Origin of the sequence: Bacillus sp. FSL K6-2865 (assembly GCF_040311405.1) — a bacterium.
Taxonomy (GTDB): Bacteria; Bacillota; Bacilli; order Bacillales; family Bacillaceae; genus Bacillus; species Bacillus velezensis.
On sequence record NZ_CP152036.1, the window covers coordinates 574,156 to 617,500 of the forward strand.

Sequence of the window (43,345 nt, forward strand, 5' to 3'; positions counted from 1 at the left end):
GAAATGGGCGGAGGAACATCAATCGTTCATTATAGAAGATGATTATGACGGAGAATTCAGATACAACGGCCAGCCGATCCCATCATTGCAGGGGCTTGATCAGCATCACCGTGTCATTTATATGGGAACGTTTTCCCAATCTCTGCTTCCTTCGCTGCGCATCAGCTATATGATTCTTCCTTTGCCGCTTATCGAAAAAGGCAGGGAAATCGCTTCTTTATATAAACAGACCGTCTCCTGCCACAGTCAGCTGACGCTGGCTCAATTTATCAAAAGCGGAGAGTGGCAGAAACATATTAACAGAATGAGAAAGCTGTACCGGAAAAAAAGAGCGGTATTATTAGAGGCCGTGCGGCGCGAGCTGGGACAATACGTCAGGATTCGCGGAGAAAATTCCGGGCTGCGGATTTTACTTGACGTTCATCTGCCTTTCAGCGAAAAAGAGCTGATTGAAAAGGCGGAGGAACAAGGCGTCAAAATCTATCCCGTGTCTCTTACCTATCAAAAACAGGTCCCTGAAAAAACAGTTTCTCTCGGTTTCGCGGGGGTTTCTGAAACCGATATACAAGAAGGCATAAAAAAACTGAGAGCCGCCTGGGCGCTGTAAAAGGCAGCTCACAGTTTGAAATACTGAAGCTTGAGTCAGGGGTGCAGTCTCAGCAGCAAAACGATTTATAGGACGGGCAGGCGGAGCGCAGTATCAATATTTTGCAAATTGAGTCGGACTTGTTCATTTGTGTTCCACGGGTGATACCAGCCTTTTTCCATCATATAGCGTGAGATTTGCTCGTGCATGTCAAGGGCTTCTTCTAAGTGCCGGGTGAGGATCGCTTTCACTTCAGGCGTTCCGGCTTCCGTCGCCGCCATCGCATAGTTTCTGACACCGCTTTTTGCCGAATTCAATAAATCCATTGCGACAATTTGGTCTGTCAGTGCATTCATTCCCGTCAAGTATTCAATAATCGGATTCATTCGTCATTCATCTCCTCATTCATGCTGTGCATCAGATAAAATTGAGGCAAATTCCTGCAATTGCCTTGTTGATGTATCCGCATCCTGCTGCATGATTTCTTTCAGCTGCGGATCGGATACGAGCGCTTTCATGGTTTTAGATTTCGTCAGACAAAGTGACTTAAAAGAAGCCATCTCCTGAATTTCAAGTAATTCATGTAAGGCGCTGGTCATTTCTGTAGCCTCCGTTCTCTAAGGTTTGAGTACAACTTTTATGCAATCATCTGTTTTCGTGTCAAACATCTCATAGCCGTGCTTCGCTTCGCTGAGCGGAATGACATGGCTTACAACATCGCCCGGATCAATTTTGCCGGTTGACACCAGTTCAAACATATACGGCATATAGTGGATGACGGGAGCTTGTCCTGATCGGATATTGACGTTTCGCTGCATGATATCGCCAAGGGGAAACCCGTTGTATCTGCCGCCGTACACGCCCGTAATCTGGATCGTTCCGCCTTTTCGCACCGCTTGGGACGCGATGACCAATGCACTCATCGCCCCGCCCTGAAGTTTTAATCCGCTGGCGAGGAACTCAAGGTCTGTCATTTTCCCGTCCATGCCGACGGCGTCAATGACAACGTCGGCGCCGCCTTTGGTGATTTCCTTCAGGTAGCTGCCCGTATTTTCGTGGTCTTCGAAGTTCACGATTTCCACTTTATTCGTCCGTTTCGCATGCTGGAGACGGTAGTTGACATAGTCTACGGCTATTACGCGTTTTGCTCCCTTTAACCAGCAGAATTTTTGAGCGAAAAGGCCCACGGGCCCGCAGCCGAGAACGATAACTGTATCGCCTTCTTTTACGCCGGCATTGTCAACGCTCCAAAAGCCGGTTGTCATCGCATCGGAAATAACACTCAGTTTCTCATCCGGTTCTTCGCATGTTTCGGGAACTTTAAAATGGGTAAAGTTCGCAAATGGAACGCGCAAATACTCCGCCTGTCCTCCCGGATAGCCGCCGGCATTTCCTGAATAGCCGAAATAAGCGCCTATATCGCCGTTCTCATTTGATTGATCACATTGGCTTTCCAGGTGATTTTTACAATAAACGCATTCTCCGCAGGCGATATTAAAAGGAATAATGACGCGGTCGCCTTTTTTGACTTTCGTCACGCCGGGACCGGTTTCTTCCACGATGCCCATCGGTTCATGGCCGATGATGTAGTCTTCCTGCAAGTTCGGGATGAGTCCGTGGATTAAATGTAAATCTGATCCGCAAATTGCCGTACTTGTGACTTTTATAATCATGTCATCGTGTTTTTCAATCTTCGGATCAGGCACGTCTTTGACAACGACGTTTTTCACTCCTTGATACGTTACGGCCTTCATGCTGTAATACCTCCAGTGTTAGTGTTCATCAGGTGTGCGGTCAAACATCCCTTTTCTGTTTGTTTCAACGGGAAACAGGTTCATATTTCCGACCATGAGGGTATTTTTCGCAGAGAGCTGATCCAATTTATACTGTTCGCTCAGATCATGCGGGTGAAACCACTTTTTGCTGACCATCAAGTCTGTTATCTCCTGATGCATCGCGATTCCCTGCATGAGCTGTTTGCGCAGCAAAGCTCTTACATCAGGTGAAGCGGTTTCTGTTAAAGCGACGGCGGTATTTCTGACGCCTTCTTTGGCGCGTATGAGAAAATCCATTGCGAATGTCATATCCGCAAGTTCAGGGACATGTAATGAATTGATCGGATCTAAATGGTCATGATTCAATGATGCTTACCTTCCTTTCAATTGATGATCGAAGTCGGCCGGTTTTGAGGAACGGGGGCCTGAAACGTTGCCCGTTCATAAACCGCCTGCAGATCAGCAAGGTCTTGAGAGGCTTGCTGAACGTCTTTTTCCATTAACGTTTTCAGATCCTGATCAAACACAAGCCCTTGCATGAGCTTGGATTTCGCGACACAAAGCGTCTTGAAGTTAATGATTTCATGTAAGTCCAGCGACTCGTGAGCCGCTAATTCACGCTTATCCATAATCGTCTGAAACCTCCCTTGTAGAAATACGTAGTTAATTTCCCCTGAGAAAAGAGGTCTAGTCTTACAAATTTTGTTTATCAGAAAAAGCGGAGAGTCAAAAAAAGAGGAGGCACAATCGCTTCCTCTTGTTCACATGGAACGGCTGTTGGTGTCATGAACATTTTTCTGATGCGCGGGCGGTTTTGCCGCGCGGGAGACGAGACCGCTGAAACCCGGGAAAGGTCATAAAAAAGATATGAACAAAAAAGCAGCTTGCGAACAATCCCGCAGGCTGTTTTTTCTTTCACCCGTCATGCAGGAAAGAAGGGGAAGGTGAGAAGCAGGCACTTATGGTATGATGACAAATAGAATAAAACCTCGTGAGGCCGGTCGGCTAAAAGGAAGTGGACAGAGATTGTTTCGTACAAAACATCAAGAAGACTACGTCTCCCGTGACAGACGTTCATTGCATATGCTTGCGCTTCGGGTGCCCGGTCTGGCGTTTATTTTAATGGTATATGCCGCATCAGTCTCTTTGCAGTACATTTATGAAAGCTGGACGGTTTTTTTGCTGCTGTTATTCACGATATTGATCGTCATTTTTACCGTGCTGCACTGGCATTCCCATCGCTGGGTGAAGAAAAAAACGTTTCTTTATTTCATCATACAGGGATTTATCATATATACATCGGCTAACTTGATGACCGGGGGCTATATCGCGGTTGTCGTCGGTCTCTATGCCTTTTTAATCGGGCAGATTATCGGAATGGCGGATAAGGGAAAAACGCTGCTCATACTCTATCTTTTCATTTTAATGTCCATAACAGCCCTGCACCAGGAGCATCCGCATCATCTGCTGCGTTTCATCGTTATCGCCGCTCCCATCATGATCGTGATTATCACGTATGCGGCCACATTTTTCGCGCAAGTTGATGAAAAAATAAAAACACAGATGACGCTTGAAAAATTAGAGCTCGCTCACCGGCAAGTGAAACAGCTGACGCTTCAGAATGAAAGACAGCGGATGGCGAGAGACTTGCACGATACGCTTGCGCAGGGATTGGTCAGCTTGCATATGCAGCTTGAAGCGGTGCATGTTCATCTTTCAAAAGACAACACTGACAGAGCGAAAGACATCATCCGCCAGTCAATGGACAGAGTGAAAGGCACATTGGCTGATGCGCGCTCGGCCATTGACAACCTTCGCAGCACATCAGAAAAGATCGGGTTCTTAAAAGAAAGCATCACTGAACAAATCAACCATTTTACAGAAGCCTCCGGGCTGTCTTGTTTTTTAGATTACAGCGTGCATCATGTGCTTGACGTTCATACGGCGGAGAATTGCCATTACATGATCGGAGAAGGCCTGACAAACGCCGCCAAGCATGCAGAAGCAAAGAATGTCTGGGTATCCGTTCAAGAAGAAAAGGGACAGATCCGCATAACCGTCAAAGATGACGGGAAAGGTTTTGATGCCGGGACAAAAATGAGAAAAAGCGGACATTACGGGCTGCTTGGGATACAAGAACGCGTCAATATGATGAACGGCACTTTCCGTATAACAAGCGCCAGATCAGCGGGAACTCAAATTGAGATCATCATACCAATTCAAGGAGAGGCGGAACATGTATAAAGTGTTAATAGCAGATGACCATCTTGTCGTCAGAGAAGGTCTGAAGCTTTTGATAGAAACAAATGACCATTACACCATAACGGGAGAAGCGGAAAACGGGAAAACCGCCGTCCGCCTCGCAAAGGAATTAAAGCCAGATGTCATTCTCATGGATCTGTACATGCCGGAAATGAGCGGGCTGGAAGCCATTAAACAGATAAAAGAGCATTCTGATGTGCCGATCATTATTTTGACGACCTATAATGAAGATCATCTGATGATAGAAGGCATTGAATCAGGCGCGAACGGTTATCTGCTGAAAGATACAAGCTCAGAAACCTTATTTCATACGATGGATGCGGCGGTCAGGGGAGAAGTGCTTCTGCAGCCGGATATCTTGCGGCGTTTCCGGGAAATGAAAATGGAACGGGCAAATGCCAATGAAACACAGCTGACGGACAAGGAAATCATAGTTCTAGAAGCCGTTGCGCAAGGACATAAAAGCAAAGCGATCGCCTTCGATTTAGGAATCTCAGAGCGGACGGTAAAAGCGAGATTAACATCGATTTATAACAAATTAGGCGCTGATTCGCGGACGGAAGCCGTCACTATTGCCATGCAAAAAGGCATTCTGAAACTGAATATATAATGAAAAACTGCCCAAACGTACATGCCCCTATGTACGTTTTTTTTATGTGAATGTGAACTACAATTAGGCAGAAAGTAATGATTGGAGAGGAGTATTCGATGTCTGGTTTTTTATATAAATTAGGGGGATGGTCTGCCCGCAACCGATTAAAAATGATCAGTGCGTGGCTCGTGATACTGATCGCTTCGATTGTGATCGCCATCTCGTTAAAACCTGCTTTTTCTGAGGATATGTCAATTCCCGACACACCTTCTGAAAAGGCGATGGATATCATTCAAAAAGAATTTTCAAAGGGTCCCGATAAAGGAAGTATACGGGTTATTTTCGGAGCTGAAGACGGGAAGAAATTGACGTCAAAACCGGAAAAACAAGCGATTGAAGAGACATTAAAGAAGATCAAAACAGATCATTCAGTCGCTTCGATTGCAAGTCCTTTTGAGACAGGAACCATTTCTAAAGACGGATCAGTGGCATATGCCGATATTACGTACAAAAAAGCGGCGGATGACATTACGGATGCGTCTGTTTCACATATTAAACACAGTCTGTCCGCCGCAGGAGACAAGGGTCTGCAGACGGAGCTCAGCGGCGATGTGCCGGGGGCCGGTGTTGAAATCGGCGGTGTATCTGAAATTGTCGGCGTTGTGCTGGCATTCGTTGTTCTGGCCATTACGTTTGGTTCATTAGTCATCGCGGGGCTTCCGATTGTCACCGCCCTGATTGGGTTAGGTGTAAGCGTCGCGCTGACGTTAATTGGGACACAGTTCTTTACGATAGCCTCGGTCAGTCTCTCATTATCCGGAATGATCGGACTGGCCGTCGGAATTGATTATGCGCTGTTCATCTTTACAAAGCATCGTCAGTTTTTGGGCGAAGGTGTACAAAAAAATGAATCGATCGCGAAAGCCGCGGGAACGGCAGGCAGCGCCGTCGTTTTTGCGGGACTGACCGTGATCGTCGCGCTTTGCGGATTGACTGTTGTCGGCATTCCGTTCATGTCTGCCATGGGATTGACTGCGGCACTCAGTGTGCTGATGGCTGTATTGGCATCAGTAACGCTGGTGCCTGCGGTGTTGTCAATCGCAGGAAAACGAATGATTCCGAAATCATACAAGAAGAAAGAAAAGAAAAGCGCCGACACGAATGCCTGGGGGCGCTTCGTTACAAAGAAGCCTATTCTGTTAAGCATTTTCAGCATCATTCTTTTAGCCGTCATCAGTCTGCCGGCCATGCATTTAGAGCTGGGGCTGCCTGATGCGGGAATGAAAGCGAAAGACAGCCCGGATCGCCGCGCCTATGATCTGTTGTCTAAAGGATTCGGAGAAGGCTTTAACGGCAAGCTGACAATTGTTGCCGATGCAAAAGGGGTCAAGGGGAACAAAAGTGAAGCATTTCAAGACGCCGTGAAAGAAATGAAGGACTTGCACAATGTGGCGAGCGTCACACCGGCCATGCCGAACGAAAAAGGGGACTATGCCATTATTACGGCAGTGCCTGAAACCGGACCGAATGATAAGGCAACGAAAGAGTTAGTGCAGGATATACGGAAACTGTCAGACAAAAACGGCATCCGCCTGCTCGTCACCGGGTCAACCGCGGTGAACATTGATATTTCAGACCGGTTAAACGATGCGATTCCGGAATTCGCCATTCTCATTGTCGGGTTTGCGTTTGTATTGCTGACCGTTGTTTTCCGCTCGCTTCTCGTGCCGCTTGCCGCCGTCGTCGGCTTTTTGCTGACGATGACCGCTACACTCGGCTTATCGGTATTCGTCCTGCAGGATGGGAATTTCACCGGCTTGCTCAGCATTCCGGAAAAAGGCCCGATTCTCGCCTTCCTGCCTATTTTAGCAATCGGTATTCTTTTCGGGCTGGCGATGGACTATCAAGTATTCCTAGTCAGCAGAATGAGAGAAGAATATGTCAAAACAAAAAATCCGGTACAAGCCATTCATGCCGGATTGAAACATAGCGGACCTGTCGTAACAGCGGCGGGACTGATCATGATTTTTGTCTTTGCGGGATTCATCTTTGCGGGAGAAGCTACGATCAAATCCATGGGCTTGGCAATGACCTTCGGTGTTCTTTTTGATGCGTTCATTGTAAGAATGACCATTATTCCGAGTGCCATGAAGCTGATGGGACATGCGGCCTGGTACTTGCCGAAGTGGCTGGATAAAATCATTCCGAACGTGGATATCGAAGGCCATAAGCTGACACAAGGCAAAACACCGGAGAAACCGGAAGAATAAAATGAAAAAGCAGATCGTTATGATCTGCTTTTTTTATGTGCTGACCGCATCCATGAAAAGAGAAAAAAGCTTTTTCATGTCTTCATGTTTTTTTGTCAGCATTTCAGGATGCCATTGCACGCCGACGACAAATAATTCACCCGTCCGTTCAATCGCTTCAATGGCCCCGTCTTTCGCATAAGCCGCCACTTTAAACAAAGGCGCCGTCTCTTTTATGATCTGGTGATGGAATGAATTCACCCGCGCTGAATCGCCAAACAAGGAATGAAGACGTGTCCCTTTTTCAAAAGAAACATGATGGGTTTTTAACGGCGGATCTTTTTCTTGATCATGCTTAATGTCAGCAAACGAAGCGTGTGTCAGGTCTTGATATAAAGTTCCCCCGTAAGTGACGTTTAACATATGCATCCCCCGGCAGATGGCCAGAATCGGCTTTTCTAAAGCAACCGCCGTGAGAATCAGCTCCTTCTCGTAGGCGTCTCGATCAGGAAAGGTCTTTCTTAAAGCCTGTAAAGGTTCTTCGCCGTAAAACAGCGGGTCTATATCCTGGCCGCCGGACAGAATGATCCCGTCAACATGAGAGACCTGTTCCTTTAAAAGCGCCGTCTCTTGAATCACCGGCAATATAAACGGCACACCGCCGGCCTCAGAAACAGACTGAATATAATCATTATTGACATATGCCCTATTATAACCCGGGAAAGGGCCGGATTGATCAGCCATAATGTTTCCCGTAATTCCGATGCGTTTGGCCATTCTTCGCCCCCCTGAACCATGCTCATAATTAATCTGAACGTAGGTTGTACAAATCAGTTTGAAATTATTCTTCATGATACGTGAGCTTTCCAAAACAAAACCCGTGACAATCACGGGTTTTTACATTCATTTCAATTTCTTGATTTCTTCCGTCAGCTCTTTGAATTTTTGATCAAGCTCACGATATTGTTTATCAGCCGGAGTCATGAAGCTGAGTTTTCCGAGGACTTCCTGCCGTTCGGTCTCAAGCTTTAATCGCAGTTCTTCAGCATCGTCTCTGACGGAGGGAGATTCTTTCCATTGTTTTCGGACGCTGCCGTTTGAGATATCAAGCCGGATGTCCGTCGTCTTTTCGACAAAGTAACGATCATGAGATACGATGATGAGCGTTCCGTCGTATCGGGCCAAAGTGTCTTCAAGCTGCTCGCGTGACGGCAGATCAAGGTGGTTTGTCGGCTCATCCAGAATCAGCACATCTTTCTCCTCTAAAATAAACGCCATCAGTTTGCATTTGACCCGCTCTCCCATGCTCATCTTGCCGATGGGTTCCGTCCATTGCGCTGCGGTAAATCCTAAATGCTTCATGAGGGATTGGACATTTCCCCTAGCTTCGAACGTTTCTTTGTAAAAAAGCTGTTCGGGGGTTTTATCAAGCGGAAGGTCGAATACTTCCTGCGTTAAATATCCGACGTTTGCAGAGGGAGAAATCCATATGCCGCCCTGCGCTTTTTCCTGACCGAGGATGACCTTCAATAATGTTGTTTTCCCGCTGCCGTTCGGGCCTGTAATCGCGATCTTTTCACCGTGCATCACAGTGAAATTCACGTTTTTGAAAAGCGTTCGTCCGTCATATGACTTTGTGACATCCCTTACTTCTAAAAAACGCTTTCCCGCTTTTTTGCGGTGCTCAATGGAAAAACGGACTTCATACTCCGCTTCAACCGGTTCTGCTTTCGCTTTTTCAAGCTCTTTTTCAAGACGCTTCTGCTTTGATTTAATCTGGGCGTCCGTGCGTTTTGCTTTTACGCGATGGTATTCTTTAAAGCCTTCTATTTTCGTTGATTGGGCGTGGGCTTTTTTTGACCAGGCGCTCAGCTCGTTCATTTGAGCTTCAATCCTTTTGACCATATTCTGCTGATTCTCATATTCGCGCTGCTGTGTCAGCCTTCTCTGTTTGCGGACCTCCATATAGCTTGAATAATTCCCTTTATGTTCAATGAGTTTCTTTCCTTCGATGGCCCAGATTTTTGTCGCCGCTGCATCTATAAAAGCACGATCATGCGAAACAAAAATAATGGTGCCTTTGTAATTCTTGATCTGATTTAGCAGTATTTCCAAACTGTGCTGATCGAGGTGGTTCGTCGGCTCATCTAATAACAAAAGGCTGCTTGAGGAGGAGAAACCTTTGGCAAGACGGGCTTTCAATTTTTCTCCGCCGCTTAATTGCGAAAAGGCGCGTGCGGGTACGTTCCACTTTTCTAACAAGGCTGCCTCCGCAGGCTCCGGATGGCCGGAATCATAAGCTTCTGTTTCTTGTTCCACCATATATATGTTCACATCTTGCATCATCTGGATCTGTCCTTGTGACGGCGCTTTTTGATTGCAGATCAATTGCAGCAATAACGATTTGCCGGCGCCGTTTTTACCGATAACGCCGATGATGTCACCTTGCTGAACGCTCGCGCTGATTTGTTCAAAAAGGGGAACGCTGTTGATTTCATAACTGATGCCGCTTATTTTTAACATTTCTTTCATATGTCAATCCCTCGCTTTAAAGGGAGGACCAAAAAAATCCTCCCAATTGATTTGGAAGGATTAGCCGTACCTGTGCATGATCAAATAAGCTATTTTTACATAGCTTTCGTATCGTATAGAAAATGGGCAGACTAATCCTATTTTTTCTGATTTGAAATATTTGATTTCAAACGGTCAAAATAAGATTAGTTAATCATTGTCCACCCATCATCCCTTCGTATTTGTTACAAACAGTGTAGCACACACTTATCTGTAAAAGCAAAGGGTATAAGCCTTTTTATTCCAGATTGGAGACTTCCCATTCTTCTTCTAAAACGGCATAATAATATTCGTCCCACCATTCATTATCATGGGGGATGCATTTTTTAAAAAAGCCTTCCCGTCTCATCCCGATCTTTTCCATCACCCGGTGCGAAGCCATGTTTTCCGGCTGACATGTCGCAATGATCCGGTGTAATTTCATCTTGTTAAACCCGAATGCCAGCACGGCGCGCGCCGCCTCTGAAGCATATCCTTTGCCCTGGTATTCCGGGTGAAACACCCAGCCGATTTCATACGTATGATCGCCAAAATACTGAAAAAAAGCAATGTGGCCAATGACCGTTTTCTCATCCTTCAATAAAACGGGAAACTTCCCGGCATGTTCACCGCTGTTTTCAGTAACGAATTTCCTGGCATCTTCTTCGGTAAAGACACCCTCTGGTATATATTTCATGACATTCGGATTTGAGGTGTACGCATAGACATCCTGCCAATCTTCCGGTTCAAATGTCCGGATTACGAGCCTGTCAGTTTTGATATTCATTTTTTATGTTCCTCCATCAAAAAAGGTTTCATTTACTACTTCGATTGAAAGATGTAAAAACCTTTAAGCGGGGAAGAGCCGAATAAAAAAAGCCTGCAGCTATACACTGCAGGCGGTTATTTTTCATTTCCGGCGGCGGGCAGGTTTGTAAACCCGAATTGCCCTCCGACAGCTTCTTTTACTTCATGAATAACGATAAATGATTTCGGATCAATTTTTTGAACATGTTTTTTGATTTTCAGCAATTCGTTCTTTTTAATGACAACATAGATAATGCGCTTGTCTTTGCTGCCGTAATACCCGTATCCGTAAAAAATCGTCGCCGCGTTGCCGTACTCGGAGGTGATGGCTTTGGCGATTTCTTCGTATTGGTCAGACATAATGGTGAGAGCTTTTTTATTATGGAAACCCTCAATGACAATATCGACGATTTTGGCGCACAGATATACGAATATAAACGTATACAGCATATGATTGATACCGATCGCTAAAACGGATGCGAAAATGATGACACAATCCATATAAAACATGCTTTTGGAGATGTTAAAGCCCTTTGTGTAATTTAATAAATACGCCAACAGCGTGGTCCCGCCGGTAGATCCGTCAGCGATAAAGATCAATGCCAGCCCCGCTCCCATCAGCAGAGCGCCGAATACAATCCCGAGCACCATATCGTGCACGCCGAACGGAATAAAGCTGACGATGCTGAGAAAAACAGAAGTCATTCCCGTACCGAGTATCGTGTATAAAATCGTTTTTTTCGTTAAAAATTTATAAGCCAGCCCGATAAAAATCAAATTTACAACCAGAGTCGTAATACTTGCAGGTATATGGAAAAGATAATATAACACGAGAGCGATTCCCACGGTGCTGCCGTCCCCTAAATGATTCGGGATGACGAAAAATTCCACGGACGCCGCAATAAGAAAGGCTCCGGCCATAATCATCAGTATATCCTTGCAAATGTTCTTCATGTGCAAACCTCCTCCGCAGTCAAAAATATATAAAAAACAAAAACGCCTCAAAAATTATCCAGCAGAACTAAATAATTTTTAAGACGAATCATTCACAATCTCGTTTGTTCATTCAGTAAAGAATGATCAGCTTCAATATCGAAGATTATATAGACACCTTCACATCTTGTCAATGTCGTGAAAATTGATTTTTCTGCAGTGTATATGAGGTTTAAATCAAGTTAAAACGAGGAATGATATCAGAAGAGTTTTCATTTCTGCTCTATCAATAAGAGAAATGTAATGAGAGACAACGAAGAAGGGATGATGACATTGGAACGAATTTTTATCAGTCCGGCCAAATACGTGCAGGGAAAAAACGCCATTAAAACGATCGGCGGACATCTGGAGGGCGTTGGTGAAAAAGCCGTCGTCATCGCGGACAAAACCGTATGGGATATCGCGGGCCACAAGGTGACGGCTGAATTAAAGAAAAGCAATATCTCTTCTGAAGAGGCGGTTTTCAACGGCGAAGCCTCCCAGGAAGAAATGAAAAGAATTGCCGGCATCGCAGAAAAAGCAGGCGCGACTATTGTCATCGGAGTCGGCGGCGGTAAAACGCTTGATACGGCCAAAGCCGTATCAGATGAAATAAACGGCTATACCGTTATCGTGCCGACGGCCGCTTCAACGGATGCTCCGACAAGCGGGCTGTCTGTCGTGTATTCTGAACAAGGCGCGTTCGAAAACTATCGTTTCTATCATAAGAATCCTGACCTGGTTCTGGTCGATACGAAAATCGTCGCGGAAGCTCCGCCGCGCTTTTTAGCATCAGGGATTGCCGATGCAATGGCGACGTGGATAGAGGCGCGCAGTGTCATCGCCAATGGCGGTAAAACGATGGCAGGCGGAATTCCGACAATCGCCGGAGAGGCTATCGCGGAAAAATGTGAAGCGGTATTATTCAAATACGGCCATCTCGCTTATGAGTCTGTGAAAGCGAAAGCCGTTACGCCCGCATTGGAAGCGGTGGTTGAAGCCAATACACTTCTGAGCGGACTGGGATTTGAAAGTGGCGGCTTAGCTGCGGCACATGCCATTCATAACGGATTTACCGCGCTTGAAGGTGAAATCCATCACTTGACCCACGGTGAAAAAGTGGCATTCGGCACGCTCGTTCAATTGGCGCTGGAAAAACGTTCGCTTGAGGAAATTGAGCGGTATATCGCGTTTTATATCAGCTTGGGGCTGCCTGTCACACTTGAAGACATCAAATTGAAAGACGCATCTAAAGAGGACATTATGAAAGTGGCAGAAGCCGCGACGATTGAAGAAGAAACAATTCATGCCGCTTTTGACGTGACGGCTGACGACGTGGCGGATGCCATTATAGCGGCTGATCAATACGCAAAAGCATTTAAAGAAAAACACGCGTAAAACCTTTTACCGCGTGACCCGGACCCAAGGGCTGTTACAGCCCTTGGTTTTTTTGCGCCCTTTGAAAACTTTTAAAAATAAAGAAAAAATTATGATACAATATACAAATGTTTTGAGAGATTGACAAAGGAAAGGTGGGAACGATATGCTGCATAATCCGACCGGTAAGGAGCGGCTTGCGCTGGCTTTTCTTCTCGGAATGCTTGCGATACTGGGGCCGCTCAATATAGATATGTATCTGCCGAGTTTCCCTGAAATCGCTGAAGATTTAAGCGCCCGAGCATCGCTTGTCCAGCTCAGTTTAACCGCATGTCTGATCGGACTGACAATCGGACAGGTTGTTGTCGGCCCGTTAAGTGACGCGAAGGGAAGAAGAAAACCGTTATTACTATGTATTTTTTTATTTGCGTTGTTTTCTCTGTTTTGCGCACTTGCACCGAACATTACTACATTAGTGATTGCCCGTTTTCTTCAAGGATTCACCGCTTCGGCAGGACTCGTTTTATCCCGTGCAATCGTCAGAGATGTGTTTTCGGGAAGAGAGCTTTCTAAATTTTTCTCGCTGCTGATGGTCATTACCGCCGTCGCGCCGATGGTGGCGCCGATGACGGGAGGCGCGATTTTACTGCTTCCGTTTGCATCATGGCATACGATTTTTCTCTTTTTAACCTTTATCGGGTTTTTGCTTGTTCTTATCATTGCGCTCAAGCTGACAGAAACCCTGCCGCCGGAAAAGCGGATTCCGAGCTCCATCGGAAATTCCGTGCGGACAATGGGAAGCCTGCTGAAGGATCGGTCATTTATCGGCTATGCGCTGACGGTCGGTTTTATTCACGGCGGGAGCTTTGCGTATGTCTCCGGAACGCCTTTCGTGTATCAGGATATTTACGGAGTCTCGCCTCAGGTATTCAGTGTTTTATTCGGCATAAACGGTCTGGCGATCATTACCGGAAGCTTTATCATCGGGCGTTTCGGCGGAATCATTCACGAAAAAAGCCTGTTGAGAATCGGCGTGATTACAGCGATGACGGCGACTGCCGTTCTGCTCGTCATGACGATCATTCACGGACCGCTGGCGGCACTGGTGATTTCAATTTTTATTTATATGATTACGATCGGCATGACGCTGACAAGCACCTTTACATTGGCGATGGAAAAGCAGGGACACCGCGCGGGAAGCGCAAGCGCACTGCTTGGCATGCTTCCGCTTCTTCTCGGTTCCATCGTGTCGCCGCTTGTGGGGATGAATGAAGCGACGGCCGTCCCGATGGGGGCAATTATGTTCACGACATCCGTTATCGGTTCCATCGCTTTTTTCGCCTTAACAACAAAACCGGAGAAAGCAAAAAAGGAGTGAAATGATTCACTCCTTTTTTTGATGCCCGTTATTCATATTTCTTCAGCACGATCGCCGAATTATGCCCGCCAAAGCCGAATGAGTTGGAAAGGCCGATCGTTAACGATTGATGGCGGGGCCCGTCTGCTACATAGTCCAAATCACATGCCGAATCAGGGTGCTGCAGATTGATCGTCGGCGGGATGATGCCGTGTCTCAGGCTTTCTGTCAGAGCGATGGCTTCAACGCCGCCTGCCGCGCCAAGCATGTGGCCGAGCATTGATTTGTTGGCCGTAACCGGAATATCATACGCAAGCTCCCCGAATAATGTCTTGATGGCCAATGTTTCAGAAAGATCTCCGGCTTTTGTGCTTGTCGCATGAGCGCTTACGACATCAATGTCTTCCGCTGAAACGTTCGCCTTTTTCAAAGCGTTTTTCATCGCCAGGTATGCGCCCGTTCCTTCCGGATGGGAGGCCACCATATGATAGGCGTCAGAGCTCGCACCGTAGCCGAGCACCTCACAAAGGATCGGGGCATTTCTGCCGATTGCACTATCCAATGATTCCAATACTAAGATGCCCGCGCCTTCACTCATGACAAATCCATCACGATCCGCGTCAAACGGACGGCTTGCAGCGGCGGGGTCTTCGTTTCTCGCTGACAGCGCGTGGGCATTGCCGAAGCTGGCTAATGACAAATTCGTAATCGCCGCTTCCGCTCCCCCGGCAAACATGATATCTGCGTCATCATTCCGGATGGCGTTGAATGCTTCCCCGATCGACGTATTGCCGATGGAACACGCGGTGACGGGAGAAAGTGAGGGGCCGAGCGCGCCTAATCTGATGCTGATTTGAGCGGCGGCCGCATTTGAGATCATCATGGGGACAAGGCTTGGGCTCACTTTTCGCGCTCCCCGTTCATTTAAAGTATGAACGTTATCAATCAAAGTCGTGATGCCGCCGATTCCCGAGCCGACGTACACGCCGAGGCGTTCACGGTCAATCTGATCGAGCTGAATCCCGGAGCTTTCAAGCGCCTGTTCCGCTGCCGCTAAAGCAAACTGGCTGAAACGGTCAAGCCGTCTCGCTTCTTTTCTGCCCCATCTTTCTTCTGCGTCAAAATCAAGGACGGTGCCGGCTATTTTTGTCTTGGAGCCGGAGACATCAAACGAATCGATGAAAGAGATTCCCGATTTTCCTTCCGTCAGGTGTTTCCAAAATGTATGCACATCATTGCCGAGAGGTGAAATCACTCCCATTCCGGTGATCACAACTCTTTTCATGGTCATTCCTCCTTCGGTATGTATTTATTGTAACTCGCAATTATCCTATTACAAGTTGTTGTTTATCCTAGTATAATAAATACCAGGGTAAGAGAGGAGAGATTCGGTATGATACCAGAAGGAAGATTGCAGGCGCTCTCAGAGTTTTTAAAAACGCAGCGGGCCAAAATTTCTCCGCAGATGGCCGGGCTGCCGATGGGCACACGGAGAAGAACGCCCGGACTCCGAAGAGAAGAGGTCGCGCAATTAGCCGGCGTAAGCACCACGTGGTATACGTGGCTGGAGCAGGGCAGAGACATTAAAGTGTCCGCAGCCGTATTGGACGCCGTTTCCGATGCGCTGCAGCTGAACAAAGATGAGAGAAATTATTTATACGCGCTTGCCATTGAGGAGGGCGTGAAGCAGCCGTTTACCGCGGAGGAAGAAGCGGTTATCAGCCCGTCGCTTTCAAAAATTCTGCAGGAGCTCCGTTATTGTCCCACCATTATCTCGGACAGGCGGTGTCATATCGTGGGATGGAACCAGGCCGCGGCTCACGTATTTTTAGATTTTGAACAAATTCCTCCTGAAAAACGGAATCTCATAGAGCTATTGTTTTCCAGAAAAGAATTAAGAAGTTTAGCCGTGAACTGGGAGCACTTTGTGAAAGGATTCATCGCCATTTTCAGAACGTATTACGGCCAGTATGTAGCTGATACGTGGTATTCTCAGTTTATAGAAGAAATGGAGAAAACGTATTCGGAATTTCATACGCTGTGGAATGAGAGCGAAGTCAGCTCGGCACCCGAAGTATTAATTGAGTTCCGCCACGCGAAGGCGGGAAAAATGGTCTTTAACCTGACTTCATTTCAGGTTCAGGGCAACAGTGATCTGCGCTGCAGTGTGTATACGCCGGTAGATCATACCGAAACGGAAGCAAAGCTGAAAAAGCTCTTCGAAAACAGATGAAGAACAGAACAAAACGGGAGGCGGCCGCCTCCCGTTTCAGTTTAAAATAAAAGCATGAGACCGGCGATGGCCGGGGTTAAAAAGATGGCTGATTTCAGAATGACTTTCGGCACGAGGTTGGTGAATTTCGCTCCGACATATGCGCCGCACATCGTTCCGATCAGCACTTTGACCAACAGCATATAATCGACAAATCCTTCCGTCACATAACCGAGTCCTCCGCCGACCGCAAGCGGGATAATGACAAGCATGGTGGTGCCGACCGACTGGCGGATGGATAAGCGCAAAAGAATCATTAAGCCGATTTGGATGAAAGGGGCAGAGCCGATTCCGAACGTTCCGGACAAGATTCCTGCGATGACACCGAGTACAACGGCTTTCACCCATATGTTTAGATTGCTTTGCTGTCCCGAATCTTCTTGTGTTTCTTTTACAATAAATAACCGGACTAAAATAAGCAGAGCAGATAAAAACAGCATGCCCGCCGTCAAGTAATGCAGCAAATCTGCGGGGATAAGGGAAGTAAGCCTTGCCCCGAAAAACGAACCGAATGCCGCAAAAACGCCGACGATGAGACCGATCTTCATCTGAATATTGCCTTCACGGTAGTGGCTGAATGCCCCCGACAAACTTGTGAAAGCCATTCCGGCAAGGGAGGTGCCTAAAGCCGTATGAATCGGTACGTGAAACAGTATAGTTAAAAGTGCAATGACAAAACCGGCTCCCCCGGCGCCGATAAACCCGAGAATAATCCCGAGAAGAAACATAACGAGTATAATAAGCACAATCTTCTCCTCCATTTAGATGCCTGATCACCATGTTCCGCTCCGCTGTATCAGGTTTTAATAATCGACCGTAGTCCGTCGACCGTCGTCTGATATCTTTATGTTACCTCAAATTTAAGGTATTGGCAAGAAGCCGAATTGCTTTTATACAGAGGGTTTACAGCTCTTTCACCATCACTTTTTCACCATTGAAGTCCAGCTCTCCATTGAATGAAAAGCCGAATCTTTGATAAAGCCGCAATGCGTGCACATTATCTTCAAACAGGCTTAAATAAATCCGTCTGCAATCATATATTCGAACGAGATGACGGATTAGGGCATCAAGCAACAGCTTGCCAAATCCCCGTCCCTGATAGCGTTCATCAATAAAAAAACGGTCAAGCCACACTCTGCCGTTTTCATTTTCCTCATCATATTCCGGAAACCATCCGTACATGGCAAAGCCGACCAATTCCCCGTTAACATAAAGACCGGCCGGCTGATAATGCCGGCAATCCTCAGCATCTTGTAAGCACTCTTCCGCGGTTTCAATAAATGAAATCTGGCTTTCCCTTACATGAAGCGCCAGTATATCGGCACGGTTTTCTTCCGTGACTGTTCTGATTTCAATCGTCATACTTGATACTCCTCTTCCGCTTTTTTTGAGACGGTAAAGCTTTCATTACGTAAGCCATTTGTGAATCAGCCTTCTCTCGGATACAATGATCATCATAAAGGATATGGTTACCGTATAGTCAAGGAGGCATTATGAGCGAAGACGTCAGAAAATACTTCACAACGGGTGAATTTGCAAAACTGTGCCACGTAAAAAAACAAACCCTGTTCCATTATGACGAGATCGGCCTGCTTTCTCCGGAAATCAAAAAAGCGAACGGATACAGATACTATTCCTATCATCAATTCGAACTGTTCCAGGTCATCGGTCTGTTTAAGGAGGTCGGCGTGCCCTTGAAGCAGATCAAACCGCTCTTAACAAACAAAACCCCTGAGGGTATCATCACGCTTTTAAAAGAGAAATCTTCAGAAATCGAAAGCAAAATCAAAAAGCTGGAGCACCTGCAAAGGATGATTCGGACAAAGGTGAAGCTGACCGAACAAGCCTTGGAGACAGACTTTTCCTCCGTCTCATTGCAGCGATTAGATGAAGAGACACTTATGATAGGACGGCCCGTACTCCATTTGCCAGAACGGCAATATACTGCCGCCATTTCCGAATTGATCCGCTATATGCGGGTACATGAGCTCGATCAGGGGCATCCGGTCGGCGGACTGTTTGCGCGGGAGCAGATTCTGAAAAAAGAATTCTACAACTACACCCATTTTTATATGAAGACAGAAGAAGGCATAGAGAATAGAGACCTCCATATCAAGCCGAAAGGGCTTTATGCCGTCGGGTACCAAATAGGGGATGAAGCGGAAGCGGCTTACCGCAGCATCATGCAGTTTATTGAAGAGTATGGGCTGGAAATGGGCGATTATGCATATGAAGAATATATGCTTGATGAAGTTGTGGCGGACGGGTTTGACAATCAGATCACAAGAATCCAGCTGCAAGTCCGCAATCGATAAAGCCGATGCCGCCGTTCATTTACGTCTTCTAACAAACCTTGTATAATGAGAAAAATCAGATTGCAATTGAGGTGAAAAACGATATGTTTCTAGCCCCCTTATTTGAACATGATGTACCGGCAGCACTTCTCCGCCCTTAATGGAGGAAAGTGACTGCGCTTCTCTCCGTTAGGGCATATGACGTGACCTAATATGATAACGGAGGGTGCATCAAATTGAAAAATACATTGTTCGGTTCGATTTATTTGGCATTGGCCGCCAGTATCTGGGGCGGTATGTATGTCGTTGTAAAAGTTGTGGTAGCGGTCATTCCGCCGCTTGAACTGGTATGGCTGAGATATGCGGTGGCGCTTCTGTCGCTTTTGATTCTCAGTTTATTTACACGCCAATCCTGGAAAGTTCATAAACGTGATTTATTACTGATCGCTGCGATCGGATTGATCGGCAACACGGTTTCGATCGTCACGCAGGAAATCGGCACGAAATTATCAACCGCGCAGATGGGTGCGATTATTACGGCATCCACTCCCGCATTTATGGTTGTATTTGCCCGGCTGATGTTGAAAGAACGGTTAACGCTGAAAAAAGGAATATCGACAGGGCTGGCGACGATCGGAGTATTGCTCATTGTGGGGAACGGAGATCTCAATATGTCGAGCCAGCTCGGCGGTCTCTCGCTTCTGGCTGCGGCGCTGACATGGGCTTTGATGTCCGTGCTGATGAAACGGGTACCCGGCCATTACTCACCGCTTGTCGTCACAACGTATTCCATTTGCGTCGCATTTGTCATCCTGACCCCGTTTACAGCGGGCCCGCTTCGGGAGATTCCTTTGTCTCAGCTTGCCCGGCCTGAGATATGGGGCGGACTTTTATATCTGGGTGTGATCTCAACCGCCTGCGCGTTCATGCTTTGGAATCGCGGATTGCAATTGCTGAATGCGGCAAGCGGCGGTCTGTTTTTCTTCTTTCAGCCGCTTTCCGGGACTTTGCTCGGCTGGCTGCTGCTGGGAGAGACGATCGGAGGAACCTTCTGGATCGGGGCGGCTCTTATTGTTTCAGGCGTCGTTCTCGTCATGAAAGAAAAATAGAAAATGAAAAAAAGCCATTCAGCAAAGGGACTGACCCCATAATATGAGACAAACAAAAAACACCTTCAAGTTTGAAAACGGATCGTTGTTATCCGAAATTAGACTTGGAGGTGTTTTTCTATGAGGGCAAGAGTGAGTTATCCGGTTGAAGTCAAACAGAAGGCTGTAGAAATGAGATTGGCGGGCGTGCCTGTGAAGGAGATCATGCAGGAATTGAATATAAAGAATAAGACGCAGGTGCAGACATGGGTCAGGTGGTATAAAGCTGGGGACACACATCGATTCGAACAACCTGTCGGAAAGCAATATTCTTATGGAAAAGGTCCAGAGTATTCTTCCGAATTAGAGAAACTGCAGGCAGAAAATCGTTATCTGAGACAACAGAATGAAGTGTTAAAAAAGTACAACGAATTGGAAAGGAAGCTGATAGCGAAACGCCAGTCGAGCTTGTAGAAGCATTGCGCGGCACAATGACCATACAGGATATCTGTATTCATTTAGGTATCTCACGAGCATCTTATTATCGTTGGAAGAAGAATCTGATGAAAGATAACCCTAAATACCATTTAGAAAAACAAATCGGCACGTTGTGCCGAGAACACAAGTATCGATATGGCTATCGGAAAATCACAGCCATATTAAAAAAGGGAATGCGTATTAATCATAAAACGGTTCAGCGCATTATGCAGAAAAATCAGTGGCAATGCCGGGTTAAGGTGAAAAAGCGCAAGAAGAATGGGCAGCCATATGCCGTGGCCGAGAATATATTAGATCGGAACTTTCAGTCTGATCGCCCTCTGGAAAAGCTAGTAACGGATATCACATATTTGCCTTATGGGCAGAAACAATTGTATCTTTCCAGTATATTGGATTTATACAATGGAGAAGTGATTGCTTTTACGATTGGCGATAGACAGGACACAGATTTTGTCTTACACACACTTGATCAGCTGCCCGTACTCCCAGAGAACTGCGTGTTACATAGTGACCAAGGTTCTGTTTATACATCTTATGAGTATCAGAAAGCTGTTAAAACAAAAGGCATTACCATGAGCATGTCCCGTAAAGGGACACCCGCTGATAATGCCTCCATCGAATCGTTTCATTCCTCACTAAAGTCTGAAACGTTCTACCTCGACAGGTTGGAAAGCACTACGACGACCATCGTAGAGCAAACTGTCGAAACCTATATATACTATTATAACAACATTCGTATTCAAACGAAACTAAACAACCAGCCGCCGGTCACATACCGACAGCTGGCTGCTTAAAGGTGTTTTGATCCCTGTCTCAAAAACGGGGGTCAGTCCCCAAATGAATGGCTTTTTTCTGATTTTCCGGCAGGATTCGCTCCGTCATACACAGAAAACAAGGAGCAGAAACGGATCATGGGCACCGGTACTCTCAAGGTGCAATACTCGGACCCTCAGGGTTTCGTCAATTAACATAACGGGCGGTGAAAAAATGGAGCCAAAATGGCTTGAATGGGCAAAACAGCTTCAATCCGCGGCGCAAGCGGGGCTGGCTTATTCCAAAGACATATATGATATTGAGAGATTTGAAGAAATAAGAAAAATAAGCGTGGATATCATGGCGCATCATACCGGCATCGATAAAAGGGTCATCAAAGACGTATTCGCCGGTGACACGGGCTATCCCACTCCGAAAGTTGATATCAGAGCGGCAGTTTTTAAAGATCAGAGCATATTAATGGTAAGAGAGAAAAGCGACGGCAGATGGGCGCTGCCGGGCGGATGGGCTGATATCGGGATTTCTCCGGGCGAGACCGCTGTCAAAGAAGTAAAAGAGGAATCGGGAATCGAAGTAAAGCCCGTTAAACTGTTAGCTGTAATGGATAAGAAATGTCATTCCCATCCGCCGTCCGCCGCCCACGTTTACAAAGTGTTTATCAAATGCGAGATCATCGGCGGCCGGATCAGGGAGGGAACAGAAACAAGCGCCGCCGGCTTTTTTGCGGAAACGGAACTGCCGCCGCTATCTGAAGCCCGCAATACAGATAGTCAGATTGAAAAGATGTTTGCGTATCTCAAACATCCGGACGAACCCGTTTATTTTGATTAAGGCAGCAATCAGAAAGAAAAGGGGGCCCGAGTATAATGGAGGATTCAATTAAACAGCAGGCGCAGCGGCAATTTGCCAAAAACGCCGCGAAATATGTGACTAGTCCAGGACACGCCGCAGGAGAGGATTTGGCGTATCTCGTTTCAGCTTCCGGTGCCGAAAAGCATATGGACGTGCTGGATATCGCGACGGGAGGCGGACATACGGCTAACGCTCTCGCTCCTCTCGTACGCTCTGTTATCGCCTATGACCTCACGGAAGAAATGTTAGCAGCCGCTGAAGCATTTATAACCGGAAACGGATGGACGAACGTGTCATTCGAAAAAGGCGATGCTGAGAAGATGCCGTTTTCCGATGCTGCTTTCGATATCGTCACATGCAGAATCGCGGCGCATCATTTTCCCGATGTCAGAGCCTTTGTTCATGAAGCGTTTCGGGTTGTCAAACCGGGCGGCAGACTGCTTCTCATTGACAATACCGCACCTGAAAAGGATGAATATGACCATTTTTATAATGACATTGAGAAGAGACGGGATCAGAGCCACTTTCGGGCGTGGAAAAAAACAGAATGGCTCCGTTTTCTGGAGACAGCCGGCTTCCGGATTGAATCCGCTGTCTGCTTTTTGAAACCATTTCAATTTACCGTCTGGTGTGAACGGGCAGGCCTGACTGAAGAGAAAGCCGCATTACTGGAAAAACAGATGCTGGATGCTCCTCGTGATATACAGCGGTTTTTTTCTGTAGAAAAGGATCAATCAGGCCGTATTGCGGGCTTCACAGGTGAATCGGCCTGTTTCTGCGCGATCCGTCCCGTCTGAGACGAAAAAAACCGCTGTGCAGTTTTCCTGCCCGCGGTTTTTTTCGTATTATCTGTTCTTGATTTGAGAAATAATAGCGGAAGTGACATCTTCCGTTGAATGTTTTCCGCCGACATCAGGAGTCAGAATGCCGCTGTTTGTGACCGTTTCAATAGATTGTAAGAGGAGATGGCCCAGTTCCTCTTCTCCGAATGAATCGAGCATTAATTTCGCCGTCCATATTTGGCCTATAGGATTGGCAATTCCTTTTCCGACAATATCCGGGGCGGAGCCGTGAACAGGCTCAAACATGGAAGGATATTTGCCGTTTACATTGATGTTGGCTGCGGGAGCGATTCCGATGCTTCCCATAATCGCCGCGCCGATATCTGTCAGCACATCTCCGAACAGATTCGAAGCGACAATGACATCGAAGCGTTCCGGCTGCGTGACAAAGAAGGCCGCCAGTGCATCGATGTGCTGGGAATCCGTCTCAATCCCGGCGTACTCACGGCTGACCTCTTTAAAGATGTCATCCCAGAACGGCATCGAGTGAACAATACCGTTTGATTTCGTCGCGCTTGTGACGTGTTTCCGCCGACTTTCCGCCAGTTCGAAAGCATACCGCATCACTCTTTCCGTACCCCGGCGGGAAAAGACCGCGTTTTGTATGGCGATTTCGTCCTCACCCTGATAGATTCTGCCGCCGACAGAGCTGTACTCGCCCTCACTGTTTTCGCGGACGACTATCAGATCAAAATCCTTCGGGTTAACGAGGGGGGAAGTGATTCCCGGCAGGAGCTTTGCCGGCCGCACATTAATCACCTGTTCAAATTCCCGGCGTATCTTGATGAGCAGCCCCCACAGCGAAACATGATCGGGGACGAGTTTTTGATTCCCCACCGCCCCCAAAAACAAAGCATCAAAGTGCTGTAACCTTTCTAATCCATCATCCGGCATCATAGTCCCGTGCTCCAAATAATACTCGCAGCTCCACGGAAAAGAAGTGAAATCAAAGGCAATGCCTCCATGTAATTCGGCAATCGCATTCAACACCCGCTCCGCTTGAGGGACTGTTTCTTTCCCCACACCGTCCCCCGGTATGCTGGCAATCTTGTATGTTTTCATGTTTCCGTCACCTCTGAATGAATTGTTTTCGGTTTACGGCAGACCGTCGACCGTCGTTCATTATAATTCCATATTACGCCACCTCCGATATGCTGACAAGCTCGGGAATGTTGCTTCCATAGATAAACTGTTATATGATCTTGGTAACAATAAGGCCTAAATTGTATGAAGAGGTAGGAAAGATGGATAATTTTAAATTAGATAAGCCAATCCCGTATTATCTGCAATTTTATTCCCAATTGAAAAAAATGATATTTGACGGGATTTTTAAACCGGGTGAACGGCTGAATGAGACTCAGCTGGCCAAGGATTTCGGAGTCAGCCGGTCGCCGGTCAGAGAAGCCATGCGGCTCCTTGAAAAGGACGGGCTTCTGACGGCAGACGATCGAAACGGCTTTGTCATTTATTCTTTGTCCGTTAAGGATGTTGAAGAGATTTATAAAATCAGAATGTCACTTGAATCACTGGCAGTCGAACTGGTTATTGATGAAGCGGCTGAGAGTGAAATTGACCTCATTGAAAAACAGCTGCGCGAGACGGAAGAAGCCATCAATAAAGGCGTCAAAGAGACTGAGATTATTTCCTTGAACGAGACGTTTCATCAGCTCCTTGTGGATTTCAGCCATAACAGCCGGCTGGCCATGCTGCTTGAGCATGTCAATGTGCTGATTCATTTTTGCAGAGTTCTTAATTTTAAAGGCGATGACCGTGCGGAGGTTATCCTGCATGAGCACCGGAAAGTCTTTGAAGAAATAAAAAAGGGCGACAAAACAAAAGCCGTGCAATATATGACGGAGCATCTCAAGCATGATGAAGAACATCTGAAAGGCGTGCTGAGAGCGGAAGAAACAGACGAATCATCACGATAGACAAGGTGAAATGCCTTGTCTTTTTTTGCCGATGTCATCGAACCGTCATAAAGACCCGACGGATGTTCCTTGCATGATTTTTTCCGCGTCATTTATGATGGATATGGAAGAGACGCAAAAAAGGCAAAGGAGATTGAAAAATGGCGAAACATATTCTGATGATCAATTTTCCCGCAGAAGGACACGTAAACCCGACATTGGGTATGACAAAGGCCTTCAGCGAACGGGGCGATCACGTTCATTATATCTCAACGGAAAAATACAAAAGCAGACTGGAAGGAGTAGGGGCGAAAGTTCATCTTCACAGCGATCTGCTCAGAATGACACCCATTGATCCCGGCAGTCCGTCCGGCATACTTGCATTTTTAAAGGTTCATATCAAAACGTCACTGGAGATTTTACATATTGTGCAGCGGCTGGCAGAGGACATTCAATTCGACGCCGTCTATTATGATAAATTCGGTGCGGGAGAGCTGGTGCGGGATTATCTCAACATTCCCGGCATCTCTTCTTCAGCGTCCTTCCTGTTCAATGAAGACCGTCTGAAAATACTGCCGCTCCACCCGGAATCGGGCGTGCCGTTTCAGCCGGACAGGGAATGTGAAGAGCTGTTGGCCGAGATGAAAGACAAATACGGTGTCGCCCCTGACAGCATGGTTCAATTTATGAACAACACAGGTGAATTGAACGTCGTCTATACAAGCAGATATTTTCAGCCCGAAAGTGAGACATTCGGAGATGAGTATTTATTTATCGGTCCGAGTTTTCCGAAGAGAAAAGGGCGCGTCGACTTCCCGATTGACGCATTAAAGAATGAAAAAGTCATTTATATCTCAATGGGAACGGTGCTCGGGGACACGGAAGCGTTTTTCAATCTGTGCATAGACGCGTTCTCAGATTTTGAAGGAAAAGTAGTCATTGCCGCCGGGGAAAAAGCCGATCTGTCGAAAATCAAACAGGCGCCGGAAAACTTTATCATCGCCCCGTACGTGCCGCAGCTTGAAGTGCTGGAGCAGGCCGACGTGTTTGTCACGCATGGCGGAATGAACAGTGTAAATGAAGGCATTCATTATCAAGTGCCGCTGGTCGTCATCCCGCACGATAAAGACCAGCCGATGGTTGCGCGTCGCCTGACTGAATTGGATGCAGGCTATACCGTGCAAAAAGATGAAGTAAGCGCTGAAAAGGTAAAGCTTGCCGCGGAAGAAGTGCTGCATAACGGAAAATACAAACAAGGCATTCAAGCCATTAATGAAAGCTTTAAAGAATGTACGAACATGAAGGATGTTCTCGCCCGGATCGACCGGTTTATTGAACAAAAACATGCTCAATAATACATGGAAAAAGCCTGTTTCCTCTGCCAAAGGGAAACAGGCTTTTTATAATGGCTTTTAGATGATGTGATGTTCTTCATTTGCAAGTTTCACAAGAGTCAAAAGAGATTCTGCCTCACGTGCGTCGAGTGTTTTTGCCAGACGGTTTTTTTCAAAGATCTGCTGGCCGAAGACATTCACAGACGCCTGGTCAACCGCCGTGTGCCAGTCCTTTTGTGAATGATTCTCAGAAAAAGAGAAAACGAACACGGTGAAGACCGCTATAAGCATCGCCATGACCCAAAATTTTTGCCGATTTCCTGCTGCTGACATAGGCCGCCTCCTAAACATTTTACTGGTATTAGATCATATATGAGCTGTTTTTAACAGAGTAAAGAAGTCATTATTTCATGTAGTCCAAATGAAACGGAGCACAGCCGAAAGCCCGCCGGTCAGACCGATGAGCCAATTCATATTTTGTTCATATTTTATTAAAAGTTTATCCAAGTCTGTCCTTTACAGTAGATATAACCACAAAATGCTGCTGAAAGGAGCCTTTAAAAAATGCATATTCATATGATCAACAAAAACCAGTTTGAGAGTGACTTGGAGGCGGCCGGCTTCAGCCGTCAGGCAGATGATATTATCGGCAAAATGAAAGAGTACGTAACGGAATACGCGGCTTCATCCGAACGGTTCCTGATTGAAATTCAAACCGTCATGAACGAATACAAAGCCGTCGTCTGCGCGATGTTTTCGACCATGGAAATTGCCGGTGCAAATAAAGACGAGAAGCATGTTGAATTCGAAGCCTGCACAGTATTGTGTGAATAAAAGACATTTATCAAACCTCCGCGGCTGCCTGAACGGCAGTATACTGACTGTGTTTCGAGAAGGGAAAATATTGAAACTTCTAAAGCGGCCGTTCGTATAAAAGAGTAAATCAGCTTGTATATGGAGGTTCGTGAAATGAACGATAAGAAAAAACAAGCGTTTGAACAGCTTTTCAGCACTTTAGACGAAAGACATGAAATAAACGGCGCTGTATTGGCAGCGGAAAACGGCCGCATCTTATACCAAGGTTCATTCGGCGCTGCAGAACTGAAAACAAAGAGGATGCTGAATGACCAATCGGTCTTTGAATTGGCCTCAGTATCGAAGCCGTTTACAGCTTTAGGCGTTATCATTTTAGAGCAGCAAGGGAAGCTGCGTTATGACGATATGATAGAGCGGTGGCTTCCTGATTTTCCTTATCCGGGCATTACCATTCGGCATTTACTCCATCATACGTCAGGATTGCCGGACTATATGGAGTTGTTCTTAACACATTGGGACCGGGAGAGAATTGCCGTTCATCAAGATGTGATCAATATGCTCAAGCAGCATAAGCCGGATGCTTATTTCCCGCCGGGCAAGGAGTGGCTTTACAGTAATACGGGGTATGTGGTGTTAGCGGTTATTATAGAAATTGTATCAGGCATGAGTTTTGCTGAATTTATGAAACAAGCCGTATTTCATCCGCTTCGTATGCACGATACGCGGATTTATAACAGAAGGCTGAGTAAAGAAAACATTCCGAACTATGCATATGGCTATGTGTATGATGTTCATTCCGGAGAATATGTGCTGCCGGATGAACTTGAGGAAACTGATTATGTCGTCTTTCTTGACGGAATTCAAGGTGACGGAACCGTTAACTCCGCTATTAGAGATTTATATCTGTTTGATCAGGCTCTTTATACGGAAGAAATCATCGGCAAAGAGTCTAAAGATCAAGCGTTTACACCGGGCTATTGGAATGAAGAAGAGCAATTCGGATACGGATTTGGCTGGATGATTCAAAACAGCCCCCAAAAAGGGAAGGTTATCAGTCACGACGGAGGCTGGCCGGGCTATTCAACTCTGATGATCCGGTATATTGACCAGAATAAAACATTGATTTATCTCAGCAATATGGAACAATCGTATCAATTTGAACAAGCTGTGATTGCCGCGGCTGTAAACATCTTATTTGATCAGCCATACGTGATTCCGAAACGTCCGGCAGATCAGAAAAAAGCAGATATCGATCCTGCGATTTACAGCAGATTTACCGGCAATTACTCATTTCAGGATGACACACATGCATCGGTGGCGGTAAAAGAAAACCGATTGTATCTTACAATAGACGGGCAGACTCCATTCGAATTATTCCCAATGACGGAAACCCGTTATTTTGTCAGGGCGCTGCCGCTTGAAATTGAATTTGCAGGTGATAAAGCACAAACAGCCCCGCATTTCGTTTTATATCAGGACGGCACAGAAGAAACGGCTGTGCGGATAGACTGAGTGACATGCAAAACAAAACCGCCGTCCTGAGAAGACGGCGGTAATAGAAAAGTCAAACCCCTTTGATGACGCGAAATTTTCTTTTCGGCTCTGACATAAATATAGAAGAAAAAATCATAGCTCCGAGCATTGTGATGTATTCCATATAAAGCGAAACTTCTGCCAAAACCAACCCCGCAATCATTAAAACAGCGCCCAATACCACCGCAAAAACCTTCGTTTTCATGATGAGTTCCCCCTATTATCTGATAATTGAATTATACTGCATCTCCATTAATGTGTACATTTTGTGAACAATTTCACCTGATGAAAGGCAATAAAGAGAGAGTTGAAGAATTAGGAGAAATGACAGGCAATCTTTTTGTTTTACTGAAGAAACGAAAGGGAAGTGAAAAATCAAAAAGGCAAAGGAGTTCTTGAAATGAAAGCGAGACTATTTTTATTCAGCATGTTTCTCCTGATCCCCGTTCTGGCGCTTGCCGGATGCAACAGCCAATCTTCAGGAGGAAGCGAAAAAGCGAAAGACAAAGAAACGCACTCTCACGAAGACATGAATCACTCAGGTTCATCCGAGGTGCCGAAAGGTTTAAAGAAGGCCGAAAATCCGACTTATAAAGTCGGCAGTGACGTCATGATTTTAGCTTCTCATATGAAAGGCATGAAAAATGCGCAAGGAACCGTAAAAGGTGCTTATGATACAACGGTTTACAGTGTATCTTACACTCCGGAAACGGGAGGAAAGCGCGTCGAAGATCATAAATGGGTCATTCAGGAAGAGCTGAAGGGCGCCGGGGATAAAACGTTAAAACCGGGTGACAAGGCCGTGATCGAGGCATCCCATATGAAAGGCATGAAGGGCGCCGAAGCCGTTATTGATTCAGCCAAAAAGACAACCGTTTATATGGTCGACTATACACCGACTGACGGCGGCCAAAAAGTAACCAATCATAAATGGGTGACAGAAGACGAGCTCGCTGCCGCAAAATAAAAAGACCGCAAAAGCCGAAGGAACTCCTTTGGCTTTTTTGCGGTCTCACATTTATGCGGATTTTCTTTTCAAAGCGGGTCTCGTTAAAGAGAATACAGCTAACGCGACAGCGATAATGACAATCAAACCGCCGCACCAGGCTGTTGCTGTGACTGAACCGGTTTGTCCGATCACGCCGCCGCCGATGGCTGACCCGAGCGCGATGCCGATCTGCAAAGCGGACGTGTTGAAGCTTTGCTGAATATCGGAAGACTCAGGCGCAATTTTGATTAAATAACTTTGCTGCGCCGGCGCAAGGCTCCAGCTGAGCAATCCCCAGATCACCATCGCAGGCAGGAAAATGATTAAAGAAACCGTTGTCAGCGGAAGAATAAACAGGATCAGAGCGAAAGAAACGGTCACAAGCATGATGCTTTTAAATGCTCCTAAACGGTCATACAGCCAGCCTCCGAACGGGCCGCCGCATACCGCTGACAGACCGAACAAAAAGTAGCATACACTGACCCAAACGGAACTCAAATGAAGCGTTCTTTCCAAAAAAGGCGCAAAGTAGGCATAGAGTGTGTAATGCCCCGCCAATGTAAACAAGGTGACAAGATGTGCGCTGGCAATTTTGGCGGTCCCGATCGTCTTGATCTGCTCACGAAACGGAATCATTTTTTCGGCAGGTATTTTTTCAAAAAAGACGCTGATAATCAGCATGGAAACGAGAGATAATACGCCGATTCCCAAGAACAGAACGCGCCACCCGAAGGCATTGCTGATGATAATACCGACAGGCACGCCTAAAGCGATTGCGGAGCTGAACCCCATGAAAATGATGCCGATCGCCCGCGCTCTGTATTCAGGCGCCACGATTTTAGGAGCAATCGTTAAAGAAAGGACGACAATCAGCCCTGTGCTCATGGAAGCGAGAACCCGTGACACCATAAGTACGGCGAAATTGGGACTGAAATAAGCCACCAGATTACTTAGGAAGAAAATAAACAGTGCGATTAAATAAAGCCGCTTTCGTTCAGCCTTTGCCGTCACTGCCAAAAGCAGCGGGCCGGATACCGCGTAACCGAGCGCAAACACGCTGATCAGCTGCCCCGCGCTGACGATGGATATATCTAAGTCGGAAGCGATTTGCGGAAGAATACCGCCCACAATTAATTCAACTAATCCGACTGCGATGGTAGATGCTGCAAGCAGAAATACTTTGAAATTCATGTGCAGATACTCCTTTTTTTATTTTTTAGAAAATAAAAAATCCTGATTACAAAAAGTGTACGGGACAATTTTTGTAATCAGGATTTTACGGTTCCTGGTAGACACCCTCAAACCATATCATTGAGGTTATACAATGTATGCAATATTCGGTTGTGTCCGTTTCTGCAAAAAATTCTACCATAATAGTGAGGGAGATTCCATAGAAAATTCGAGGAAATCCTTTCAATTTCAATTTCGGCGGCTGTAACGTCATTGATGAAGCAGGGAAAAAAATTTATGATAACCGTAAGGAGTCTATACAGATCAAACATTATACAGCCGGAGGAAACCGATGAATAAGTACGAAAAAATCGCCAACGAAATGAGAAAGAGGATTAAAAGCAGTGTATATGACATAGATCAGCCGATCCCGGATGAAAAGACGCTCGCTGCGGAGTTCGGGTGCAGCCGGATGACGATGAAGCGGGCGCTTGATACACTTGCGGCTGAAGGAATGCTTTTCAGAAAAAGAGGGCACGGCACGTTTATCATTCAATCAGCCATGCAGGATGAGCACGTTCACGTAGTCAGCAACGAAATTCTCGGCCTGAGCAATTTGTTAAAAGACAAAGATATCAAGAGCAAGGTCATCCGGTTTGAAGTGCAGTTTCCGTCTCAAGATGTCGCCGCGCATTTGGCCATCGATGAAAAGACTCCCGTCTATTATGTAGTGAGGCTCAGAATTGTTGAAGGCGAACCGTACGTTCTTGAAAAAACGTACATGCCGGCGAGCCTTATACCCGGCATTAATGACGAGGTGCTCAACCATTCCATCTACGATCATATTACGCGGGAACTCCAGCTCAAAATCGCAGGCTCACACAGAAAAATCAGAGCGTGCAAGTCGGATGATATGGATCAGCAATATCTCGGCTGCCGGTCGGATGCCCCGATACTTGAAGTCGAGCATGTAGGCTTTTTGGACAACGGCACTCCCTTTGAATATTCATTTTCCCGCCACCGTCATGACAAGTTTGTCGTGACCTCAGTCAATATAAAACGTTCATAAAAACGCCGAAGAGTGAGAGAAAAACTCACTCTTTTTTTGTTGCCGCTGATTTACATCTTCGCTTCTTTTATGTTATTATATTACCCAATGATAGAATCATCCTACAAATTTCAGAGGTGTTTTGATGGAGATATCCAAAACAAGCAGACTGTCGCTCGTAGAACAAGTGGTGGCGCAAATTGAATGGTTAATTCAATCGGATAAATGGCCGGTCGGGACGCGCATTCCCCCTGAGCTGGATTTAATGAAGCAATTTGATGTGAGCCGAAACACATTGCGTGAGGCCATTCGGGCGCTCGTACATGCCGGCCTGCTTCAGACAAGGCAGGGGAGCGGTACGTATGTCAGCTCATCCAGTGTTCTCGGCGCGGCATTTTACCGCCATATTAAAAAATCAAATTTGCTTGAAACATTAGAAGTCAGATACGCACTCGAAAGAGAAGCTGCGCGATTGGCGGCGGAAAGGCGTAATGACGAAGACCTGAAAGCACTGAAGGCATGCTTGGATGAATGTGAAGCGGCCTTGCAAAATGAAGATCGAAAACGATATGCCGAGGCTGACATTAAACTGCACAAAACCATTGTACAGGCAGCCCATAACAACATGCTTTCTGATCTTTACGAGCATATGACGGAGGCGCTTTGTGCGTCAGTCCATAACCTGTTGGAAATCACCCCTGCTATACGGATCCACACCCAGCTTGCCGCCGCGATTATTGGACAGAAGCCGGATCAGGCCATGGAGGCCGTCAACCAATACATCACAGTATTTAAAGATACAATACACATGGAGGATGAACATGAAAATTAAAGACGAACATCAAATTCTGCAAGCAAATCAGCGTAAAAAACTGATATTGCTGGTCATCGGAGTCATATTGATAGGGGCCAACCTCAGAGCGCCTCTGACATCGGTCGGGCCGCTCGTTTCCTCAATTCGGGACAGCCTCGGCATGACCAATGCGGCTGCCGGCACCATTACGACAGTGCCGCTTTTGGCCTTTGCATGTCTGTCGCCGTTTGTTCCTTTATTGTCGCGGCGCTTCGGGACCGAGATTGTGTTACTGTCATCATTAATTGTCCTGACAGCCGGAACTCTGCTGCGCTCCATCGCCGGAATCGGCACTCTCTTTTTCGGAACGATTCTGTTGGGATTGTCGATCGCCGTATGCAACGTCCTGCTGCCGAGTCTCATTAAACATAAGTTTCCTGGAAATTTAGGCATCATGACCGGCGTCTACTCGGTTTCTATGAATCTGTGCGGCGCGATTGCATCCGGCATCAGCGTGCCGATCGCCTCTTCAGCGGGGTTAGGCTGGAAAGGCGCGCTCGGCTGCTGGGCTATCCTTTCTTTCATTGCGTTTGTCATGTGGATTCCGCAAATGCGAGGACGCGAACTGCCTATCCGCACGACTGGGACAAACGGAGAGAAGAAAAGCAGTCTGCTGCGGTCTCCGCTGGCTTGGAAGGTGACGATGTTCATGGGGCTGCAATCCCTTATTTTTTACACCGTCATCGCTTGGCTGCCGGAAATTCTTCAGCAGAATGGTCTCAGCTCAAGTAAGGCGGGATGGATGCTTTCATTAATGCAATTCTCAGTCCTGCCGATTACTTTTATCGTGCCGATCGCTGCCGCTAAAATGAAAAATCAGCGCGCACTCGCCGGACTGACAGCTTTATTTTTCCTTATCGGCATTGCCGGCGTTCTTTTCGGAAGCCCGGCTCTCACTCCGCTATGGGTCATTTTGATCGGAATTGCGGGAGGATGTGCGTTCAGCTTGGCGATGATGTTCTTCAGCCTGCGGACACGGCATGTTCATGAAGCCGCGGCGCTTTCCGGCATGGCTCAGTCATTCGGATACCTGCTTGCCGCGTTCGGGCCGCTCGTATTCGGTTTGCTGCATGACATCACGCACGGCTGGACGGTTCCGTTATTCATGCTGATCGCAGTCTCCGTTCTGATTTTTATTTTCGGAGTCGGAGCGGGAAAAGCAGAACAGATCAAAACAGCATAAAAAAACAAAGGGCCCGTTTAGGGTCCTTTGTTTTTTATTTGAAAAGCTGTCTCAGGCCGTCACGCTGTCAGTTTTAAGCCGATGACACCGATGAGGATAAGCCCCAGAGACACCAATTGTGACAGGTTGAATTTTTCTTTAAACCAAAGTATGCCCACGGCCGAAACGCCGATGCTTCCCATGCCGGTCCAAGCGGCATACGCGACACCTGTGGGAAGAACCTGCATCGCTCCGGAAAGGCAAAAGAATGAAAGCATAAAGCCTGTTACCATGACAATCAGCGGCCACTTTTTTTTAAAACCGTCAATATGTTTCATGGCAACGGCCGCTACAACTTCCTCCGCTCCGGCAATAAATAACAGCAGCCATGCCATTAATGTTCACCCCTTGTTTCAGTTTCTTTCGTAAATACCTTCATTCCTAAAATGCCGGACAACAGCAAAGCCAAAAAGAATATTTGCCCGATTGAAAACGATTCGCCTAAAATGACGCCCGTTACATATGTGCCGACGGTGCCTATTCCGACAAAAACGGTATATGCGGCAGCCATTGGAATTTTTTTATAAGAGCGGATCAGCATCAGAAAGCTGACGGCAATCAGAAGGAAAATACCAATCCAATCAAAGAGCGAATCCGCATGCTTCAGGGCGGACGCCCAAACTACTTCTAACAGTCCGGCTATCAATACAAGCAGCCAATACATGATACAGTCACCTCAGTTATGAATGAATGTCAGTCATTTTTACGGCGGTCAAAAATGATCGGTCTCCGCCAATCATTTCTGCAAGCTTCTTTTGAGAAAGCTGAATATTTCTTTTTTATATACTTCGAGATCGACATCCTGTTCACAGCCGATATAAAACCGTTCAGCCGCGTTCTCGACAACGTTGATAATCGTTCTGGCCGTCCATCTGACATGAATGCCGCTGTGGACCTCACCCTGTTCAATGGCCGTATTGATCACGCCTTCCAGCCAGGAATAATAAGGCTGATAAATGGCTTCCCATTTCTCCATTGAATGATCGATGGCAAGACCGGAATAACAGAGAACGATAATATCTTTATGAAGCCGGGTGATGTGAAATGTCTCATCTACCAAAATGTCCAGCAACGTCCAAAAATCTTCAGAACCGTCCGTTTTCCCTTTTATTCTGTCCAGCGTAGTGTCGAGCAGGTTTTCTGCAATCGCGGATATCAGTGCGTTTTTAGAAGAAAAATATAAGTAAAACGTCCCTTGGGCCGTTCCGGCTTTTTTGACGATTTCTGAAATGGATGCTTTGTCTAATCCTTTTTCAGAAATGACTTCAATCGCGGCTTGCAGGATCTTTTCGTATTTTCCCGAGCTTTGTTTTGCCAATAGAGGGGTTCCTCCTTTTATGAATGACTGTCATTCATTTTATCGCATGTTCTCTTTTTTGTCATCCCTTAAAATAAAAATACCGGAAAGAAAACCATACTTCTTTCCGGTATTCGTCATTTATCACTGTCGATCATAGCCTTCGGCAGTCCCGTATATTTTGCCCAGTAATAAATACCGAGCGAACCGATGGCGATCAGAATCAGGTCAAGCGGATTGCTGATAATGCCCAATCCGTGGCCGAACGAGCCGAGATAGGAGAAAATCAGCATCATGACATAAAAGCCGACGATCCACCATGCTGATTTCAGCTGCTGCCGTATGCTGACATCATCTTTGGGAGCATATTTACTGAAACAGAGATAGATCAGAAACATGACAATTTGAGAACCGAGAAGCCAGGATACGGTGCGCCATCCGGACCAATATACAATATAAGAGGTAAAAATAAACGACAGCGGCCCGATGATGCTCATCCCTTTTAAATAAAACGGTCTGTTAATATTCTTCGCGTTGACTCTCAGCGCCGCAGAAGAAATCGGCGCAATCGCATAAGACAGAATCAATGCGACGGAGCATACGTTGACAAGAGCGTTCCAAGAAGGGAACGGAAGCGTCCAAAAAACAGCCAGACCGAACGAAAGCCAAAGGGAGGCGCGCGGTGTCCCGGTTTCTTTATTGACTTTAGAAAAAATGCTGAATAATGTTCCGTTTCTGGCCCAGGCATAGACGAGACGTGAAGTCGTATTCATAAAGATATTTCCGTTACCGCCCGGTGATAAAATCGCATCTAAAATGACCAATGTCGCCAGCCACCCCAAACCTAGCAAAACGGCGATATCTTTGAACGGAAGGGAGAATTCAGTCCCGATAGCCGGCCATCCGTGCTTCAGGGTATCCGCTGGGATCGCCCCGATAAAAGTGAGCTGCAGCACGGTGTAAATAATAGTAGACACGATAATACAGACAATCAATGCGATCGGAATGTTCCGCTTGGGGTTCTGCACTTCACTCGCGACAGCCACAATCGGATGCAGCCCAAGATATGCAAACATGACGCCGCCTGTGGAAATCGCGGCCTGAATTCCGGTGAAACCAAAAGGCGAGAATCCGTGAACGGTCATATTGCCCGGGTGAAAATGAAAAATCAGTACCACAATTACCGTAATCGGTACGACATATTTAAAAATCGAAATAATGAAGTTTGCTTTCGCAAAGGTTTTGACACTCCAGTAATTGAGGAGGAAGAACAGGCAGAGCAGCGCAAATTGCAATATCCACCCGGCAATTGTCGGAGAATCGGAGCCTTTTACGGTCAAACCGGGAAACCAATACGCCACGTATTGGCGGACTGCCGTGACTTCTATAGAAATAAGACTCGTGTATGCCACAATGGTGACAAAGGAAATTAAATATCCGACGAGGTGTCCGTGTGAATATACGGGATAACGGATAATTCCCCCGGTCCGCGGCAGCGCGGCGCCCAGTTCCGCATAAACCAAGCCGATCAATAAGATGATTCCCCCGCCGATCAGCCAGGAAAAAACGCCTGATGGGCCCGCTTTAGAGGCGACGTTACTGACGGCAAACAGCCATGCCGAACCGAATATGGCTCCCATGCCGATTAAAATAAGATCAAAAAGTGACATAGTTTTCTGGAAGTTTCCTTGCTTAGACATTCGCTGCCTCCTTAGAAAAGACATTGTTCTCTTTACATAATTCCCATTATCATTCAAACATACCCAGCCGGCCGGCTGGAAAATTAGGACAACTTTCGAAACGAAGTATGTACAGCAATGTGCTCACATTATAATAACGGCCGTATGGCAAGATCTCCCGGCTTATATTCCCCGTTTTAAACACATTCAAACCTCATATTCAGAAAAACAAAAAACGCCCGAAACAGGCGTTTTTTGTTACAAGTTCATATCTTTCAGTCCGGGGCTGTGCTCATTCGGAAGCTCAGGAAGTTCCGGCACGGGGAAACCTTTAGGAGGCTCGGACACACTTAATTCGCCGCCGTTTCGGCTCGGCGTCGTTCCCTGTAGAATTTCTCCGATCCGTGTCGGATCCAGTCTGAAATTAAATTGGGTATTATGATAACCCATCTCAACGAATTTCCGGCATTCCGGGTATTTTTCAATATCATAATTCGGCACGGGAAATAATTTGCCCCATTCGACACCCAGTGTTTCCAACGCTTTTGTAAATGCATTTTGATGGGCGTTGTCACGGACGATCAGAAAACCGAGTGTTTCTCTGAACGTCTGATTTGAACTCATTTCATAAATGCGTGTCTTTTGCAGCACGCCGGTTGATTCCAGCACGACATTGTCCAATAAATCGGAAATCAGATTCCCGTGGTTGTATACCCAAGACCCGTTCCATGGATTGCCGCCGGCGTCTACAGGAAGAGAACTTTGCGCTCCGATGATAAAATGGTGCGGATTGGCGTGTTTAACTGCTTCGTCAAGCGGCGCCTGATCTGCCGCCTGATTTCCGGGGCCCTCAGCGCCGCTTTCGTCGAGCAGCGCATTGATCGTATGCTGGACAAGCTCAACGTGTGCGATCTCTTCTAAAAATACACCGCGAAGCAGGTCACGGAACTGTTTTTCTTTTCCTCTGAAATTAGAGCTTTGGAAAAAGTATTGCATCATCGTCCGCATTTCTCCGTAGTGCCCGCCTAAAATTTCCTGAAGCACCTTGGCCGCGGCCGGGTCCGGCTTGTCCGGTTTAATGATATTGATCAGCTCTTCTTTGTAATAATACATAAACAGCGCCCCCTGAAAGAAGTTTTCGGTTCTTCTGTTAGTGTCTTTGCAAAGTCAGTTTTTATGTATCGGCATCAAAAAAAGGACGGAAAGCGTGTCCGTCCTTTTGTGTTAAGCCTCAACCGCTCCGCGAAGTTTCGTGTTGACTAGCCCGTTCCATCCTTGATCCATCGTACTGTGAATCTCGGAGCTTTTCCGATTGACTTTATTGATGACGGCTTCCGGCTCTTTCCATCCGCCGTGAATGAGAGTGAATTCCGTATCTCCGCTTTCCGTTTCCTTTAAGACAAAAGAAACGATCCAGCCTTCCGTATCCCACGAAAAAGAAAGGCGGTACGGCGCTTCAATATCCAGCAGCTTGCACGGAGACGGACCGAACGGAGATTCCAGCTGAAACTCACTGTCTTCTTGAGGTGTGAAATCATTCGGCATAAACCAGAGAGACAGGCCGTCCGCAGTGGAGACCGTATCCCAGACAACTTGTATCGGCGCCTTGAAAACGGCGGTATGAATAATGTCCGGTAATGGCTGATTGCTGCTGTTGTTGTTTTTGTTATCTTTGTTTTGTTTATCAGACATGATGCGTAACCACTCTTTCGCTGTTTTTACTTTTGATCATACTACACGGGGCAGGACATTTGAAAACAAATCAAACTTATTTTATGCTTTTCCAAAGCCATTCAATTCATTTTAAGGAGACGTAGTGATGACAGATCAATTTAAAGCGTTAGTAGTCGATCAACGTGAAGACCGGTTTTCAGTCAGCGTACGGGAGCTGGCGGTTCAGGACCTTCCCGAGGGTGAAGTGCTGATTAAGGTTTGCTACTCAGGGGTGAATTATAAAGACAGCTTGGCTGCCATTCCTGACGGCAAGATCGTAACGTCGTACCCTTTCGTGCCGGGAATTGATTTAGCAGGAATCGTCGTTTCCTCAGATGACGCCCGTTTCAAAGAGGGGGATAAAGTCATTGCGACAAGCTACGGCATAGGTGTTTCCCGCTTTGGCGGTTATAGCGGGATGGCCCGCATTCCGGCAGATTGGATCGTGCCGCTGCCTGAAGGTCTGACACTTAAAGAAGCCATGACGATCGGAACCGCCGGCTTCACTGCCGCATTGTCCGTCCAGCGTCTTGAAGAGAACCATGCCGCTCCTGAAAAAGGGAAGGTGCTGGTGACAGGAGCGACAGGCGGCGTCGGAAGCTTTGCCGTCTCCATTCTTTCAACCTTAGGTTACGAGGTCGAGGCCAGTACGGGAAAAGAAGACGAAAGCGGCTATTTGAAGAGCCTCGGAGCAAAGACGGTCATTCACCGTGACGAAGTGTATAACGGCACGTTAAAACCGATGCAAAAACAAAAATGGGCAGCGGCCGTCGATCCGGTCGGAGGTGAGCCGCTTGCTTCAGTTCTCAGCCAGATTCAGTACGGCGGATCAGTTGCTGTGAGCGGACTGACAGCGGGAACGAAACTCCCGGCTACAGTCTTTCCGTTTATATTGCGCGGCGTCAGTCTCTTGGGAATCGATTCCGTATTCTGTCCGATGGAGACAAGAAAGAAAACATGGCAGCGTTTAGCTGATGACTTCAAGCCTGCAGATCTGGAGGCCTTTATTCAAAAGGAAATTACACTTGAAGAGCTGCCGGATACGCTTCCTGCTCTTTTAAAAGGAGAAGCGAGAGGAAGAACGATCGTTACAATAAACGAAGAATAAATCAAAAACCCCCAACTGCTGATTGGGGGTTTTCAATATATGATCAATTAATTATCAAAAAGAGATTAACTATTGATCGTATAGTGAAAATGAGTTGATTAAAAACATAAATTGGTTACATATAGGTAATATAAAGGTAAGTTATAAAATTTTCTGAAATATTCATTGACTGAAAGCGCTTTTAAAATTATGATAATAACATAAATGCCAATAATATCATTATAACTTCACTACAAAGTAACTATAAAATAACAATTTGACGAGAGGGGAGAGTGGATAATCACTATAAATGATAACGCTTTCGGATTATTTTCTTCTTATATAACTGTTTTGTACGGTCAGAACTTGTATGCAGACGTTATGGGTGCAAATATTGATAACTGAATATTCTGATATTATCTCTATGTAAAAACTAGGAGGATTTGAAGATGAATAAAAATAGCAGCCAGCATTCATTTTTGAGAACCATCATTTTAATATCGACGTTCGGGGGTCTACTTTTCGGCTACGATACAGGTGTAATTAATGGGGCGCTGCCGTTTATGGCGGAAGCTGACCAGCTTAATCTTACCGCTTTGACTGAAGGGATGGTGGCGAGCTCCCTGCTCTTGGGGGCTGCGATCGGAGCAGTTTTCGGAGGGAGATTGTCGGACTATAACGGCAGACGTAAAAATATCCTTATCCTTGCCGTTTTGTTCTTTGCAGCGACGCTTGGATGTACACTGGCGCCTAACGTATCTGTTATGGTCATCTCCCGTTTTCTGCTGGGGCTTGCCGTCGGGGGAGCATCCGTAACCGTTCCGGCGTATTTGGCTGAAATGTCGCCGGCGGAAAGCCGAGGGAGAATGGTTACCCAAAATGAATTGATGATTGTAACGGGCCAGCTGCTTGCCTTTACGTGTAATGCTATTATCGGCAATGTGCTTGGTGATACCTCTCACGCCTGGCGTTATATGCTCGTTATCGCGGCTCTTCCTGCGGTATTCTTGTTTTTCGGTATGCTGAAAGTTCCTGAAAGTCCGCGCTGGCTGGTTTCTAAAGGAAGAAAAGAAGATGCTCTGCACGTTCTCCGGCGAATAAGGAATGAAGAGAAAGCGAAGTCTGAGCTCGCTGAGATTGAATCTGCCTTTCATAAGGAAGCTGAGATGGAGCAGGCCGCCTTTAAGGATCTTGCCGTTCCGTGGGTGCGCCGCATTGTGTTTGTCGGGATCGGAATTGCGGTAGTGCAGCAGCTCACCGGCGTGAATTCAATTATGTATTATGGAACTCAAATTTTAAAAGATGCCGGTTTCGAGACAAAAGCCGCATTAATCGGCAATATCGCTAACGGTGTGATTTCGGTGCTCGCAACTTTTGTAGGAATATGGCTTCTCGGCAAAGTCGGCCGCCGCCCGATGCTGATGACGGGGCTGATCGGAACGACTGCGGTGCTGCTTTTGATCGGAGTTCTGTCTGTCGTGCTGAAAGGATCGCCCGCTCTTCCTTATGTGGTTCTTTCATTAACAGTCACTTTCCTTGCGTTTCAGCAGGGGGCTGTCTCTCCGGTGACCTGGCTGATGCTGTCGGAGATATTCCCGCTTCGATTGCGGGGACTTGGTATGGGGGTCACTGTCTTCTGCCTCTGGATCGTGAACTTCCTTGTGGGTTTCACTTTTCCGGTCCTGCTCGCAAACATCGGATTGTCTGCAACCTTCTTCATTTTTGTCTTGTTAGGGATAGCGTCCGTTATATTTGTGAAAAGGTTCCTTCCGGAAACGAAAGGTCTGTCACTCGAACAGCTTGAACAAAACTTCCGTGCTTATGAAAAAACAGATCGTAATAGCGCGGAAGCCAAGGTGAGCGGGTAATCTGAATAGACGCGGGGTTCCTAGGAATCCTGCTTTTTTATTTATTATATAGAAGGGAATAACAAGTGAGAAAAAAGTTTCGTAAAAGTGTTGACCTAATTTAAAGTGCGTGGTATATTATTAAACGTCGCTGATGAACAAAGCGAAAACGACAAATGAGAAAATGATCTTTTAAAAAAAGACTTTACAAATTCTCAAAAGCGTGTATAATGAATGAGGTCGAGAAAAAGACTTCGAAAAGAAATAAAAAAACACTTGACATCATAACTGATTGGTAGTATGATAGTTAAGTCGCCTGATAAGCGCCCGTAGCTCAATTGGATAGAGCGTTTGACTACGGATCAAAAGGTTAGGGGTTCGACTCCTCTCGGGCGCGCCAATTCAAACGCGGGTGTAGTTTAGTGGTAAAACCTCAGCCTTCCAAGCTGATGTCGTGAGTTCGATTCTCATCACCCGCTCCATTATAATGATCTTTGAAAACTAAACAAGACAAAACGTACCTGTTAATTCAAAGTTTTAAATAAATCGCACAGCGATGTGCGTAGTCAGTCAAACTACTTTATCGGAGAGTTTGATCCTGGCTCAGGACGAACGCTGGCGGCGTGCCTAATACATGCAAGTCGAGCGGACAGATGGGAGCTTGCTCCCTGATGTTAGCGGCGGACGGGTGAGTAACACGTGGGTAACCTGCCTGTAAGACTGGGATAACTCCGGGAAACCGGGGCTAATACCGGATGGTTGTCTGAACCGCATGGTTCAGACATAAAAGGTGGCTTCGGCTACCACTTACAGATGGACCCGCGGCGCATTAGCTAGTTGGTGAGGTAACGGCTCACCAAGGCGACGATGCGTAGCCGACCTGAGAGGGTGATCGGCCACACTGGGACTGAGACACGGCCCAGACTCCTACGGGAGGCAGCAGTAGGGAATCTTCCGCAATGGACGAAAGTCTGACGGAGCAACGCCGCGTGAGTGATGAAGGTTTTCGGATCGTAAAGCTCTGTTGTTAGGGAAGAACAAGTGCCGTTCAAATAGGGCGGCACCTTGACGGTACCTAACCAGAAAGCCACGGCTAACTACGTGCCAGCAGCCGCGGTAATACGTAGGTGGCAAGCGTTGTCCGGAATTATTGGGCGTAAAGGGCTCGCAGGCGGTTTCTTAAGTCTGATGTGAAAGCCCCCGGCTCAACCGGGGAGGGTCATTGGAAACTGGGGAACTTGAGTGCAGAAGAGGAGAGTGGAATTCCACGTGTAGCGGTGAAATGCGTAGAGATGTGGAGGAACACCAGTGGCGAAGGCGACTCTCTGGTCTGTAACTGACGCTGAGGAGCGAAAGCGTGGGGAGCGAACAGGATTAGATACCCTGGTAGTCCACGCCGTAAACGATGAGTGCTAAGTGTTAGGGGGTTTCCGCCCCTTAGTGCTGCAGCTAACGCATTAAGCACTCCGCCTGGGGAGTACGGTCGCAAGACTGAAACTCAAAGGAATTGACGGGGGCCCGCACAAGCGGTGGAGCATGTGGTTTAATTCGAAGCAACGCGAAGAACCTTACCAGGTCTTGACATCCTCTGACAATCCTAGAGATAGGACGTCCCCTTCGGGGGCAGAGTGACAGGTGGTGCATGGTTGTCGTCAGCTCGTGTCGTGAGATGTTGGGTTAAGTCCCGCAACGAGCGCAACC

The 43,345-nt window shown here is 46.7% G+C and carries 44 protein-coding genes, 2 tRNA genes, 1 rRNA gene and 1 riboswitch (2 of these 48 running past the window's edge); of the genes, 25 read left to right on the forward strand and 22 right to left on the reverse strand.

Annotated elements, in window-relative coordinates; translation table 11 throughout:
• A protein-coding gene (locus tag NYE42_RS02855; RefSeq protein ID WP_241457930.1) for a PLP-dependent aminotransferase family protein crosses the window boundary here: on the forward strand, positions 1 to 607 show its 3' portion. 782 nt of this gene lie to the left of the window's left edge; 607 of the gene's 1,389 nt are visible here — the last part of the coding sequence; the start codon falls outside the window, past its left edge; the stop codon is at positions 605 to 607.
• 65 nt (positions 608 to 672) lie between these two features.
• Here the strand turns inward: NYE42_RS02855 and NYE42_RS02860 are convergent, their stop codons facing one another.
• Genes NYE42_RS02860 through NYE42_RS02880 form a run of 5 tightly spaced genes read right to left on the reverse strand, consistent with a single transcriptional unit; the run spans position 673 to position 2,990 of the window.
• Entirely contained in the window at positions 673 to 972 is a 300-nt protein-coding gene (locus NYE42_RS02860; RefSeq protein WP_014417026.1) for a spore coat protein, read from the reverse strand.
• Between the two features lie 15 nt (positions 973 to 987).
• Positions 988 to 1,185: a hypothetical protein gene (locus NYE42_RS02865; protein ID WP_015416916.1), complete on the reverse strand. Its 198-nt coding sequence runs from the start codon at positions 1,183 to 1,185 to the stop codon at positions 988 to 990.
• Between the two features lie 18 nt (positions 1,186 to 1,203).
• Positions 1,204 to 2,340, reverse strand: a complete 1,137-nt coding sequence (locus tag NYE42_RS02870) for a zinc-dependent alcohol dehydrogenase (RefSeq protein WP_014417028.1) — start codon at positions 2,338 to 2,340, stop codon at positions 1,204 to 1,206.
• Positions 2,341 to 2,358: 18 nt separating this feature from the next.
• Entirely contained in the window at positions 2,359 to 2,727 is a 369-nt protein-coding gene (locus tag NYE42_RS02875; RefSeq protein ID WP_003156070.1) for a spore coat protein, read from the reverse strand.
• A 17-nt stretch (positions 2,728 to 2,744) separates the two neighbouring features.
• On the reverse strand, positions 2,745 to 2,990 hold the full coding sequence (locus NYE42_RS02880; RefSeq protein ID WP_015416919.1) for a hypothetical protein: 246 nt from the start codon (positions 2,988 to 2,990) through the stop codon (positions 2,745 to 2,747).
• A 397-nt stretch (positions 2,991 to 3,387) separates the two neighbouring features.
• Here NYE42_RS02880 and NYE42_RS02885 point away from each other — a divergent pair, with 397 nt between their 5' ends.
• The 3 genes from NYE42_RS02885 (at position 3,388) to NYE42_RS02895 (ending at position 7,485) form a co-directional block, all read left to right on the forward strand.
• Positions 3,388 to 4,605 (forward strand): sensor histidine kinase, encoded by a 1,218-nt coding sequence (locus tag NYE42_RS02885; RefSeq protein WP_040238494.1) that lies wholly within the window; start codon positions 3,388 to 3,390, stop codon positions 4,603 to 4,605.
• Complete coding sequence (locus NYE42_RS02890) at positions 4,598 to 5,233, forward strand: response regulator transcription factor (protein WP_040238492.1); 636 nt, start codon at positions 4,598 to 4,600, stop codon at positions 5,231 to 5,233. Before NYE42_RS02885 ends, NYE42_RS02890 begins: the two co-directional genes overlap by 8 nt.
• Before the next feature lie 98 nt (positions 5,234 to 5,331).
• Positions 5,332 to 7,485, forward strand: coding sequence for an MMPL family transporter (locus tag NYE42_RS02895; protein ID WP_061581823.1), 2,154 nt, complete (start codon positions 5,332 to 5,334; stop codon positions 7,483 to 7,485).
• 33 nt (positions 7,486 to 7,518) lie between these two features.
• On the opposite strand, the gene NYE42_RS02900 is transcribed toward NYE42_RS02895, so the two are convergent.
• The 4 genes from NYE42_RS02900 to NYE42_RS02915 form a co-directional block, all read right to left on the reverse strand.
• A complete protein-coding gene (locus NYE42_RS02900; protein ID WP_015416922.1) occupies positions 7,519 to 8,241 on the reverse strand; it encodes a gamma-glutamyl-gamma-aminobutyrate hydrolase family protein in 723 nt (240 codons plus the stop codon).
• 126 nt (positions 8,242 to 8,367) lie between these two features.
• The gene (abc-f, locus tag NYE42_RS02905) at positions 8,368 to 9,996 is read right to left on the reverse strand and encodes a ribosomal protection-like ABC-F family protein (RefSeq protein ID WP_040238486.1); all 1,629 of its coding nucleotides are present in this window, start codon (positions 9,994 to 9,996) and stop codon (positions 8,368 to 8,370) included.
• A gap of 277 nt (positions 9,997 to 10,273) precedes the next feature.
• Positions 10,274 to 10,801 carry a GNAT family protein gene (locus tag NYE42_RS02910; RefSeq protein WP_040238485.1) on the reverse strand — a complete coding sequence of 176 codons (528 nt, stop codon included), beginning with the start codon at positions 10,799 to 10,801 and terminating at the stop codon, positions 10,274 to 10,276.
• A gap of 116 nt (positions 10,802 to 10,917) precedes the next feature.
• Positions 10,918 to 11,775 (reverse strand): YitT family protein, encoded by an 858-nt coding sequence (locus tag NYE42_RS02915; protein ID WP_032866769.1) that lies wholly within the window; start codon positions 11,773 to 11,775, stop codon positions 10,918 to 10,920.
• A gap of 282 nt (positions 11,776 to 12,057) precedes the next feature.
• Between NYE42_RS02915 and NYE42_RS02920 the strand changes: the two genes are divergently transcribed.
• Together NYE42_RS02920 and NYE42_RS02925 are read left to right on the forward strand one after the other, a co-directional pair.
• The gene (locus tag NYE42_RS02920; RefSeq protein ID WP_007609719.1) at positions 12,058 to 13,191 is read left to right on the forward strand and encodes a glycerol dehydrogenase; all 1,134 of its coding nucleotides are present in this window, start codon (positions 12,058 to 12,060) and stop codon (positions 13,189 to 13,191) included.
• Positions 13,192 to 13,336: 145 nt separating this feature from the next.
• On the forward strand, positions 13,337 to 14,548 hold the full coding sequence (locus tag NYE42_RS02925) for a Bcr/CflA family efflux MFS transporter (protein ID WP_015239269.1): 1,212 nt from the start codon (positions 13,337 to 13,339) through the stop codon (positions 14,546 to 14,548).
• 28 nt (positions 14,549 to 14,576) lie between these two features.
• Here the strand turns inward: NYE42_RS02925 and fabF are convergent, their stop codons facing one another.
• Complete coding sequence (gene fabF, locus NYE42_RS02930; protein WP_144664546.1) at positions 14,577 to 15,812, reverse strand: beta-ketoacyl-ACP synthase II; 1,236 nt, start codon at positions 15,810 to 15,812, stop codon at positions 14,577 to 14,579.
• A 108-nt stretch (positions 15,813 to 15,920) separates the two neighbouring features.
• Between fabF and NYE42_RS02935 the strand changes: the two genes are divergently transcribed.
• Complete coding sequence (locus NYE42_RS02935; protein WP_014417044.1) at positions 15,921 to 16,760, forward strand: helix-turn-helix transcriptional regulator; 840 nt, start codon at positions 15,921 to 15,923, stop codon at positions 16,758 to 16,760.
• A 41-nt stretch (positions 16,761 to 16,801) separates the two neighbouring features.
• On the opposite strand, the gene NYE42_RS02940 is transcribed toward NYE42_RS02935, so the two are convergent.
• Together NYE42_RS02940 and NYE42_RS02945 are read right to left on the reverse strand one after the other, a co-directional pair.
• A complete protein-coding gene (locus NYE42_RS02940; RefSeq protein WP_015416927.1) occupies positions 16,802 to 17,545 on the reverse strand; it encodes a sulfite exporter TauE/SafE family protein in 744 nt (247 codons plus the stop codon).
• Between the two features lie 157 nt (positions 17,546 to 17,702).
• Positions 17,703 to 18,161, reverse strand: a complete 459-nt coding sequence (locus NYE42_RS02945) for a GNAT family N-acetyltransferase (protein ID WP_033575018.1) — start codon at positions 18,159 to 18,161, stop codon at positions 17,703 to 17,705.
• 131 nt (positions 18,162 to 18,292) lie between these two features.
• Between NYE42_RS02945 and NYE42_RS02950 the strand changes: the two genes are divergently transcribed.
• The 5 genes from NYE42_RS02950 to NYE42_RS02970 all read left to right on the forward strand — a co-directional run bounded on the left by NYE42_RS02950 (position 18,293) and on the right by NYE42_RS02970 (position 23,102).
• Positions 18,293 to 19,114 carry a MerR family transcriptional regulator gene (locus tag NYE42_RS02950; RefSeq protein ID WP_095352354.1) on the forward strand — a complete coding sequence of 274 codons (822 nt, stop codon included), beginning with the start codon at positions 18,293 to 18,295 and terminating at the stop codon, positions 19,112 to 19,114.
• Positions 19,115 to 19,329: 215 nt separating this feature from the next.
• Positions 19,330 to 20,202 carry a DMT family transporter gene (locus tag NYE42_RS02955; RefSeq protein ID WP_015239274.1) on the forward strand — a complete coding sequence of 291 codons (873 nt, stop codon included), beginning with the start codon at positions 19,330 to 19,332 and terminating at the stop codon, positions 20,200 to 20,202.
• 120 nt (positions 20,203 to 20,322) lie between these two features.
• A protein-coding gene (locus NYE42_RS02960; protein ID WP_095352997.1) for an IS3 family transposase occupies positions 20,323 to 21,473 on the forward strand; the annotation gives its coding sequence in 2 pieces (ribosomal slippage) (positions 20,323 to 20,596 and positions 20,596 to 21,473; 1,152 coding nt in all).
• A 193-nt stretch (positions 21,474 to 21,666) separates the two neighbouring features.
• Positions 21,667 to 22,284, forward strand: coding sequence for an NUDIX hydrolase (locus tag NYE42_RS02965; RefSeq protein ID WP_352426744.1), 618 nt, complete (start codon positions 21,667 to 21,669; stop codon positions 22,282 to 22,284).
• 35 nt (positions 22,285 to 22,319) lie between these two features.
• Positions 22,320 to 23,102, forward strand: coding sequence for a class I SAM-dependent methyltransferase (locus tag NYE42_RS02970; RefSeq protein ID WP_076425597.1), 783 nt, complete (start codon positions 22,320 to 22,322; stop codon positions 23,100 to 23,102).
• A 48-nt stretch (positions 23,103 to 23,150) separates the two neighbouring features.
• Here NYE42_RS02970 and NYE42_RS02975 read toward each other — a convergent pair whose 3' ends face one another.
• Positions 23,151 to 24,209, reverse strand: coding sequence for a tartrate dehydrogenase (locus tag NYE42_RS02975; RefSeq protein ID WP_352426745.1), 1,059 nt, complete (start codon positions 24,207 to 24,209; stop codon positions 23,151 to 23,153).
• A 182-nt stretch (positions 24,210 to 24,391) separates the two neighbouring features.
• Between NYE42_RS02975 and NYE42_RS02980 the strand changes: the two genes are divergently transcribed.
• Both NYE42_RS02980 and NYE42_RS02985 read left to right on the forward strand, forming a co-directional pair.
• On the forward strand, positions 24,392 to 25,078 hold the full coding sequence (locus NYE42_RS02980) for a GntR family transcriptional regulator (protein WP_040238476.1): 687 nt from the start codon (positions 24,392 to 24,394) through the stop codon (positions 25,076 to 25,078).
• Between the two features lie 140 nt (positions 25,079 to 25,218).
• Complete coding sequence (locus tag NYE42_RS02985) at positions 25,219 to 26,412, forward strand: macrolide family glycosyltransferase (protein WP_031378603.1); 1,194 nt, start codon at positions 25,219 to 25,221, stop codon at positions 26,410 to 26,412.
• Between the two features lie 57 nt (positions 26,413 to 26,469).
• Here NYE42_RS02985 and NYE42_RS02990 read toward each other — a convergent pair whose 3' ends face one another.
• A complete protein-coding gene (locus NYE42_RS02990; protein ID WP_040238473.1) occupies positions 26,470 to 26,724 on the reverse strand; it encodes a hypothetical protein in 255 nt (84 codons plus the stop codon).
• Between the two features lie 231 nt (positions 26,725 to 26,955).
• On the opposite strand from NYE42_RS02990, the gene NYE42_RS02995 reads away from it, so the two are divergent.
• Together NYE42_RS02995 and NYE42_RS03000 are read left to right on the forward strand one after the other, a co-directional pair.
• Positions 26,956 to 27,225, forward strand: a complete 270-nt coding sequence (locus NYE42_RS02995; protein ID WP_007409303.1) for a hypothetical protein — start codon at positions 26,956 to 26,958, stop codon at positions 27,223 to 27,225.
• A gap of 135 nt (positions 27,226 to 27,360) precedes the next feature.
• Positions 27,361 to 28,719 carry a serine hydrolase gene (locus NYE42_RS03000; protein WP_352426746.1) on the forward strand — a complete coding sequence of 453 codons (1,359 nt, stop codon included), beginning with the start codon at positions 27,361 to 27,363 and terminating at the stop codon, positions 28,717 to 28,719.
• Positions 28,720 to 28,771: 52 nt separating this feature from the next.
• Here NYE42_RS03000 and NYE42_RS03005 read toward each other — a convergent pair whose 3' ends face one another.
• Entirely contained in the window at positions 28,772 to 28,945 is a 174-nt protein-coding gene (locus NYE42_RS03005; protein WP_007409301.1) for a hypothetical protein, read from the reverse strand.
• A gap of 195 nt (positions 28,946 to 29,140) precedes the next feature.
• Here NYE42_RS03005 and NYE42_RS03010 point away from each other — a divergent pair, with 195 nt between their 5' ends.
• Positions 29,141 to 29,707, forward strand: coding sequence for a YdhK family protein (locus NYE42_RS03010; protein WP_007409300.1), 567 nt, complete (start codon positions 29,141 to 29,143; stop codon positions 29,705 to 29,707).
• A gap of 51 nt (positions 29,708 to 29,758) precedes the next feature.
• Here the strand turns inward: NYE42_RS03010 and NYE42_RS03015 are convergent, their stop codons facing one another.
• Positions 29,759 to 30,919, reverse strand: coding sequence for an MFS transporter (locus NYE42_RS03015; protein WP_007409299.1), 1,161 nt, complete (start codon positions 30,917 to 30,919; stop codon positions 29,759 to 29,761).
• Between the two features lie 54 nt (positions 30,920 to 30,973).
• A riboswitch (purine riboswitch) is annotated at positions 30,974 to 31,073 on the reverse strand.
• Positions 31,074 to 31,250: 177 nt separating this feature from the next.
• Between NYE42_RS03015 and NYE42_RS03020 the strand changes: the two genes are divergently transcribed.
• The 3 genes from NYE42_RS03020 to NYE42_RS03030 all read left to right on the forward strand — a co-directional run bounded on the left by NYE42_RS03020 (position 31,251) and on the right by NYE42_RS03030 (position 33,982).
• Positions 31,251 to 31,967 (forward strand): GntR family transcriptional regulator, encoded by a 717-nt coding sequence (locus tag NYE42_RS03020; protein ID WP_352426747.1) that lies wholly within the window; start codon positions 31,251 to 31,253, stop codon positions 31,965 to 31,967.
• 124 nt (positions 31,968 to 32,091) lie between these two features.
• The gene (locus NYE42_RS03025; protein ID WP_040238466.1) at positions 32,092 to 32,778 is read left to right on the forward strand and encodes a FadR/GntR family transcriptional regulator; all 687 of its coding nucleotides are present in this window, start codon (positions 32,092 to 32,094) and stop codon (positions 32,776 to 32,778) included.
• On the forward strand, positions 32,768 to 33,982 hold the full coding sequence (locus NYE42_RS03030; protein WP_199022391.1) for an MFS transporter: 1,215 nt from the start codon (positions 32,768 to 32,770) through the stop codon (positions 33,980 to 33,982). The genes NYE42_RS03025 and NYE42_RS03030 overlap by 11 nt, the downstream gene beginning before the upstream one ends.
• Before the next feature lie 59 nt (positions 33,983 to 34,041).
• On the opposite strand, the gene NYE42_RS03035 is transcribed toward NYE42_RS03030, so the two are convergent.
• The 6 genes from NYE42_RS03035 to NYE42_RS03060 all read right to left on the reverse strand — a co-directional run bounded on the left by NYE42_RS03035 (position 34,042) and on the right by NYE42_RS03060 (position 38,689).
• Positions 34,042 to 34,356: a multidrug efflux SMR transporter gene (locus NYE42_RS03035; RefSeq protein ID WP_003156024.1), complete on the reverse strand. Its 315-nt coding sequence runs from the start codon at positions 34,354 to 34,356 to the stop codon at positions 34,042 to 34,044.
• On the reverse strand, positions 34,356 to 34,685 hold the full coding sequence (locus NYE42_RS03040) for a multidrug efflux SMR transporter (RefSeq protein WP_003156023.1): 330 nt from the start codon (positions 34,683 to 34,685) through the stop codon (positions 34,356 to 34,358). The genes NYE42_RS03035 and NYE42_RS03040 overlap by 1 nt, the downstream gene beginning before the upstream one ends.
• A 72-nt stretch (positions 34,686 to 34,757) precedes the next feature.
• A complete protein-coding gene (locus NYE42_RS03045; RefSeq protein ID WP_007409294.1) occupies positions 34,758 to 35,339 on the reverse strand; it encodes a TetR family transcriptional regulator in 582 nt (193 codons plus the stop codon).
• Positions 35,340 to 35,455: 116 nt separating this feature from the next.
• The gene (locus NYE42_RS03050; protein WP_015239284.1) at positions 35,456 to 37,018 is read right to left on the reverse strand and encodes an APC family permease; all 1,563 of its coding nucleotides are present in this window, start codon (positions 37,016 to 37,018) and stop codon (positions 35,456 to 35,458) included.
• 237 nt (positions 37,019 to 37,255) lie between these two features.
• A complete protein-coding gene (locus tag NYE42_RS03055) occupies positions 37,256 to 38,110 on the reverse strand; it encodes a manganese catalase family protein (RefSeq protein ID WP_007409292.1) in 855 nt (284 codons plus the stop codon).
• Positions 38,111 to 38,221: 111 nt separating this feature from the next.
• Positions 38,222 to 38,689 (reverse strand): SRPBCC domain-containing protein, encoded by a 468-nt coding sequence (locus NYE42_RS03060; RefSeq protein ID WP_020955414.1) that lies wholly within the window; start codon positions 38,687 to 38,689, stop codon positions 38,222 to 38,224.
• A 127-nt stretch (positions 38,690 to 38,816) separates the two neighbouring features.
• Here NYE42_RS03060 and NYE42_RS03065 point away from each other — a divergent pair, with 127 nt between their 5' ends.
• From NYE42_RS03065 to NYE42_RS03085, 5 genes are all read left to right on the forward strand, one after another.
• The gene (locus NYE42_RS03065) at positions 38,817 to 39,818 is read left to right on the forward strand and encodes an acryloyl-CoA reductase (protein WP_007409291.1); all 1,002 of its coding nucleotides are present in this window, start codon (positions 38,817 to 38,819) and stop codon (positions 39,816 to 39,818) included.
• Positions 39,819 to 40,246: 428 nt separating this feature from the next.
• The gene (locus NYE42_RS03070) at positions 40,247 to 41,665 is read left to right on the forward strand and encodes a sugar porter family MFS transporter (protein WP_251257279.1); all 1,419 of its coding nucleotides are present in this window, start codon (positions 40,247 to 40,249) and stop codon (positions 41,663 to 41,665) included.
• 302 nt (positions 41,666 to 41,967) lie between these two features.
• Positions 41,968 to 42,044 (forward strand) — tRNA-Arg (locus NYE42_RS03075).
• Between the two features lie 8 nt (positions 42,045 to 42,052).
• Positions 42,053 to 42,126 (forward strand) — tRNA-Gly (locus NYE42_RS03080).
• Positions 42,127 to 42,224: 98 nt separating this feature from the next.
• Positions 42,225 to 43,345 (forward strand): 16S ribosomal RNA (locus NYE42_RS03085); it runs 429 nt beyond the window's last position.

Bases quoted from the DNA above. Each gene is read 5' to 3' on its own strand.
- NYE42_RS02945 (WP_033575018.1), bottom strand. From the start codon at position 18,161: ATGACGATTGAAATCAGAACAGTCACGGAAGAAAACCGTGCCGATATA.
- NYE42_RS02890 (WP_040238492.1), top strand. From the start codon at position 4,598: ATGTATAAAGTGTTAATAGCAGATGACCATCTTGTCGTCAGAGAAGGT.
- NYE42_RS02965 (WP_352426744.1), top strand. From the start codon at position 21,667: ATGGAGCCAAAATGGCTTGAATGGGCAAAACAGCTTCAATCCGCGGCG.
- NYE42_RS02995 (WP_007409303.1), top strand. From the start codon at position 26,956: ATGCATATTCATATGATCAACAAAAACCAGTTTGAGAGTGACTTGGAG.
- NYE42_RS02990 (WP_040238473.1), bottom strand. From the start codon at position 26,724: ATGTCAGCAGCAGGAAATCGGCAAAAATTTTGGGTCATGGCGATGCTT.
- NYE42_RS02915 (WP_032866769.1), bottom strand. From the start codon at position 11,775: ATGAAGAACATTTGCAAGGATATACTGATGATTATGGCCGGAGCCTTT.
- NYE42_RS03040 (WP_003156023.1), bottom strand. From the start codon at position 34,685: ATGTATTGGCTGCTTGTATTGATAGCCGGACTGTTAGAAGTAGTTTGG.
- NYE42_RS03070 (WP_251257279.1), top strand. From the start codon at position 40,247: ATGAATAAAAATAGCAGCCAGCATTCATTTTTGAGAACCATCATTTTA.
- NYE42_RS02910 (WP_040238485.1), bottom strand. From the start codon at position 10,801: ATGAATATCAAAACTGACAGGCTCGTAATCCGGACATTTGAACCGGAA.
- NYE42_RS03065 (WP_007409291.1), top strand. From the start codon at position 38,817: ATGACAGATCAATTTAAAGCGTTAGTAGTCGATCAACGTGAAGACCGG.
- NYE42_RS02980 (WP_040238476.1), top strand. From the start codon at position 24,392: ATGGATAATTTTAAATTAGATAAGCCAATCCCGTATTATCTGCAATTT.
- NYE42_RS03000 (WP_352426746.1), top strand. From the start codon at position 27,361: ATGAACGATAAGAAAAAACAAGCGTTTGAACAGCTTTTCAGCACTTTA.
- NYE42_RS02920 (WP_007609719.1), top strand. From the start codon at position 12,058: ATGAGAGACAACGAAGAAGGGATGATGACATTGGAACGAATTTTTATC.
- NYE42_RS02860 (WP_014417026.1), bottom strand. From the start codon at position 972: ATGAATCCGATTATTGAATACTTGACGGGAATGAATGCACTGACAGAC.
- NYE42_RS02900 (WP_015416922.1), bottom strand. From the start codon at position 8,241: ATGGCCAAACGCATCGGAATTACGGGAAACATTATGGCTGATCAATCC.
- NYE42_RS02895 (WP_061581823.1), top strand. From the start codon at position 5,332: ATGTCTGGTTTTTTATATAAATTAGGGGGATGGTCTGCCCGCAACCGA.
- NYE42_RS03055 (WP_007409292.1), bottom strand. From the start codon at position 38,110: ATGTATTATTACAAAGAAGAGCTGATCAATATCATTAAACCGGACAAG.
- NYE42_RS02970 (WP_076425597.1), top strand. From the start codon at position 22,320: ATGGAGGATTCAATTAAACAGCAGGCGCAGCGGCAATTTGCCAAAAAC.
- NYE42_RS02950 (WP_095352354.1), top strand. From the start codon at position 18,293: ATGAGCGAAGACGTCAGAAAATACTTCACAACGGGTGAATTTGCAAAA.
- fabF (WP_144664546.1), bottom strand. From the start codon at position 15,812: ATGAAAAGAGTTGTGATCACCGGAATGGGAGTGATTTCACCTCTCGGC.
- NYE42_RS03010 (WP_007409300.1), top strand. From the start codon at position 29,141: ATGAAAGCGAGACTATTTTTATTCAGCATGTTTCTCCTGATCCCCGTT.
- NYE42_RS03005 (WP_007409301.1), bottom strand. From the start codon at position 28,945: ATGAAAACGAAGGTTTTTGCGGTGGTATTGGGCGCTGTTTTAATGATT.
- abc-f (WP_040238486.1), bottom strand. From the start codon at position 9,996: ATGAAAGAAATGTTAAAAATAAGCGGCATCAGTTATGAAATCAACAGC.
- NYE42_RS02870 (WP_014417028.1), bottom strand. From the start codon at position 2,340: ATGAAGGCCGTAACGTATCAAGGAGTGAAAAACGTCGTTGTCAAAGAC.
- NYE42_RS03020 (WP_352426747.1), top strand. From the start codon at position 31,251: ATGAATAAGTACGAAAAAATCGCCAACGAAATGAGAAAGAGGATTAAA.
- NYE42_RS02865 (WP_015416916.1), bottom strand. From the start codon at position 1,185: ATGACCAGCGCCTTACATGAATTACTTGAAATTCAGGAGATGGCTTCT.
- NYE42_RS02975 (WP_352426745.1), bottom strand. From the start codon at position 24,209: ATGAAAACATACAAGATTGCCAGCATACCGGGGGACGGTGTGGGGAAA.
- NYE42_RS03035 (WP_003156024.1), bottom strand. From the start codon at position 34,356: ATGGCATGGCTGCTGTTATTTATTGCCGGAGCGGAGGAAGTTGTAGCG.
- NYE42_RS02880 (WP_015416919.1), bottom strand. From the start codon at position 2,990: ATGGATAAGCGTGAATTAGCGGCTCACGAGTCGCTGGACTTACATGAA.
- NYE42_RS03015 (WP_007409299.1), bottom strand. From the start codon at position 30,919: ATGAATTTCAAAGTATTTCTGCTTGCAGCATCTACCATCGCAGTCGGA.
- NYE42_RS02985 (WP_031378603.1), top strand. From the start codon at position 25,219: ATGGCGAAACATATTCTGATGATCAATTTTCCCGCAGAAGGACACGTA.
- NYE42_RS03030 (WP_199022391.1), top strand. From the start codon at position 32,768: ATGAAAATTAAAGACGAACATCAAATTCTGCAAGCAAATCAGCGTAAA.
- NYE42_RS02925 (WP_015239269.1), top strand. From the start codon at position 13,337: ATGCTGCATAATCCGACCGGTAAGGAGCGGCTTGCGCTGGCTTTTCTT.
- NYE42_RS02935 (WP_014417044.1), top strand. From the start codon at position 15,921: ATGATACCAGAAGGAAGATTGCAGGCGCTCTCAGAGTTTTTAAAAACG.
- NYE42_RS03025 (WP_040238466.1), top strand. From the start codon at position 32,092: ATGGAGATATCCAAAACAAGCAGACTGTCGCTCGTAGAACAAGTGGTG.
- NYE42_RS03050 (WP_015239284.1), bottom strand. From the start codon at position 37,018: ATGTCTAAGCAAGGAAACTTCCAGAAAACTATGTCACTTTTTGATCTT.
- NYE42_RS03060 (WP_020955414.1), bottom strand. From the start codon at position 38,689: ATGTCTGATAAACAAAACAAAGATAACAAAAACAACAACAGCAGCAAT.